This window comes from Ramlibacter sp. (assembly GCF_029866045.1).
GTDB lineage: Bacteria > Pseudomonadota > Gammaproteobacteria > Burkholderiales > Burkholderiaceae_C > Ramlibacter.
This window is the reverse complement of sequence record NZ_JARXAB010000138.1, coordinates 1-57,671: the sequence shown is the minus strand read 5'-3', so window position 1 is coordinate 57,671 and position 57,671 is coordinate 1. Positions and strand designations below refer to the sequence as shown.

The window sequence follows — 57,671 nt, the reverse complement described above, 5'->3', positions numbered from 1 at the left end:
GTTCGCTGCCGAGACCGCGTCCGAGCCTGACTTCGCCGGTGTGGCGGTCTCGGCCGAGGTGCGCCAGCTGGCACGCTGGGCACTGGCCAGCGGCGATGCCGCCGGGCGCCATCTGGTGCTGGTGGACAAGCGCCGGGCCCACGCTTATGTGCTCGACGCGCGTGGGCGCCTGCTGGGGCATTCGCCTGCCCTCCTCGGGCTGGCCCGGGGGGACGACACCGTGGCGGGCATTGGCGAGAGGCCGCTTTCCCAGGTGCGGCCGCGGGAGCGGACGACGCCGGCGGGACGCTTTCTGCCTGAGCCTGGCCGCAACATGGAAGGCGAGGATGTGGTCTGGGTCGACTACGACGCGGCCGTGTCCATGCACCGGGTGCGTGCCCGGGTGAAGGCCGAGCACCGGCTGCAGCGTCTGGCCTCGCCCACGGCGACGGACAACCGCATCTCCTTTGGCTGCATCAACCTGCCGCCGACCTTCTACGAGCAGGTGCTGTTGCCCGCGGTGCAGGCGTCGGCGGTGGTCTACGTACTGCCCGAGGTGCGTCCGCTGGCCGATGTCTTCCCCGGACTGCGTCCGACAGGAGCTGCTGGCGGACGCCGACGTGGTGCCCCGATCGGACCCCTAGGCTAACCCGTAGCCGGTCCTGTGCTGGCCTTTCCCGTCCCTTTCCCATCCTGCGTCTCGATCCTTCAAGGAGTCTCTGAATGAATACTTCCCCCCTTCTTCGAACCCTGTTGACCTGTGCGGCCGGCGTGGCATTTGCCACCACGGCGGCAGCCCAGGGCGGCGTGACCACGTCGCCCACGACCGTGCCCTACGCCACCCAGCCCCAGCCTGCGGCCGGCCCCGGCGCCAGCACGGAGACCCAGGGCGCAGGCAGCGACACCGGCGTCAGCGGCAACCCGGACACCGGCCGTATGGGAGCTGGCTCTAGCCCCTCTGGCGAAACCTCGGGTGCAGGTGCCAGCGACCCGGGCACCTACGGCAACACACCGTCCAATGCGCTCGGCGCAGCGGGCGCTGATACCGGTGCGGGCAACATGGGCGCCGGCGGGACCAATACCGACACCTCGGCAAGCGGCTCCGAGGGCGCAGCATCTGCCGGCGGCCGGCGCATGCGCGCGGACCGCAACTGAGTCGGTGCCTGCACCGGGGCGCGGGTCGCACCGGGTCACCCCGAGCTGCCCCGAGCTATGGGTTTGCACGGCCGGCAGCGGCCTTCGGCGGTCCTCTGTCGCATGGCCCGCACCGGGCAGGGCCCGTGCAAAGCTGGTAAGGTCGACCGAGTTCATCGGGCCGAGGAGGCCCTGAGAGAGTCCATGCGAATCGACCCACCGGCCCTGCAGGGGCTGGACTCCCGCCGCCTTCGTGCCATGGTGCGCGGCATCGAAAAAGAGAGCCTGCGTGTCACCCCCGACGGGCTGCTGGCGGACACGCCCCACCCGCTGGCCCTGGGCGCGGCCCTCACCCACCCCCACATCACCACCGACTACAGCGAGGCCCAGCTCGAGCTGATCACCGGCGTGCATGCCGAGCCCGAGGCTTGCCTGCGCGAACTGCAGGACATCCATCAGTTCACCTGCCAGGCGCTCGACGCCCAGGCGCGCGAGCTTCTTTGGCCCGCCAGCATGCCCGCCCGCTTGCCCGAGGAAGACCATATTCCAATCGGCCGCTACGGCCGCTCCAACGTCGGCCAGGCCAAGAGCGTGTACCGGCTGGGCCTCGGCTGGCGCTATGGCCGGCGAATGCAGACGATCTCTGGCATTCACTACAACTGGTCAATGCCTGGTGTCGACAGCGCGCAGTACTTCGCCCAGATCCGCAACTTCCGGCGCCATGCTTTTTTGCTACTGGTGCTGTTTGGTGCCTCGCCGGCGCTGGCCCGCGATTTCGTGGCTGGCCGCGCCCACGGCCTGCAGGAGCTCTCCGAAAGCACGCTTTATTTGCCCCACGCCACCTCGCTGCGCATGGGGCCGCTGGGCTACCAGAGCGAGGCCCAGGCCCGTCTGGCGGTGAGCTACAACGGGCTCGACGGCTACGCCGCCTCGCTGCAAGAGGCGCTGACCCGGCCCTACCCCGCCTACGAAGCGATCGGGCTGCAGGGCCCGGACGGCAGCTGGCGGCAACTGGCCACCAGCTTGCTGCAGATCGAGAACGAGTTCTACGGCACCATCCGGCCCAAGCGCGGCATCTTCCCCGGCGAGCGACCACTGCACGCCCTGCGCGAGCGCGGCGTCGAGTATGTCGAGGTGCGCCTGATGGACCTCGACCCCTTCGAGCCGGTGGGCATCTCGGCGCAAACGATGCGCTTTCTGGACATCTTCCTGCTCTATTGCCTGCAGGCCGACAGCCCGCCCGACACGCCCCAGGAAATCGCCCGCATCGCGCGGAACCAGCAACTCGTGGCCGGGCGAGGTCGCGAGCCCGGGCTGATGCTGGAGGGGGCCGATGGCCCGGTGCCCCTGGCCGACTGGGCCAACGCCTTGCTGGTGGCCCTGGAGCCAGTGGCGCGCAGGCTCGATGAGGCGTTGGCCCCGCCCGCACCGTGGGCGGGCGCAGCGGCGCCTGGCAGCGGTGACTTGCCTTCGGGTAACGGACGCTCCGGCGAGCAATTTAGCGAGCAGCCCCACAAATCCGCACTGGCTGCAGCGCGGCAAGCCCTGGCCGAGCCCGAGCGGCTGCCCTCTGCGCGGGTCCTGGCCTGCATGGCGGCCGACCATGGCAACGATTTCATGGCCTTCGGCCTGGCCCAGGCCCGGCAGGTGCGGGCGGCGATTGCCGCGCTTCCGGCCGACACGACGCTGCGCACTCGCTTCCAGGCCTTGTCGGCTCAGTCGCTGCGCGAACAGGCCCTTATCGAGGCTGCCGATACCTTGCCTTTCGAGGAATACCGACGCCAGTACACCGCGCCCGAGCGGCTGGGCCTGGGGCGGCAGGCGATCGCTGCAGGCATCACCGCGGCCTGATCGACCTGGGGCGCATTCCTGCCGCTGGCGCAATGCCTTTTCGCCGGACGCCGTCGCTCACGGAAGCCTGTGCGATGCCCGCAGCGACCGGGCATGGCAACTGCCCAAGGAGAGGGTAGGGGCTGCGCCTGCTGTCCCTGGCGCAACAGGCCAGGCAGGCACGCTGCGCTACAGTCGCGCGGTCTTGAATCGCAACCCGGACGCTGGTCCGGCTATCAAGGAGGAATCATGTCCCTGGACTTCAGTGGCCGCGTGGCCATCGTCACTGGCGCCGGCGGCGGCTTGGGCCGCCAACATGCCCTGGCCCTGGCTGCGCGCGGCGCCAAAGTGGTGGTCAATGACCTCGGCGGCGCGCTCGACGGCACCGGCGGCTCGGGCAGCGCCGCGCAGAAGGTGGTGGATGAAATCCGCGCCGCAGGCGGCGAAGCAATCGCCAACGGCGCCTCGGTCACCGACTTCGAGGCGGTGCAATCGATGGTGCAGCAGACCATCGCCACCTGGGGCCGGCTCGATATTTTGGTGAGCAACGCCGGCATCCTGCGTGACAAGACTTTCGCCAAGATGGAGCTGGATGATTTTCGTGCGGTGCTCGACGTTCACCTCATGGGCGCGGTGCACCTGTGCAAAGCGGCCTGGCCGCAGATGGTGGGCCAGAAGTACGGCCGCATCGTGCTCACCACCTCGTCGAGCGGTCTGTACGGCAACTTCGGTCAGACCAACTATGGCGCGGCCAAGCTTGCCTTGGTCGGCCTCATGCAGACCCTGGCGCTCGAGGGCGCCAAAAGCGACATCCGGGTCAACTGCCTGGCGCCGACCGCTACCACCCGTATGACCGAGCACTTGTTCCCGGCCGACATGCTGCAGGACTTCGGCCCCGAGACGGTAGTGCCCGCCATGCTGGTGATGGCCCACCAGGACGCGCCCACCCGGACCACGCTGTGCGCCGGCGCAGGCGCCTTCGAGTCGGCCCACATCACCATGACCCGGGGTGTCTACATCGGTACCGGTGCTGACGCCGACGAACGCTTGGCCGCGCACCTGGCCGAGGTGACCGACCGCTCTGGCGATCAGGTGCCGGGATCGGGCAATGCCCAGGGCGAAAACGAGCTGAAACTGGCGCGCGCGGCGCGATGACTCCAGCCCGAAGGGGCTGTTCATGTGGCCCGCGCCCGAGCCGGCTCTCCAGGTGGCCCGCGCCCAAACCAGCGCTCCATGAAGAAGGCCCGCATCCGCGGGCCTTCGTTCTTTCACTTGCCCCAGGAGTCCTTGAGGCCGGTGGTCCGATTGAACACCAGGCGGCCCGGTGCATGGTCCTTGCGGTCGGCGACGAAGTAGCCGTGGCGCTCGAACTGAAACTTCTGGTCTGGCGCAGACTGCGCGAGCGAGGGTTCCACCCAGGCCTGGGCCACTGACAGGCTGGCAGGGTTGATCTCCTCGAGGAAGTCGCGCTCGCCGGTATCCGGCTGAGGCACGCTGAAGAGGCGGTCGTACAGACGCACCTCGGCGGCCACCGCGTCCGACGCCCCCACCCAGGTGATCACCCCCTTGGCCTTGACACTGTCCGCCCCCGGTGTGCCACTCTTGGTATCGGGGATCAGCTGCGCGTGCACCGCGGTGACCTGGCCGGAGGCATCCTTGTCGCAACCGGTGCACTCGACCACATAGCCGTATTTGAGGCGCACCTTGTTGCCCGGGAAGAGGCGGTTATAGCCTTTGGGCGGCGTCTCCTCAAAGTCACCGCGCTCGATCCACAGCGACTTGCCGAAGGTCAATGCGCGCTGGCCCCGCTCGGGGTGATGTGGGTGTACCGGCGCCACGCAGGGCTCGAGGTGGCCCTCACCCATGACTGCGTCCCAGTTGTCAATGACGAGGCGGACCGGTTCGATCACCGCCATGGCCCGTCCGGCCTTGGCGTCGAGGTCGTCGCGCAGCGCGATCTCCAGCGTGCTGAAGTCGATCCAGCCATGCGCCTTGGTCACCCCGATGCGCTCGGCAAAGAGCTGCAGGCTCTCCGGCGTGTAGCCGCGGCGGCGCAGGCCAACCACCGTGGGCATGCGCGGGTCGTCCCAGCCGCTCACATGCTTTTCGTCGACCAGTTGCTTGAGCTTGCGCTTGCTGGTCACGACATAGGTGAGGTTCAGACGCGCGAACTCGTACTGGCGCGGCTGCGGCGTGTTGATCAGGCCGCCTTCGCGCAGGCGGTCGAGCAGCCAGTCGTAGAAGGGCCGCTGGTCCTCAAATTCGAGCGTGCAAATGCTGTGGGTGATGTTTTCCAGCGCGTCCTCAATCGGGTGCGCGAAGGTGTACATCGGGTAGATGCACCAGCGCGTACCGGTGGCGTGGTGCTCGGCGTGCTTGATGCGATAGAGGGCCGGGTCCCGCAGGTTGATGTTGGGGCTGGCCATGTCGATCTTGGCGCGCAGCACCGCAGCGCCGTCGGCCAGCTGGCCATCGCGCATGGCGCGAAAGCGCGCCAGGTTTTCGTCGGGCGTGCGGCTGCGGAAGGGGCTGTCGACACCGGGTTTGGAGAAGTCGCCGCGGTTGGCACGCATTTGCTCGGGCGTCTGCTCGTCGACATAGGCCAGGCCCTGGGTGACCAGGTGCTCGGCGGCGCGGTACATGAAGTCGAAGTAGTCGCTGGCCTGGTACAGGTGCGAGGTGCCATTCGCTTCCCAGCCAAAACCGAGCCAGCGCACCGCGTCGAGGATGCCGTCGACGTACTCCTGCTCCTCTTTCTCGGGGTTGGTGTCGTCAAAGCGCATGTGGCAGACGCCACCGTAATCGCGCGCCAGACCGAAGTTCAGGCAAATGCTCTTGGCATGGCCCACGTGCAAGTAGCCATTGGGCTCGGGCGGGAAGCGGGTGCGGATGCGGGCTGGATCCAACGCGCCGGCCTGCTGCGCTGCCGCATCGCCTGGCTGGCCAGCCCAGCGCCGCTGCGCGTAATGGCCCTGCTCGAGGTCGCGCTCGATGATCTGGCGCAGGAAGTTGCTCGGCTTGGCGCTGTCTTTGTCGGCGGGTGCGGTCATAAGTACGAGATTTTAGGCCGGCGGCCTGTCACTTTGACTTTCGGTCACACCCCAGGCCCTGCGTTGTGCACCGCCGCCGCGCTGGCGCGTTAAGCATGAAACAACCCCAGGAGATCCGACATGGCCCGCGCACCCCAGCAAGCCTGCATCGTCCGCGTTCCTCCAGGCCGCCGGTTTGCGCTTGCTGCCGCCGCCCTGCTCGGTTTGGCCTTGACCACCCCCCTGACGCAGGCCGCCGACAACGTCTACTGGTCGATTGGTATCTCCCCCGCGCCCGGTGTGGTCGTGCGCGCCAGCAATGCTTCCCCTCAACGGGTCTACCTGGCCCCGCCGACCTACCTGCCACCGGCCCCAACGGTTTACGCGCTGCCGCAACCGGTGTATGCGGTTCCCCAGCCGGTCCTGCCCCCCGTGGTCTACGCACCGCCGCCAGTGGCCTACACCTCGCCGGAAGTGGTCTATACCCATCCTGCGGTGGTCTATAGCCCCCCTGCGGTCGTCTACAGCCCCCCGGCAGTCGTTTATTCCGCGCCGCCTTTGTATCAGCCCTTCACGCAGGTGGTCGTGGTGCGGCCGGGTCCGTCCTTTGTGCCCCCGGGCCACGGTTACTACGGCCATCATGGGCATCATGGGCGCAATGGCCATCACGGGCGTCATGGTCATGGCTTCGGACCCGAAGGGCGCGGACGCCACTGAGGCCGCCCGGCCTGAGCCGCTGTCCTCACCTGCGTGTAGGACAGCGCCTGCAGTCTTTACCTCGGCTTCACCAAGCCTTGACCCACTCATCCGAGTGAGGCCCTTCCTCTTCCTACAATGCCCCTCATGAAAAAACCTGGCGGGTGGTCCTGGAAATTGGGCGTAGCGGCACTGGTGTTGCTGGCGGCGGGCGGCGGAGGTGCTTTCTGGTGGTGGAACCAGCGTCCGCCGGAGGTCAACTACCGCACCGCCAAGATCGAGCGCGGGCCCTTGCAGTCCACCGTGTCTGCCTCGGGCCAGGTCAACCCCGTGACCCAGGTCTCGGTCGGTACCCAGGTCTCCGGCCAGATCAAGGAGCTGTACGTCGACTTCAACAGCGAAGTTCGCGCAGGCCAGTTGATCGCCCGGATCGACCCTGAAACCTTCGAGTACCGCGTGCGCCAGTCGCAGGCCGACCTTGAGGCCTCGCAGGCGGCGGTGCTCACCGCCATGGCCAATGTGGCGGCGGTGCGTGCGAATGTCTCGCGCGCCCGTGTCGACCTGGTCGAAGCCCAGCGAGACCTGGAGCGCAAGCGCATGCTGGTGGAGCGCCAGTTCATCGCCCAGAGCGAGGCCGACAAGTCCCAGGCGCTGGTCAACACGACGACCGAGTCGGTGCGCGCAGCCGAGGCCCAGGAGGGGGTGGCCCAGGCTCAGGTCAAGAGCGCGCAAGCCAATGTGGCCCAGCGCCAGGCCGCTTTGGCGCAGGCCCGCATCGATCTCGAGCGCACCCGCATCGTCTCGCCCGTGAGCGGTATCGTGATCAAGCGAACGATCGAAAAGGGACAGACCGTGGCCGCCAGCCTGCAGTCGCCCGAGTTGTTTGTCATCGCCCGCAACCTGCAGGACATGCAGGTCGACGCCAGCATCGACGAGAGCGACATCGGGCGCATTCGCAACGGTCAGAAGGCCAGCTTCACGGTTGACGCCTTCCCCGGGCAGAGCTTCGAAGGTGAAATCCGACAGGTGCGTAAGGCTGCACAGTCGGTGGCCAATGTGGTGACCTATGTCGCTGTGGTGGCCTTCTCCAACACGACTGGTCGGCTGCTGCCCGGCATGACAGCCAATGTGCGGGTGGTCACCGACACGCGCGAGAATGCGCTCAAGGTGCCCAACGCGGCGCTGAGGGTGCGCATCGCAGGCGTCGAACCCCCAGCCCGGGCGGCCTCTGGGGCCAGTGGTGCAGCAGGATCTGCGTCAGGCGCCGGGGCCGGCAGTGTGCCCGCTTCTGGGCCTGCCTCAGAGGGCGCTTCGGGCGCAGCGCCCGCCAGTGCGCCAGCTTCTTCAACCCGTGGCGCCTGGGGCTTCCCCTGGATCTCTGAGGCGCAGGCACAGCCCATGCCAGGCGAGGGCGGCGGTGCCGAAGGTGGCGCCGCGCGCGGCGGCCGCGGGCCTGGCGGTGCGGGTCCGGGGGGCGCGGGTCCTGGGGGTGCTGGCGGACCGGGCGGCTTCGGCGCTGCGCAGCGCCAGCGCCTGGTGGAGGAGCTCAAGCTCGACGCCGCGCAAGCGGCCAAGCTCGAGGCCATCTACGCCGGGATGGCTCCGCGCTTCCAGCAACTGAGGGACCTGCCGCCCGAAGAGCGGCCCAAGGCCCGCGAGCGGCTGATGGCTGAAATACGCGCGCGCATCGGCGAGCAGCTCAAACCGGAACAGAAGGCGCGCTACACGACGATGGTGGCCGAGGCGGCCAGCCGCACCGTCACCCGCGGCCGTATCTACCTGCAGGGAGAAGATGGCAAGCCCCGGGCCTACAACGTGCGCCTGGGCATCAGCGACGGCACCATGACCGAGCTGCTCGTCGCGCCCGGCTCGCCGGATGCGGCGGTGCTGCGCGAGGGCGCGCTGGTTATCACCGGCGTGAGCGGTGGTGCCGGTCCCGCGCCGGCATCCGGTGGCCGGCCCGCCGGTCCGCGGATCTCTTTCTGAGCAGCGCCATGGCCCTGATCGAGGCGCGCGACCTCACCAAGCATTACCGCCTGGGCGACCAGACGGTGCAGGCCTTGGCCGGCGTCTCACTGGATATCGAGGCGGGCGAGTTTGTCGCCATCATGGGGGCCTCAGGCTCCGGCAAGAGCACCCTGATGAACATCCTGGGCTGTCTCGACAGGCCCTCCACGGGCTACCTGAGATTGGCCGACGAAGCGGTCGACAGCATGGATCCGGACCAGTTGGCCGCAGTCCGAAACCGCCGGATTGGCTTCGTCTTCCAGCAGTTCAACCTGTTGCCTCGTACCAGCGCGCTGGAGAACGTGGAACTGCCTATGGTCTACGCGGGCGTGAAGGCATCCGACCGCCGCGCTCGGGCCGCTGAAGCCCTGACTCGCGTCGGACTGGGCGAGCGGATGATGCACACCCCCGCCGAGCTCTCCGGCGGGCAGCAGCAGCGTGTGGCCATTGCCCGCGCGCTGGTCAACGACCCCAGCCTGATTCTGGCCGACGAGCCCACCGGCGCGCTGGACTCGCAGACCAGCGAGGAAATCATGCGCCTGCTCACCGCCCTCAACGCGCAGGGCATCACCGTGGTGCTGGTGACACACGAGGCTGACGTGGCTGCCTGGGCGCGGCGACGTATCGTGTTTCGCGACGGGCGCATTCTTGAAGACCGGCGCACCCCCGGTGCGGCAGGGATGGCAAGGTCTGATGCGCCAACGGCCGGGCAGTCTGATCACACTTCCCCTGGAAGCTTCTCAGGGGAAGTGACCGGATCCAATGGCACGCCAGCGGAGGACCCCGCATGAACACGCTCGCTGCGCTGCGCTCGGCCTTGCGCTCGCTGTCCGCCAACAAGCTACGAAGCGTTCTGACCATGCTGGGCATCATCATTGGCGTTGGCGCGGTGATCGCCATGATCGCGGTGGGCCGCGGCGCCACCGAGCGGGTGCAGGAGCAGATGAAGGGGCTGGGCTCCAACATCATGCTGGTGCTTCCGGGCGGGGTCACCGCCGGCGGCGTGCGTCTGGGGGCCCAGACGGGCCAGGGCCTGACCGAGGAGGATGCCGTCGCCATTGCCCGCGAGATCCCCGAGGTGCAGGTGGCCGCACCGAGCCTGCGGACCGGTGCGCAGGTGGTGCTGGGCAACACCAACTGGAGCACCTCCATCCTGGGTACGACCAATGACTACCTGGAGGCGCGCGAGTGGCCCTTGGCCAGCGGGCGGTTGTTCGAGGCCGCTGAGATGCAGGGTTCGGCCAAGGTCGCCGTCATTGGCCAGACGGTTGCCCAACAGCTCTTTGGCGACGCAGATCCGCTGGACCAGGTGATCCGTGTCAAGAAGGTGCCGGTCACCATCGTGGGCATCCTGGCGAAGAAGGGGCAGAACGCCGGCGGGCAGGACCAGGACGATGTGATCGTCGTCCCCTTGGGCACCTACCGCAATCGCATCCAGGGCGGTGCTGGCGGCAAGCTGCGTCGCGTGTCCTCCATCAGTGTCAAGGTCCAGGAGGGGCAGGACATGAAAGTGGCCGAAGAAGGCATCAAGGAGTTGCTGCGCCAGCGCCTCAAGGTGCAACCTGGTGCCGAAGACCCCTTCACCGTGCGCAATCTCACCGAAATCCTGCAGGCCCAGGAGGCCTCCAGCCGGGTGATGACCTTGCTTTTGGCGGCAGTCGCTGGCATCAGCCTGGTCATTGGCGGTATCGGCATCATGAACATCATGCTGGTGAGCGTGACTGAGCGCACCCGCGAGATTGGCCTGCGCATGGCGGTAGGCGCACGCGGCCGCGATATCCTGGCCCAATTCCTGATCGAAGCGGTGACGCTGTCCCTGGTGGGCGGCGCGATCGGCGTGGTCTTGGGTGGCGTTGCGACATGGGCAATTGGCAGCTTCGCCGGCTGGCGGGTGGACCTGTCGGTCAGTGCGATCGTCCTGGCGGTGGGCTTCTCGGCCTTCGTTGGCGTGTTCTTCGGCTTCTACCCGGCGCGGCGGGCGGCGCGCATGCTGCCGATCCAAGCTTTGCGCTACGAGTGAGGATGCACCCCGTGCGACCTAGGCGCCCTTAGCGTCCTTAGCGCCCTTAGCCCGAGGGCGGCGGCGATAATCGGTCGCAGTTTTCAAGCGTGGAGCCCGCGTGGACCTCATTCTCCTGGCCAAGGCCGCCGTCATGGGTGTGGTCGAAGGCCTGACCGAATTCCTTCCCATCTCCAGCACCGGGCACCTGATCCTGGCCGGTGCGCTGCTCGATTTCAACGACGAGAAAGCCAAGGTCTTCGACATCGCCATCCAGACCGGCGCCATCCTGGCGGTGATCATCGTTTACTGGGCTCGCCTGCGCGACACCCTGCTGCAGCTACCCACCCAGCGCCAGGCGCAGCGCTTTGCGCTCAATGTGGCTATCGGTTTTCTGCCGGCGGTGGTGCTGGGCCTGCTGGCGGGCAAGGCGATCAAGGCTCACCTGTTTACCCCCACGGTGGTCGCCACCACCTTCATCTTGGGCGGCCTTGTCATTCTCTGGGCGGAGCGCCGGCCCGCCACCTCGGTGCGGGTCGAGGACGTCGACGCGATGACCCCTTGGGACGCGCTCAAGGTAGGCTTGGTGCAGTGCTTGGCCATGGTGCCCGGCACCAGCCGCTCCGGCGCCACCATCATCGGCGGCATGCTGCTAGGCCTGTCGCGCCGTGCGGCGACCGACTTTTCCTTCTACCTGGCTATCCCCACCCTCATCGGTGCTGGCGCCTACAGCCTCTACAAAGAGCGTGCCCTGCTGTCGGTGGCCGACCTGCCGATGTTTGGTGTGGGCTTGCTCATGTCCTTCCTGAGCGCCTGGCTCTGCGTGCGTTGGCTACTTCGCTACATTGCCAGCCACAACTTCGTGGTGTTTGCCTGGTACCGCATCGCCTTTGGTCTGGTGGTGCTGGCCACCGCTTGGGGCGGCTGGATCGACTGGAGAGGGTAAGCCGTCAACGCGCGTCTTTCGGCCACTTCGAGGTCCACAAGCGCCCCAATGTCTGCAGGGCCGGCGCGGTAGAGCCAAGTTCGTTTCACCCCGGGGGGGGGCTGCCCATGTCCCCGTCGCTGTCTTGGGGGCTGGCATCGGCGGTTCCGATAGTGCCTGGTACGGGTATCTCGAGCGCCGCCCATCGGATCGCCCGCAGAGATTCTTGGAGTTCGCGCTCCAACTGACTGATCGGCGGACGGGTTGGCCGCGAGAGTGTCCACAGGTCAGAGGCCAGGCGGAGAACCTGACCTGCTCGGTTTTTTCGAGCCATTCATTCCTCTAGTGATGGCCCGGGTGATCCGCTTGCCTTTTAGGAGCCATTTGAAATGTTAGTTTCGGCTGTTCCAGAAGCCACTAGGCAGGCTCCAACTCCTTGATATTACGGGCGAATTCGGCCGGCGTCATGTCGTTGAGAGAACTGTGAGGACGGCTCTCGTTGTAATCCCTGCGCCAAGCCTCCAGCACTTGCTTTGCCTCGGCTAAGGTTTTGAACCAGTGAACGTTCAGGCATTCATCGCGCAGTGATCCGTTGAAGGTTTCTACATAGCTGTTATCCGGCGGTTTGCCCGGGCGGCTGAAGTCCAGGCGCACCCCGTGGTGGTAGGCCCACATGTCCATCAGCCGTCCCGTGAACTCACTGCCGTTGTCCACGAAGACGTACTTGGGCGCGCCGTGCCGCGCCACGAGCCTATTGAGGGTCTCGACCACGTTTTCTCCGCGCAGTCGAATACCCGCATCGACCGCCATCGCCTGGCGCGTGAACACGTCCACCACCGTGAGCATCCGAAATTTCCCGCCCTCGCCAAATTCATCGGCGACAAAGTCCATCGTCCACACTTGGCCTGGAGCACTGGCGGTAACGCGCTGCTGGCGCTGCACCACCATCTTCCTGCGCTTGGGCAGCTTTGAGCGCAATTGGAGCTGTTCCTCGCGGTACAGGCGATAGGCTTGGCTTCGCCCCAGTTGCCAGCCTTCGCGTTTGAGCATGACATGCACCCGCCGGTAACCAAACCGGATGCGCGTGTTGGCGATCTCTTTCATCCGCAGGCGAAGGTCTTCCCGGCGGTCCTTGCGACTGCGATAGAACTGGTTGCTACGCGCTTGGCCCATCAGTCGGCAGGCCCGACGTTGACTGATGCCGTGGCGACTGGTGATGTACGCCACGGCCTCTCGCTTCAACGCGGGCCGCCCCACTTTTTTGAGGCGATATCCTGCAATATGGCCTTGTCTAGGCTCAGGTCGGCGACCAGCTTCTTGAGCCTAGCGTTCTCTTCCTGCAACTGCTTGAGCTCGCGCGCCTGGTCGGGCTCCAGGCTCGCGTACTGCTTCTTCCAGCGATAAAAAGTCTGCTCACTGATTCCGATCTTGCGGATCAAGTCCGCCACCGGCATCCCCAACTCAGCCTGCTTGAGCACGGCCACGATCTGCTCCACCGAAAAACGACTGCGTCTCACGACACCTCCTCGAGCCCCTTCACCAGGGCTCAGTGTGCCGAAAAACTAACATTCAAATTGGCTCGAATCGGCCAATGCAGATCAATCGGTGCGGAAAAGCCGGGCAGGTCGGTTCAGCTTTTGAAAGTTTTTGGCACCGGGATGTGTACGATTGTCCGCGTCAGTGAAGCAAATTGTGACTCGCTCATTCTGTATCGGTTGTTGGCTCGACAACCGGTCTGGTCAAACCAACCATTGGCTCTATTTCAGACCCTCGCTTGGACCCCCCGGCCTTCCATCAGAACAACCTTGCCCGCGATGAGCGGACATCGACCATGACCACTCTTCTCGCTTCTCCCCTGCGTCCCCTGGTGCTGGCCATCAGCCTGGCGGTGCTCGGCGGCTGCGCCAGCATCCGACCTGTACCGCTGACCACCACCACCATGGCGACTGCTGCGGACATGCGAGCGCTGCGCAAGGACGTCGAGCCAATCAGCGGACCGCTGACCCTGGATGAGGCCCTGGCGCGGGCCCTGAAGTACAACGCCGAGCGCCGGGTCAGGATGATGGAAGAGTCGCTGGCTCTTGGGCAGTTGGATGTGACCAAATTCGACATGCTGCCCAGGCTGATGGCACAGGCCGGCTATTCCTGGCGCAACAACGATCGCACCAGCCTGAGCCGCAACCCGACTACCGGAGATATTTCGACCATTGGTTTCATCTCCTCCGACCGGGAGCACCTAACCAATGGCCTGGAGTTCAGCTGGAGCCTGCTTGACATCGGCATGGGCTACTACGGCGCACGTCAACAAGCCGACCGGGTACTGATTTCGGTGGAAAAGCGGCGCAAAGCCATGCACCTGCTGATGCAGGATGTACGAACCGCCTTCTGGCGCGCAACCAGCGCTCAGCTGCTGCGGGAAGATGTGCGCAAGACGATCGCCCTGGCAGAAGAGGCCTTAGTCGATTCACGCAAGGCCGAATTCGAGCGGGTTCGCAACCCGATGGACGCACTCCGCTATCAGCGCCAATTGCTGGAGAACCTGCGTTTGTTGGAATCCATCAACCAGGAGCTGTCATCGGCCCAGGTGGAACTGGCCTCCCTGATCAACGCACCGGTCAACCAAGTATTCCAGATCGCCGAGCCTACCCAGCCCTCGACCGGCGCTCTGCTCGAAGTGCCGGTGGCCAAGCTCGAAGAGACGGCATTGGCTCAAAACCCTGACCTTCGCGAGCTGGGTTACAACAGCCGCATCGCCCGCGAAGAGGTACGGCGCACCCTGGTTCGCCTGTTTCCCAACCTGAGTCTGAATTACTCGATACGTTACGACTCCGATCGCTACTTGGTGAACAACAACTGGCAGGAAGCCGGTCTACAACTGTCCTACAACGTCTTCAACCTGGCCACCGGTCCGACCCAGATCAAGCTGGCAGAAGCAGGGGTGGCCCTGGCCGATCAAAGGCGGGTAGCTGGCCACCTGGCGACGATCACACAATTGCATCTGGCGCGTTTGAATTTGGCCAACGCCCGCGGGCAAATGGAACGTGCCGACGCCATCTACGCCACTGACAACAAGATTGCAGAAATTTCGCGCAACCGCCAAGCAGCCCAAGTCCAAAGCAAGCTCGATGTGGTGAGCAATGAAACGGCGGCCATTTTGAGCCTGCTGCGCCGCTACCAGGCGCTGGCCCAGGTTCAGACTGCTGAGAGTCGCTTGCTTGCCACCCTGGGGCTGGAGCCGGAGATCGGAAGCACCGGCACGCTCAGCCTCAAGGAGCTGACGGAGCAGGTGCGCCGTTCGCCCGCCGCCTGGGAGCAGATGATGAACAAGGCCCATGTACCGACCATCCAACCCCGAGCCAGTGCGCCGCCATCGGCTGCCGCGCCTTCGGGGGAGCGCACTCCAGCGTTCGCGCTGCACAACCAACAAACGCGCGGCCAGTGGTAAGCCCACGGGAGCGTGTGGTGCGTCGCCCTTTGCGATGGGCTCTAGCCGCTCTTGCGGGGCTTGCGAGCTTTGTTTGCGGCGCCCAGCCGGTCGCAAGCCCGATGGCCCGCATTCCTGAGACCACGGCAGCGCCTGCGGCACAAGATCCACGGCTTCTACTGAGCCGGCAGGAGATCCGGGCCCAGCTCATGCCCAGGCGCTTCACCACGATAGCCGCTGAGATCGGCGCCAAGATCAACCGCCTGCCATACCAAGAAGGCACCGCCTTCAAATCGGGGGAGCAATTGGTCAGCTTCGAGTGCAGCTTGCAGCAGGCTCAGCTGGAGAAAGCCCGCGCAGAGCTTGAGTCGGCGGAATACACGCTCAAGTCGAACCAGCGGCTGGCCGAACTCAACTCGGTCGGCCTGCTGGAGTTGGACCTCTCACGCGCCGCGGCCTCCAAGGCGCGGGCGGAAGTGGGCGGGACACAGGCCATGCTCGCCAAATGCGCGGTGCCTGCGCCTTTCAGCGGCCGGGTGGCCGAGCTAAAGGCGCGTGATCAGCAGTTTGTGCAGCCAGGCCAGGCGTTGATGGACATCATCGACGACAGCGTTCTTGAACTGGAATTTCTGGTGCCCTCGGCCTGGCTGAGCTGGGTTCGTGTCGGAGGAGCACTGCGAGTGCAGATCGACGAGACCCGCAAGACCTACCCGGCCAGGTTCATCCGCATTGCAGCCAGGGTGGACCCGGTCAGCCAGTCGGTCAAGCTGGTGGCCGAGATAGAGGGCAAGCATGAAGACCTGATGGCCGGCATGAGTGGGCGCGTACTGGCCGCACCACCAGCTGGGGGCAGTGGGCAGCTGCCCCTGCGTGAGCCCAGACGCTGAAACAGCCTCCCCGGTCAACGCAAATGCGCCAGTTTTATTTTTGAACCGAGCTGCTGAAGACCAGCCCGATGGAGCTTGTATGAGCAAAGCCAAGAACACCCCTGCAGTCGCTCCCCATTTCGCTTTGGGCCTGCGCCGGCCATCCATCCGGTCCATGGCCCTGGAACAGCGTTTCATGTTCGATGGGGCTGCGGTGGCCGATGCGAGTGCGAACCTGCTCGATGCCTACCATGGAGACGGCCGTACCGACGCTTCGCCAGCAGCAAGCAGTGCGCTGTTCACGGTCAAGGACACAGCCGCCCCAGCCGCGCTGGCACAGGCCCAACAAGCGGCATCGCGACTGATCACGGATTTCCTGCATCAGCCCGGTGCGCGCGAACAGGTGTATCGAGTGCTGAGCGGCGGCAACACGGCGCAGGAGCCTTCGCCGCAATGGCTTGCTGCCTGGGACAGGCTGCTCGCTGAAGTCGAGTCAGGTCAGGCCCCGCTGCGCATCGAGGTGATCGGCGCGCAACAGATGCACAAGGCCTTGGGTGCCTTTGCCGAACGTGGCATCGATGGCGAGCGGGTGGTCTTCATCAATGCCGATTGGCTGGCAGCGGGTGCCAACGAGAAGGCCATCGAATGGGTGCTGGTCGAGGAATTCGGCCATGCCATGGATGCCCGCTTGAACGCTGGCATCGATACGCCGGGCGACGAGGGTCATGCCTTTGCCGCCATGCTTGCCAACGGTCAAGCCGGCGGCCCAGCCGATGGTGGCGATGACCGCGCTCGCTTCGTGATTGCCGGCCAGGCCATCGACGTCGAGACGGCGGCGCCGTACGCCATCGCGCAGATTCACTATGTGCCCATGGCCGAGGCCGATGTTCAGACTTCGCTCAAGGCCATCAGCACGGCGGTGACGGGCAATATCCAGACCGTGATTGCCATTACCGCCACCAGTAACGGTACGGTGGTGGTCTATGACCATTGGGAAGATGGCTTCGAGGCCGACATCAAGAATCCCTTGCAGGCCAGCACCAAGGTATGGACCTACAACAATGGCTGGTTTGTTGACACCGACGGCGATGGCTCTCGGAACGGCGCAGAGCCTGCAGTCAGCGGCACCGGCATCACCGTCAGCGGCCGCAGCATCATCCTGACCAATGCGGTCAACCCGGCCAGCCCCAGCACCATCGATTTTGACGGCCGCGACAAGATCGGATCGACCAAAGCCATTTCAGTCACCCGAGCCGGTTGGTCCCTCACCCCGGGCACGGTTTTGGCCGGTGCAGTCAACGTGATCGATTCCGGAAACGCTGGCAAGACCTACACCCTGCCCGTAGGGCAAAACGTCCAGACGGTTGCGACGGGCACCGACAAGCTGTTCGAGTACACCTCCGCGCACATCATCGCCACCCAGAACAACACCACCGTCACCGTGGACAAAGATGGCAATGGCACGGTCGACCTGACCATCACCCTCAACGAGGGCCAGAGTTATCTGGTCAGTGGCGGGCTCAATGCGGGCGCAAAGATCACTGCGGACAAGGGCGTCGGCGTTTACCTGATCGCTGGCGATGTGGGCTCCACCTATGAAAACCGTTGGTTTGCCCTCACCCCCGATGAGCAGTGGGCGAGCAGCTATTACGCCCCCGTGGGCACCACTTTGGCTGCCAATCCGGCCTACGTGTTGATCTACAACCCCAACGGCGCCAACATCAGGTATGAAACGGCCACTGGCACCGGCACCATCACACCCTCGGGTTCCAGCGGTACCACCTGGGCATCCAACAGCAGCACCAAGACCTCGTACTTTCTGATGCCAGCGTCAGCGGCGCGTTTCTACACCACCGACAAAGACGCCAGCGGGAACCTCAAGAGTTTCTTTGCGGTGAGTGTCATCGACGCGGATGCCACGGCCAACCAGACCCATGACTGGTCCTACTCCCTGGTGCCCGAAACCTACCTGAGCGACAAGTTTGTGGTGGGCTGGGGCCCGGGCGCCGACAACGTCACACGCGCCTTCGCCAGCACCGACCTCAATGCCAGCCCGGTGTGGGTCACGCCGACCGCAGACACGGTGCTCTATGTCGACAGTGCGACGGTGACGATGAAGGATTCGGCGGGCAACACCATCGCTAAGACGCAGGACGGCAGCACCGGCACCTACAAGTACACGGTCAAGCGCTTGGAGTCCTACCGCCTGTTTGACGCTGACAAAGACCAAACTGGTCTAACGGTGTACACCAAGGACGGCACCCTGATCACTGCCGCCTGGGGTGAAGACCCATCGATCGCCGGGGCCGGCGCCCCCTACTTGGACATGGGTACGACCATCACGCCCTTTCCGGACTACGTCCTGGGCAAATCGTCGGCCGAAACCTCTACCTCGGTGGAGGCTGGAGCCAGCGACAACGACACGATCATTGAACTGGGCGAACAGGTCACCTACACGGTGACCTTGACCAACCGGGCTGTGATCGATCTCTATGACATCGTGCTCAAGGACACCGTCACGCCGGCCGACAGCGCCGAATACGTGGCCAACAGCACGTTGGTGACGGTCTACTCGCCCGAGGGCAAACGGGCCTGGACGATTGCCGGGACTACTCAGACTTTCTATGCCGCCGATGGGGTAACCGTCACCAGTACTGTCACCAACAGCGGCCTGGCCGGCACGGCCTTCCCCTTGGCTGGGGCGGGTTACCGCCTCGCCGATCTGGACCCTAGCACTCCCAACGTGGCCGACGGACTCAAGCGCGGCGGCATGGTGGAGGTCAGCTACCGGGTCAAGGTCCGGAGCACCATCAACAAGGCGCTGTCCGACAGTGACTCCACCATCACCAACAGCGTGACCATGGTTGGTACGGGCGTTCAGAAGGACAAAGTCAACGAGACCCAAGTCGCCGTGACGGTGACCGATGGCGAAGTGTTCTTCATGGACTCGGGCTTCACCAAATCCATGGCCAGCTACATTGGCGGTACCGACAACATCGGACTGCGTGTGGCCGACGGCGACCAGAACAAAAACAGCGCTGTGGCTGAGACCCTGACGGTCAAGGTGACCAACACCACCACCGGTGAGATTGAACAAGTCGTTCTGACGGAGACTGGCGTCAACACTGGCATCTTCCAGAACACCCTGGTCAGTTCCGCCAGCGGCTCGGACTCGGCAAACAACAGTGGCAAACTGGTCCTGACCACGAGCAACAACATCAAGGCGGAATACACAGACCCCACCTCCGGCCAGGACGGCGGGGCCACCGGCATCGACAATCCGGTCAATTGGGGCATCACTGCCGCGACCTACACCAGCGGGAGCAATTCCAATCTGAAGCTGGCCAATGGCGTCTCCCTACCGCCACCTGCTGCGACCGACGGCGAGGTCGGGTTTTTCAACGCCGCCTACACCAACGCTTTCATCAACTTCACTGAAGGCGACACGCTGTACATCCAGGTCACCGACGACGACCAAAACACCAGCGGGCTCACGGTACAGACCCTGTCCGTGACGGTGACCAACAACAGCACTGGCGAGGTGGAGACGGTCAGCCTGACCGAGACCGGCGCCAACACTGGCATCTTCCGCGGCAGCCTGATCACATCGACGGCAGCAGCGGCGGCCGCTAGCCAGAACGGGACCCTGAGCATGAGCCTGGGAGACAGCGTTCTGGTCGATTACACCGACCCAGTGACAGGCTCGACCTTCGACAACCCCAGCAAGCCCGGCATCACATCGCCCTACACAACGGGCGACGCCAATCGTGACAGTTTCACGGTGGTCAAGTCCAAGACGCTCTATCTCTCCGGTACCGGTGACCTGGACAGGATAGACCCCCTCGCCTCCGCCGATGGCAGCCTGAGCCAGACGGCTGCGGTCACACCGGGCTCTAGCATAAGCCGGACCATTTCCGACTCCTTCACCGCCCAAAGCTACTCTGGGGGCACAGGCTGGGCCACCGGATCGAACTGGACAGAGGCAAACGACGACAGCGACGCCACCAATGGCGATATTGAAGTGGCAAGCTCTGCCGCCAATGGATCTGGAAACGGCTTGGTCTTTGCAGGCAGCGGAAGCAATAACCTCACCCGGCTAAGCCGCAGCTTCGCTGCACTGACCGCGACCGGAACCCTCAGTTTTGATTACAAGCTCAACGGATTAGATGCCAACGACGCTGGTCTGACCGTGGAGTACACCAGCAACGGGAGCACCTGGACCCAGCTGGGGACCATCAAGCGTCAGGGCTCGACGAGCGGCTCAGACACCTTCACCGCCTATCCGAACAACTCAAACCTGGGTGTCGTTGGGGTCACCGATGCAAATCTGCCTGTGGGGGCAACTGGCATTCGTTTTAGCTTTGGGGCGAGTCGATCAAGCGACCAGATTTTCATTGACAACATCGTCATCAGCAGCGGTTCCGTCTCCGTGGTGGCTCCCGCCACCTTCACCCAAGCCATTCCCATGGCGACGGCCATCGGCCTGCCTGCTGGCGGCATGGTGGGCGTCACCACCCACATCAGCGCAGCCTCCGGCCTGACGTCGGGCAGCAGCTACGCGGACATCACCGCCGCATTGGTCTACACCCCCTCGGGAGGCGGTGCGGACGTGACGGTTGCGTCCCTCGGCTCGGCCAGCTACACGCAGTCCTCTGCCGGCGTTGGCACCTTGAGCTGGGGCGGAGAAGTGGGCGCCAGCGGCGTGACCATTCCCAAAGGCGCCACGACGAAACTGGTCATCACCAACAACCTGGCGAGCTCGAGCTTCAAGATTGATTACGACAGCAGCGGCAAGCCCTCGAAAATCGATCTGCCGGTAAGCAATGTGATCGGCATCGTCGATGTGGATGGCGTGGACACGAACAGCGATGGCGACACCGACGACGCGGGCGAAGGTGGCGGTACGGTCACCGGCGTGCAGGAAATCGGATTTTTTGACAAGTCTTTTTCCGCCGGCGGTGGCAACCAGATCACGGCGGGCACCATCGATGCGGGCGGCACGGTGTTCATCCGGGTCAAGGTCAAGGATCCCTTCGGGGCCTACGACATCAGCGACCTCAAGCTCAGCATCGATGGCCCAGACACCCTGGGCGATATCGGCGTGGTCGCGCCCGTCTCGGCAACGGTCGTGGGCAGCCCCGCCAATGGGGACACTTACAAAATCTTTGAGTACGCTTGGACGACTGCCAACAACACGGGTGAGTACGCTGTCACTGTCACGGCGCTCGAGGGATTGGAGGGCACCATATCCGATGCGGCTGCGGGTACCTTTACCGTCACGGCCAAGGATCTGGGCACGCCCGCCATCACCGAGTTCATCTCCGGTCTGAGGGGAAGTGTCTCCGGCGCCACCTACGCGCAGGGGGCCAATGCCTTTGTGCGGGTGACCGATCTGGACGAAGCCAGCGCCACGGCCTCCAAAACCATCACCGCCACGGTCAATGGCACGGCCTTCACGCTGACCCAGACCGGCGCCAACACCGGCATCTTCGAGGCCGCGCTCAGTGGTGCTGGGTTTACCAACTTGGCGCAAGGAACCGTTCTCAGCGCCTCCTACGTTGACCCGGACGACAGCACTGACAGCGGCGGTGACAGCATCAGCGTGCCCGTACCGGCCAATACCGCCCCGACGGCCACGGCCAATGCGAGAACCATCAGCGAGAACCAGACGGCCTCTGGGGCCAACCTGATCACCAGTAATGAAGGTAGCGGAGACGACACCGATGCCGACGCTACGGACTTGCCCAACCTCAGGGTGGCTGCAATCAACGGGTCGGGAATTGCACAAACTTCCGCGACCACGACCACGACGGTCAGGCTGGCCTCGGGTGCACAACTGACTGTGGCACCCGACGGCTCCTACACCTATGACCCGAGCGGTGCTTTCGACTACCTCAATGCCGGCGAATCGTCCACCGACACCTTCACCTACACCTTGTCAGACGGCCGAGGAGGCACCTCGACCGCCACCGTCACACTCACCATCAACGGCGTGAGCCCACCGCCCGCCTTGTCGATCGACGATGTGACGGTTGACGAGGCCGCTGGTGTGATGAATTTCACCGTGACCAAGAGCGGCTGGGCCAACCAGACAGTGACGGTGAGCTACAACACGGTGGCGTCCAGCGCAACGGCAGGGGCGGACTACACCGCCAGCTCAGACTCGCTCACGCTGGGGGTCAATGAAATCAGCAAGACCATCTCGGTCCCGATCATCAACGATGGGATTTACGAGGGGTCTGAAACCTTCAGCCTGATTCTGACCAGCCCGGTCAATGCGACCATCAACCGGGCAACCGGCATCGGCACGATCTTGGACGATGGGCAGCTTGGGGGAGACGACGACCAGCCTACGTTGGCCGTCACGGGCATGAATGTGGAGGAGGGATCTAGAGCCACCTTTACGGTCAACCTGTCCAATGCTCTTGCCGCAGCAACCACCATCAACCTGGCGTTGAACAACGTCTCGACTGCTGGCGCAGACTACAACAGCGCGTCCTACCAATGGAGCCAGGACAGCGGCGCGACCTGGGCGACTGTAGCGGGCAATCAGGTGACCTTGAGCGCGGGCAAAACGTCGTTCCTGGTGCGTGTGGCAACCACCAACGACGCCACCTATGAGGGACCGGAGTCATTCAACCTCACTGCCAGCTTTGCATCTGCCCCCCTGCTTTACGCCGACCGAAGCTCTGGCGCCCAGCGGGTAGGCGCATCGGCCAACGCCGACACCACCATTTACGACGACGGCAGCATCGACGGGGATGACGGGTCTGACGCGGACACCACCACCGTCAAGGACGACGATCGCCCCAGCTTTGCGGTCAGCGATGTCACGGTCAATGAAGCCGCAGGTACTCTGACCTTTACCGTGACCAAGACCGGTAGCACCACGCAAAACGCAACCGTGGCCTATACCTTCAGCGATGGCTCCGCCAAGGCTGGAGCGGCCAATGACTTTACTGGCGCGGCAGGCACACTGACTTTTTTGCCCAGCGACAGCAGCAAGAGCGTTCAGGTCACGATCAACAACGACAGCGTGTTCGAGGGAAGCGAAAGCTTCACCATCAATCTTTCGAATGTCGCCGCCGCCACCATCAGCGATGCCCAGGGGTCGGGCACCATTAAGGACGATGGAACGGGCGGGGATGACGATGGTGACAATTCGGACAACGCCAGCGACAGCGCCAAAAACGACGACCGAACCATCAGCATCACAGCCGCAGCGCCTGTCAACGAAGGCTCCACCTATGCGATGTTCACGGTCACGGCGGCCAACGGCTACGAGCTTGACCTTGCCATCCAGGCGGCCAGTTCTGGCACTGCTGCTGCCTTCGCGGGCTTCACGAGCATTCAGTGGTCGACCGATGGCACAAGCTGGACCGCCTACACCAGTGGTAAGCCCACGGTGCCGGCCAGCGGCAAGGTCTACGTGCGCGTAGACATCAGCTCGGAAAGTGATTTGAATTTCGAAGGGACAGAGACGTTTGCGGTCAAGGCAGCCTACACCAGCAACATCGCTAATAGCGCTGCAGGCGAGACCAGCATCGTTGACGACGGCTCGGGTACGAAGTACGGGCCCGACATGCCTGGCGGCACGCCGGCCGAGAGCACCACCGGCCTCGACGATGACCTCGGCGTGTCGGTCACCGCCTATGGTCCGGTCAACGAGGCCTCGACCTACGCAATGTTCACGGTCAACGCCATCGCTGGCTATGCGCTGGACCTGTCGCTGCAAGGCACGGCCGCTGCAGGCGATGCAGAAGCGAACTTTGCGGGGTTCATGCCGATCGAGTTTTCTACCGACGGCACCCACTGGACGGTCTACAGCAGCACCAGTAAGCCGACGGTGCCAGTTGGTGGCCGGGTCTATGTGCGGGTGACTATCACCAGCGAAGCCGATGCGCTGCTGGAGGGGGCCGAGGGCTTTGGCCTGAAGGCGGCCTACACCATCTACAGCGCCAAGAGCGCTGCGGGCGAGACCAGCATCGTTGACGACGGCTCGGGCAAGAAGTACGGGCCCGACATGCCTAGCGGCACGCCGGCCGAGAGCACCACCGGCCTCGATGACGACACGTCCATACCGCTGCCCCCGTCCCCGCCCACGCCCACGCCCCCGCCCCCGCCAGCGCCGCCCGAGTTACCTGCAACACCCGCGGCGCCGGTCGCACCCGAGCCGGTTCGTCCACCGACCCAGGGTTTCAATTCCACCTTGCAGCCCCTTGAAGCCAAGCGGGTCGAACCAGCTGCTCCGCCCGCGCCTCCTGCGATAGGCGAGTTGCTGACCAGCTCCAGAGGCTTCCCCGTTGTGGTGGACGCCACCCGGCCTGCGGGACTTCAGGTCTTTAAGGGCGTGACCGACCAATTTGTAGAAGGTACATCCACCGCCAAGGTGTCCATGCCCTACGACGCCTTCGTGCATTCCAAAGCCGATGCGGTGATTCAATTGACTGCCTCTCTGGCCGACGGCACCCCCTTGCCGCCGTGGGTGCAGTTTGATCAACGCTCAGGCAGCTTTGAGGTCGACCCGGCAGCCAGCGGTGGCTTCAAGGGCAAGATCGATCTCAAGGTCACAGCACGCGACGGTGAAGACCGGGAAGCGACCGTCTTGTTCCGCATGTTCGTGGGCGAGCAGCCCCCGGCCGAAAAACCGGCAGACAAGCCCCAAAGCCGCAACAGTCTGAGCGAGAAATTGCGCTTGGCCGCCAAGCGTTCCACGCTGGGCTTGCCTTTGGACCTGCTAACGCCCATCGACCTGACCCCGCCGGATCAGGCGACGCCGGATCTAATGCAAACGGTCAAGGTCAGCCTAGCCGAGTCAGCCACGGCCCATTGATGATGTGCGATGAATGAGTCTATCGGGGGTATAGAACCTCAGCGGGTCTTGCTTGAACTGGCGCACCGCGCCCGCCGGACTCGTACCCAGTCTGAGTTGGGTTTCATGCTGGCCAACGACAGCCGGCAGTTGGTGCCATACAGGCAGGCGGCCCTGTTTCTGAGTGGGCAACGGCTGCCTGTCCTGTCGGGCGTGGTGCAGGCCGAGGCCAACGCACCCTATGTGCTGTGGTTGCGCAAGGTCCTCGAACATGCACGCAGGAACTTCAAGCCGGGGCAGGTTTTCGCCGCTGCTCAGCTCAGCCCGGAACTGGCCGCCCAATGGGCGCAGTGGTGGCCGGCACATGGACTGTGGGTCCCCCTGGGAGACGGTAGCGATCTGCTCGTGGCCGATGACCTGGCGTGGACGCAGCCGCAGGCCGCCTTGCTGGGCCACTGGTGTGAAACCTGGACACACGCCCACCAAGCGCTGGGCAAGTCACGCTGGCTTGGCGCGCTCCTTTCTAGAAACGGCGACGGGGCGAGGCGCCGCATTCCGTGGGTATGGCCGGTCTTGATGATTGCGCTGGCACTCGCTATGGCCTACCCGGTGCAAATGACGGTGCTGGCGCCAGGTGAGCTGGTGCCGGCACGGCCAACGGTTGTAAGAGCGCCCATGGAAGGGGTGGTTGACGCGTTTCACGTCCAGCCCAATCAGCTGGTTCGCAAGGGTCAGCCCCTGTTTGGCTTTGACGAAGCCTTGATCCAGAGCCGGCTTGAAGTAGCCCGCCAAGGCCTGGTGACCGCGCAGACGGACTACAGACAAACCTCGCAGCAGGCCCTGGCCGATCCGCGGGCACGCAATCAGCTTGGCCTGCTCAGTGGAAAGATCGAGGAAAAGCGGGCCGAAGTCCAGTACCTGTCCGACCAGCTGCGCCGGGGTCGGGTGCTGGCACCGCAGGACGGAGTGGTTCTGATGGATGACCCTTCCGAATGGATAGGTCGGCCTGTGACTGTCGGTGAGCGTATTTTGCGCATTGCGACAGAAGGCGATGCCGAGGTAGAGGTATGGCTGCCGCTGGCCGATGCAAGTTCACTGCAGCCCGGCGATCCTATCCAGCTGTTCCTCAATGCCAGTCCCTTGGAACCACTGCAAGCCAAGCTGCGCTACATGGCTCATGAGGCGGTCGAGAGGCCTGAGGGATACCAGGCTTTCAGGCTGCGCGCCGCCTTGGAGCGGCCTACCGAGCACAGGGTGGGCTTGAAGGGGACCGCCAAGCTGTTTGGAGAGAAGGTGCCGCTGATCTACTGGGTCTTGCGCAGGCCGCTGACCACGGTCAGGCTCTATCTGGGCTGGTAATAGATGGCACTGCCTGCTCTGCGCGAGGAAATTGACCTGATGCCGGGGCCTGCCCTGGCCGACGGCCAGCCCAGCTGGACGCTGCACGACCCCGCCCGGAATCTGTTCTTCCGAATCGACTGGCCCACCTTCGAGGTGATGCAGCGCTGGTGGATGGATGAGCCTCAGGCGATTGCGGCAGACATCAGCCAACACACCACCTTGCAGATGTCCGAGCCCGATGTGCTGGGGGTGGTGGAATTTCTCCAACGTCACCAAATTCTGAAGCCTGATGCGGCACAAGGCTCGAGCCGCATGGCTCAGCGGGCCGAGGCCATGCAGGCCAGCTGGTACAAGTGGCTGCTGCATCACTACCTGTTTTTCAGGGTCCCGCTGATACGCCCGGACGCCTGGCTGGGTCGTTGGGCGGGAGTGGTGTCCATCTTCTACACCAGCAGCTTTGCTTGGCTCACCCTGCTGGCCCTGGGCTGGGGTTTGTCCAACGTGATGCGCCAGTGGGATGCCTTTGCCGCGCAAATGGTTGACCTGTTCAGCTGGTCGGGTCTGCTGGCCTACGGCGTGGCACTGTTTGCGGTCAAGCTGTTGCATGAGTTGGGCCATGCCTTCACCGCCAAGCGCTTTGGATGCCGGGTCCCCACCATGGGGGTGGCATTTTTGGTGATGTGGCCCATGGCCTATACCGACACCAACGAGACCTGGCGCTTGACCGATCGGCGTCAGAGGCTGAAAGTGGCCAGCGCCGGTATCGTGACCGAGCTGGTGATTGCCGCCTGGGCGACGCTGGCCTGGTCTGTCTTGCCCGAGGGCAATTTGCGCGCGGCATTTTTTGTGCTGGCCACCACCAGCTGGATCGCCACGCTGGCGATCAATGCCAGCCCATTCATGCGTTTCGACGGCTACTTTATCCTGTCCGATGCCCTGGACATGCCCAACCTCCATGAGCGCAGCTTCGCGCTGGCCCGGTGGAAGCTGCGCGAGTGGCTGTTCCATCTGAAGGAGGATCCGCCCGAATTCTTTTCTGCTGGCATCCAAAGGGCGATGGTGGCGTTTGCATGGCTGACCTGGATCTACCGTCTGGTGGTGTTCATCGGCATTGCAGTTCTCGTCTACCACTTCTTCTTCAAGGCGCTGGGCATTTTTCTTTTTCTCGTCGAGATCGCCTGGTTCATCGCATGGCCCATCCGCAATGAGCTCAAGGCCTGGTGGGTGCGGCGACATGCGATTGCCCGCAGCCTGCGCACAGCACTGAGTCTGCTTGCCCTGGCGGCAATGTTTGTGGCCCTGATGGTGGTGCCATGGCCGGGACGGATCGAGGCCTCTGCCATGCTCAAGCCTGCGGAATCCTGGCCGATTTTTGCGCCATCCGGTGCGATGGTGATGGAGCTGGGCTACAAGGAGGGCGACCGGGTGGAACAGGGAGCCACCGTTGTCAGGCTTTATGCACCGGATCTGGCGGTCCGCAAAGCAGCGCTGCAGGTCAGGCTGGAGGCCCAGAGGTGGCAGTCGGTCAATTCAGGCTTTGACCCAGAGTGGCGCAAGCGCATGCTGGTCAATCGGGACTCGGTCGAAACCTTACGCAGCGAGTTGGCGGGCGTGCAGACAGAAATACTGCAATTCGCACCACTCGCGCCGTATGCGGGCCACCTGCGCGACATCCATCCCGATCTGCATCAAGGCCAATGGCTGGCAGGCAAGGAAAAGCTCGCAACCCTGGTGCGCGAAGGAACGCCCTGGTTGGTGGAGACTTGGCTTGACGAGGAATCCATCGCCAGAATTTCCGTCGGTGACCGAGCCGTGTTCATACAAGACAGCGGCGCCGCCCCCCTGCTTGAGCTGAAGGTCAGCTCCATCGACAAAGATGCTAGCCGTCAGCTGCCTCGACGTGAACTGGCCAGCGTTTCGGGGGGCCATGTGCTGACTCGGGCCGAGGGCGACAAGCTGATTCCTGAGCGTTCCATCTATCGGGTGGCATTCAGTGTGGCTGAACTCCCGCAACGGCTGAGCCAGTCGCAGTTTCGAGGCAAGGTGCTGGTCGAGGCCAGGCCGGAGCCGGCCTTGTGGCGCCACTTTCGTCACGCCGCGTCAGTACTGGTGCGTGAAACGGGCTTTTGAAGATGCTGTCGGATCGGCGCCAAGGCCTGCTGCCTGCGCACAAGTTCTGAAACTAAGCGCCAGATTCATCGGGTACCGTCTTCACCGCTTGAGTGACGCAAGGGCTGAGCAAGCTGCGGGGAGCCCGACCATGGCCCTTCAAGCCGAGCGGGCCACCGGCTAGCGAGAGCATGCCGATTTGCCAGGCACCATGAAGACCCCTGCGCCTCTGAATCAGCCCAAGGAGCCCGAGCATGCAAGTCTGCCCCACACACGCCAGGCCGCACTGGACCGTCTGGCGGCCGTGCTCAAGCAGGCCGAGTTGGGGATGCCGGTGGCGGTGGCGCGGGGGCCAACCCTCGCCCTACATCGCCAGCAGTGCCGCCTCGATCGCGGCGGCCGTTGCCTCGGGCTTTTCCATCGGGAACAGGTGACTGCCTTCCAGCAGCGTGATCCGCCCCTGGGTGACCCTGTCGGTCAGGGCCATGCCCACCATTTGACGCTCACGTGAATGCGAGCCGCCGATGAAGGCCGCCGGGCATTGGAGCGGGTGGCGGGCCAGCAGCCGCTCGATGTGGTGGGGCAGGGTGTTGTAGATGGCGGTCTCCACCTCGCGGGAGAAGGCCAGCACCCGCTGGCCGTGATCGGCGCGGGTGCCGTGCCTGACGTAGTCGTGCAGCACCTGCTTATCCCAGCGGGAGAAGGCCTTCTTGTGCTGCAGGTGCGCCAGCGCATCCTCCAGGCTGTCCCAGCGGTCCCGGCGCTTTCGGCTGACCGCGCCAGGGCCTAACTCGCCAATCAGGGCGGTGCGTTTGGCTGCGCCCAAGGCGGTGGCCTTCCAGCCGCCGATCAGGGGGGAGTCGAGCATCAGAACGCCACGTGCCATCTCGGGGTGGCGGGCAGCGCACATGGTGCTGAGGAAACCGCCCAGCGAGTGCCCGATCAGCCAGGCCGGCTCGCCGGCCTTGACGCCCTCGGCCTCGGCAAATTCGTATAACTCGTCGACCAAATGCGGCCAGTTGGGCGTGACCGGAAAGCGCGGGTTATGGCCGAACTTCTCGATCGCCCGGACAGTGAAGCCGCGCTTTTCCAGCGCTGCGAACATCACCCGGTAGGTCGAGGCGGGGAAGCTGTTGGCGTGGGAGAAAACGATCAGGCTCATGGGGAGATCCCTGGCGTATCCGAGGACGTACCCGAGGACGTACCCGAGAACGTGCCCCGGCTCGCCAAGGGAGGCGCCCAGGGCGCCAGGCTACGCCTGCCTGAGCTGGCGCTTGGCCTCAAATCAGCTTTTCCTCGGCCCGGGTGATCTTGCGTAGCGGCACTACCGACGACTGCGCGACCCGCAGCGGCGTGGCGGTCTTCTCGTCGCCCCAGGCGGGTGGCGGCAGGCTGTCGAAGGCCTCGCGCAGTTTCTGGCCCCAGCTCTCATGGAGCATGCGGTAGTAGGGGTTGGCCATGTCGATGCACACCACGCGGTCGGTGGCGAGGCGATCGGCCTCGTACACCACCAGGTCCAGCGGGGCCCCCACCGAGAGATTGGACTTCATCGTCGAGTCCATGGACACCAAGGCGCACTTGGCAGCCTCGTCCAGCGAGGTGTCGGGAGTGAGCACCCGGTCAAGAACCGGCTTGCCGTATTTGGATTCGCCGATCTGGAAGTACGGCGTTTCAGCGGTGGCCTCGATGAAGTTACCGGCTGAGTACACATTGAACAGGCGCATGCCCTCGCCGTGGATCTGGCCACCGAAGATCATGGAAATATTGAACTCCACGCCGGCCTGGCGCAGCGACTCGCCGTCGCGGTCGTAAACGCGTCGCACTGCCTGGCCCAGTACCCGAGCGGCGTCGAACATGCTGCGTGCGTTCCAGATGGTGAGGGGCTCACCGTCGGCGTCGGTGAGCTGCTCGGTCTGCAGGACCTCGCGCACCGATTGCGAGATGGACAGGTTGCCCGCGGTGAGCATCACCATGAAGCGGTCACCCGGCCGCTCGTAGACGATCATCTTGCGGAAGGTGCTGATGTGGTCTACGCCCGCATTGGTGCGGGAATCAGACAGGAACACGAGTCCGGCCTTGAGCTTGACGCCGACGCAGTAGGTCATGGTTGCTTGTCCAGCTTGTTCTTCAATTGGTACAGGGCGTCGAGCGCCTCCCTGGGGCTGAGCGCATCGGGGTCGATTGCTCTTAGAAGAGCCTCGACCGCGCTCGGGGCCGCCTCCGGGGCTTCGGGGGGCGGCGCGAACAAGTCTACCTGCTCGCGCGACTCCGTCTGTTGCGTCTCCAGCTTGGCCAGCGCGTGGCGCGCGTGGTGGACCACCGCCGTTGGCATGCCGGCCAGGCGCGCGACCTGAATGCCGTAGCTGCGGCTGGCGGGGCCCGGTTGCAGCTCATGCAGGAAGACGATGTCCTGTCCTGACTCTGCTGCGCTCACATGCCAGTTCACCGCCGCATGGTGCTGGGCCGGGAACTCGGTCAGCTCGAAGTAGTGGGTGGCGAAGAGGCAGAAGGCCTGTGTCTTATCGTGCAGGTGGGCCGCGATACCGCTGGCCAGAGCCAGGCCGTCGAAGGTGCTAGTGCCGCGGCCGATCTCGTCCATGAGCACCAGGCTGCGTGGCGTGGCCGCGTGCAGGATCTGGGCTGCCTCGGTCATTTCCAACATGAAGGTCGATTGGGCATTGGCCAGGTCGTCGGCGGCGCCGATGCGGGTGTGAATCGCGTCCATCGGCCCCAGCCGGCAGGCGCTGGCGGGCACATAGGCACCCATCGCCGCCAGCAGGCTGATGATGGCCACTTGGCGCATATAGGTCGACTTGCCGCCCATGTTGGGGCCGGTGATTACCTGCATGCGCTGCTTGGGGCCCAGCTGCGTGTCGTTGGCGATGAAGCTGCCCATGCCGGTCTCGGCCAAGCGGGCTTCAACCACCGGGTGGCGGCCCTGGCGGATTTCGATACCCGGCTCGCGGGTGAATTGCGGGCGGCACCACTGCAGGGTGAGCGAGCGCTCGGCCAGGGCGCACAGGGCGTCCAGTGAGGCTAGCGCCCGTGCCAGCGCGCCCAGCGCAGCCACCTCCGGCTGCATGGCGTCCAGCAGCTGCTCGTACAACCACTTCTCCCGCGCCAGGGCGCGCTCTTGTGCGGACAGGGCCTTGTCTTCGAAGGCCTTGAGCTCGGGGGTGATGAAGCGCTCGGCATTTTTGAGGGTCTGGCGGCGGCGGTAGTCGTCGGGCACCTTGTCGAGCTGACCTTGCGTGACCTCGATGAAGAAGCCGTGCACCTTGTTGAACTGCACCCGCAGGTTGGCGATGCCGGTGCGCGCGCGCTCACGGGCCTCCATCTCCAGCAAGAAGCCGTCGGCGTTGTCCTGGATGGCGCGCAGCTCGTCGAGATCGGCGTCATGGCCGTTGGCGATGACGCCGCCGTCACGCACCATCGCAGCGGGCTCCTCCCGCAAGGTCGCGGCCAAACGGGGCGCGCAGGCTGCGGGTGGCACGAGGTCTTGCGCGAGCGTGGCGAGCAGGCCAGGCCGGCCGGCCAGCGCTGGCGCCAGGGCGGCGGCTTTTTCCAGCGACTGCTGCAGGCCGACGAGCTCGCGAGGACGCACCTGGCGCAGGGCGATGCGGGCGGTGATTCGCTCGACGTCGCTGATGCCCGCTAGGTGAGCGCGCAGGGCCTGCCAGGGTCCCTCGCGCAGGGCTTCGATGGCGTCATGGCGGGCGCTCGCCTGGCTGCGATCGCGGCGCGGCGACAGCAGCCAGGACTTGAGCATGCGGCTGCCCATGCCGGTGCAACAGGTGTCCAGCAATGAAAAGAGTGTGGGCGAATCCTCGCCGCGCAGGGTCTGCACCAGCTCGAGGTTGCGGCGGGTGGCCACCGGCAGGTCAATCAGCTCGTCGTCACGTTGCACCTGCAGGCTGCGCACATGGGTGAGGGCCCGGCCTTGGGTGTGCTCGGCATAGGCCAGCAGGGCCGAGGCCGCGGCATGGGCCTCGGGCAGTCCGTCGGCGCCCCAGGCCTGCAGGCTGGCCGACTGCAATTGCTCTTGCAGCTTGCGCTGGCCCAGCCCGGCGTCGAACTGGAAGGCCGGGCGTACGGTGAGCGAGGAACCGGCAGCGGTTGCGCCCGCCGCGCGCAGCGCCTTGAGCCGCGCCTCGAAGGTGGGCGTGGCGTCGGCACCGTAAAGGATTTCGCTGGGGGCGACCCGTGCCACCCAGGCCTCGAGCGCCTCGCCGTCGGCCTCGGCCAGGTGCAGCGCGCCCTGGGTGACCGACATCCAGGCCAGACCCAGACGGTGCTTGGCGCCGGGGTAGATGGCCAGCAGCACCGCCTCGGTCTTGTCGGCGAGCAAGCTGCTGTCGGTGAGCGTGCCGGGGGTGACGACCCGCACCACCTTACGCTCCACCGGGCCCTTGCCTGCGCCCACCTCGCCCACCTGTTCGCAAATGGCCACCGATTCGCCCAGGCGGATCAGGCGGGCCAGGTAGGTGTCGACCGCATGGAAGGGGACACCGGCCATGGTGACCGGCTGCCCGGCCGACTGGCCGCGGCGGGTGAGGGTGATGTCGATCAGTCGGGCGGCCTTTTCGGCGTCGCCCCAGAACAGCTCGTAGAAGTCCCCCATCCGGTAGAACACCAGCGTCTCGGGGTACTCGCCCTTGATGGCCAGGTACTGCGCCATCATGGGCGTATGACCCTGGGCGAGGAGCTCGCTGGCGGTGGGGGCGGGGGAGGTGGGGGGCATGAGGAACTGTGCGGCGGAAAGGGCCGGTCAACCCGCAATGCTAATGGGCTCGGGGCATCGCCCCGGATGGGGGTTCCGGCCGTGCGCCCAGTTTGCCACCCCTGCCGCGCGAAATCACTTAAAAATGGCTTCTAGGCGGGTTAGAAAAATATTATAAGTACTTGTAAATAAAAGAAGTTCGGTATAAAAATGCATTTCAATTAAAGGTGCCGAAAAAACGCCATGCTGGAGCAATCGCCCGACGCCTCGCGCCAGTACATCGACGCGGTCGCCGCCTTTGAGGCCTATGAAGAGGCGCGGAAGGAGGCGGAGCAGGTGCGGGGCGGCATGTACTGGCACAAGGGGGCCGCGGCATCGTCTGCCAAGGACTACCTCGTCCGAACGAGTACCGCTGGCAGCGAGAAGAGTCTGGGCCCTCGCGCGCCAGAAACCGAGGCCATCTACCGGGCGTTTCGCAAGCGCAAGGAGGACGCCCAGTCCCGTCTGGCCGGCCTTAAGGAGTCCCTCGCACGGCACAAGCGCATGAACCGGGCGCTTCGGGTGGGTCGAGTTGCCCCTGTGGTGGTTGACATCCTCGGACGCCTGGCCGAAACCCGCTTGGGCGAGCACTTTCGGGTTGTGGGGACGCACGCGCTCTATGCCTACGAGGCGGCAGCGGGTGTGCGTTTTGAAAGCGAAGCCGTAGCGACGAGGGACATCGACCTGCTGTGGGACGTACGCCGTCGTATGGCCTTCGCAACTGCCCTGCATCGCGTGGACCGCTCTATGCTGGGCGTCCTGCGCAAGGTGGACGCGAGCTTTCGCATCCGCAATGGCCAGAAGTACACCGCGGTGAACAAGGACGGCTTCGGGGTCGACATCCTGCGCCGAATGAAGGCGGGGGATGATCCCCACCCCCTCGGGCTCAGTGACGACGAAGACGACTTTTGGGTCGTGCAGGCGCCCAAGGCGCAGGCGCTCGTCGACGCGCCTGGCTTTTCTGCCGTCGTGGTCGCTACAAACGGCGACATGGCAAGGATGAACACGCTTCACCCGATGAACTTCATCGGCCTCAAGAAGTGGTTGAGCGTTCGCGAGGACCGCGACCCACTCAAGCGGCGGCGGGACGCATTACAGGCCCGGGTCGTCGAGCAGGTTCTGGAGCAATACCTCCCGCATCTCCTGAAGCCTTGAGTGCTGCTTTCCAAATCCGTCCGACCTGCAAGGAAGCGTGAGCGGCGTGGGCCCCAACCTGCAAAATGAATCCATGATCGAACTGCCCAAAGACGTTCGCCAGCAGGCCGTCTCCTCCATCGAGCGCTACTTCCGCGAACACATGGACGAGCCGATCGGCAACATCGCCGCAGCTGGCCTGCTGGGGTTCTTTCTCGAAGAGGTCGGCCCCTCCATCTACAACCAGGCGGTGGCCGACGTGCAAGAGCGCCTGCAGGCGCGGGTGTCCGAGGTGGACCTGGAGGTCCATGAGGACGAATTTGGCTACTGGCGCAAACGCCTCGGCGCTGAGCCCCAACGCAAGCGCTGACCAGGGTTCCGAGCCGGCCACCAAGACGCCGAGAGCATCCGTGACCTTGGGTCCATCGGCCGCCTCGCCAGCTCCTGCGCCGGGTGCGCGCTCATGCGGGGCCTGAGCTGGCAGGGCAGGCTCCGTCGTCAGAGCTGATGATGCAGAAGGGTCTGGTTGTTTTCGGGGTACGGCTTCAATCCCGCGCGGGAATGGTGCTCAACTCGGCGTTGGCCTCGATCACCACCCGCATCATCCGCATGAACTCCTTGCGCTCGGCCGCCGCGAGGGGCTCGAGCAAGCGCTCCTGCGCCTGCAGCATGCGGGGCACCACTGCAGCGAGGGTCCGGGTGCCCTCCTCGGTGGGAGTGAGCAGCTTGGCGCGGCGATCGACGGGAGAGACCTGACGGGCCAGCAGGCCACGCGCTTCCAGCCGGTCGATCACGCCGGCGATGGTCGAGGTGTCGTAGCCGATGGTGGCGGCCAATGTCTTCTGGTCGATGCCGGGCTGGTTGCACACCGTCTGCAGCGCCGAGTACTGCACCGGCGTGAGCCCGATGTCACCGACCTCCTGGGCGAACAGGGCCACGGCCAGCTGCTGCACCCGGCGGGCCAGGTGACCGGGCAGGCTGCAGGGATCGAGGTTTTTTGACTTGGCTTTCATGTGGCAGCAGGCAGGGCCCGGCTCAGGGTTCGCCTGGATTCTATCCCTCTGGCGCCAATTAGTCAGCATACATATAATATTGATGCTGAGTAAAAATCGGCATTTCCCAAGGCCTCCTCCACCCAGAGACAAGACCATGCAATTTCACCTGAACGGCTTCAAGAGCCGCGACCCCGAAGTCCACGAGGCCTCGCCCCATGCCCTGCCCCCTGGTGACAGCGTGCCGCAGCAGGTCGACGTGCTGGTGGTGGGTGCCGGCCCGGCCGGCCTGACGATGGCGGCGCAGATGGCGAACTTCCCCGACATTCACACCTGCCTGGTCGAGGCCAAAGAGGGCCCTATCCATCTGGGCCAGGCCGACGGCATTGCCTGCCGCACGATGGAGATGTTCCAGGCCTTTGGTTTTGCCAAAAAGGTCGAGGAAGAGGCCTGCTGGATCAATGAGGTGACCTTCTGGAAGCCTGATCCCCACGACCCGAGCCGCATCGTGCGCCACGGGCGTGTGCAGGACACCGAGGACGGTCTGTCCGAGTTTCCGCATGTGGTGCTCAATCAGGCGCGGGTGCATGACCACTACCTGGCCCACATGCGCAACTCCCCCAGCCGCATGGAGCCCTATTACGCCCGCAAGGTGCTGGACCTGAAGGTCGAAGAAGGCGCCGAGTACCCGGTGGTGGTGCGTCTGGAGCGCTGCGACGCGGCGCACCAGGGCCAGGTCGAGACGGTGCGCGCCCGTTATGTGGTCGGCTGCGACGGCGCCCGCAGCGCGGTGCGCGGCGCCATCGGCCTTCAGCTGGTGGGCGGCTCGGCCAACCAGGCCTGGGGGGTGATGGACGTGCTGGCCGTGACCGACTTCCCGGACATTCGCTACAAGTCGGCGATGCAGTCGCCGCACGGCACCCTGATGGTCATCCCGCGCGAAGGCGGCTACCTGGTGCGTCTCTACGTCGAGATGGACAAGCTGGGCGAGGCCGAGCGCGTGTCGGCGCGCGGCATCACCCTAGACCATCTGATCGCCGCAGCGCAGCGCATCTTGCACCCCTACACCATGGAGGTGAAGGAGGTGCCCTGGTGGTCGGTCTATGAAATCGGCCAGCGCATTTGCGACAAGTACGACGACGTACCCGCGGGCCAAGAGGGTAGCCGCCTGCCGCGCGTCTTCATTGCCGGCGACGCTTGCCACACCCACAGCCCCAAGGCAGGCCAGGGCATGAACTTTTCCATGCAGGACACCTTCAACCTGGGCTGGAAGCTGGCCGCGGTGCTGCGCGGTCAGTGCGACCCGCAGCTGCTGCACTCGTATTCGTCTGAGCGGCAAGTGGCCGGCCAGGGCCTGATCGACTTTGACCGCGAGTGGGCCAAGATGATCAGCGACAAGCCCAAGCTCGATGGCGACACCAACGGCCAGGGCGTGGACCCGAAGGCCTTCCAGAAGTATTTCGAGCAGCATGGTCGCTTCACCGCCGGCATGGGCACGCATTACCCGCCCTCGCGTATCACTGGCGAGGCCATGCACCAGGCGCTGGCGCCGGGCTACACCGTGGGCATGCGTTTTCACTCGGCGCAGGTGCTGCAGATCAACGACGCCAAGCCGGTCCAACTGGGGCATGCGGCTCTGGCCGACGGCCGCTGGCGCCTGTACGCCTTTGCGGGCGCCCAAGATCACGTGGAGGAGGGGCGTGGTCTGCGCGCCCTGGCCCGCTTCCTGGCCGAGTCGCCCGACTCACCGGCGCGCCGCTTCACTCCGCAGGGGCAGGATCTGGATGCGGTGTTTGACCTCCGCGGCGTCTTCCAGCGGCCCCATGCCGAGCTGGCCATCGAGTCCATGCCGCTGATGCTGCGCCCGCCCAAGGGGCGCATGGGCCTGTATGACTACGAGAAGGTGTACAGCGCGGTGGTGCGCCACCAGCCGAACATCTATGACCTGCGCGGTATCGACCGAGCGCAAGGCGCTCTGGTGGTGGTGCGGCCAGACCAGTACGTGGCCCATGTGCTGCCGCTGGACGCGCATGCGGAACTGGCGGCGTTTTTCGCTGGGTTCATGCTGGCGGCCTGAGCGCATTGGGAGCGCCTTCGGGGGCGGCTTGGCAGGACCTGTAGCAAGACGCTACGCTTGAGCCCTTGACCGGCCCTGCATTTCGCCTCGATGTACATCCCCGCCGCCTTCGCCCTGACCGACCCCCAGGAGCTGCACCGCATCCTGCGCGAGCACCCGCTGGGCACGCTGGTGACCCACGGTCCCCAGGGTTTGGATGCCGATCACATTCCGTTTGAGTTCGACCCTGATGCCGGCCCTTTAGGCACCTTGCGCGCGCATGTGGCCCGGGCCAATCCGGTGTGGCAACAGGTGGCGGCCGGTAGCCCGGTGCTGGTTGTCTTTCGCGGGGAGCAGGCCTATGTGTCCCCCAACTGGTACCCCAGCAAGCATGAAGCGCATCGCCAGGTGCCGACCTGGAATTACGAGGTGGTGCACGCCCACGGCACCTTCACCGCCCATGACGACGAGCGCTACTTGCGCGGCGTCGTGGCCCGCCTCACGCGCCACCATGAAGTGACCGAGCCCAAGCCCTGGAAGATGTCCGACGCGCCGGCCGATTACCTGGCGCAGATGATGGGACAGATCGTGGGGATCGAGATCGCTGTCACCTCGCTGGTCGGCAAATCGAAGATGAGCCAGAACAAAGAGGCGCGTGACCGCCAGGGTGTGGCCGAGGCCTACGAGGCGCGAGGAAGAGCCGGTCTGGCCGGGCAGGTGCGCAAGGCGCTCTGACCGTCGCTGGGGTCTCGTTTCACAACCACCCAGCGCGCCGAAACCGCCACCACATCACCCCGCAAGCGCCGAAGATCACGCCCAGCGCCGCTGGGTAGCCCCAGGGCTGATCGAGCTCGGGCATGTACTTGAAGTTCATGCCCCACACGCCGACCATGAAGGTGGCCAGGGCAAACACGCCGGCCCAGGCCGCCAGCTGCTTGGTGGTTTGGGACTCTTCAATGGTGCTCACCGCCAGGTTCACCTGGATGGCCGTGCCGATGGTTTCGCGTAAATTCTCCAGCGCGCCCAGGATTCGCGTCAGATGGTCCACCACGTCGCGGAAATAGTGCTGGGTGTGATTGAAGCCCGGTGGCACCCGGCCCCCCGTGAGCTTGTCCATCGCCTCCAAGAGAGGCAGCACCGCATGGCGTACCAGCGTCACCCGTTGTTTGAGCGCATACAGGCGCTTGACGTTTTCGCGTGCCTGGATCCCAGGCTCGAAGATGCGGTCCTCGATCGCCTCGAGTTCGCTTTCGAGTGCATCGACAAAGGGGAAGTAGCGGTCCACCACCGAGTCGACGATGGCATAGAGCACAAAGGCAGGGCCCAGTTGCAGCAGCTCGGGCTCGCGCTCACAGCGCGCGCGCACCCCCAGCAGCTGATGGCGGCTGCGGTTGCGAACCGACAGCACGTAGTTGGGGCCCACGAAGACATTGACCTCGCCCACAACGGGTTCGTCGGTGGGTGAGAGTTCCACCGTGTGCATCACGGTATAGACGGTGTCGTCCGCATACTCCTCGATCTTGGGCCGTTGGTGGCCGTGTAGGGCATCCTCCACCGCAAGCTCGTGCAGACCGAATTGTTCCTGCATCTGCGCCATTTCCTCGGCCGTGGCGTCGCGCAGGGCCACCCAGACAAAGCACTCGGGCCGCGCCAGGAAGCGGCCAATGTCAGCCACCGGCACATCAGCCAGGCGCAGGCCTTTTTCGTAGGCGACACAGTTGATCAACATCTCGGCTCTCCCTGGCCCGTGACCGGAACCCGGGCCATCTTACCGGTGCGCTGATGGCGACTGCAAAGCCCAGGACGGCGCAGGGCCGTCCCGGTGATATCCGGCGCTCAGGAGCGCAGCAAGCCCGGTAAAGGTGGGCGCCGTGGGTTGCCCGGCGAAAGCACCTGCGCGACCCGATCGGGGTCCAGACCAAAAGTCTCGGCACAGGTTTGTGCGATGAGCGCGTCGAGTGACAGTGTGGGTCGCAGGTCGCGGCCCTCGAACAGGTTCGCTGCTGCCAAACCGGGCCAGTCGGCGATCATCCGGCCGCCGCGCACAGCGCCGCCGACCAGCATGGCTGCAGACCCCGTGCCGTGGTCTGTGCCCCCGGTGCCATTGACAGCGACGGTCCGGCCGAACTCGGTGGCCACCAGGACGACTGTTTCCGACCATGCCGGCCCCATGCCCTCGCGCAAGCCCGCGATGAGGCTGTCGAGGGCCTGTAGGCGCAGGGCCAGTCGGCCGGCCTGTGCGCTGTGTGTGTCCCAGCCCTCGGTTTCGATCATCGCCAGCCTGGGGCCGTCTTGGCGGGCCAGGAAGCTCGCTGCCATGCGGCCCATCGCAGCCGAGTCGGATCGCCCCGCTGCCGCTCGGGAGCCGCCGGCCATGCCGCGGGTTTCGAGGGCCGAGTTCCAGATCGGATTGAGCTGCGCGTCACCAGCGTACAACTGGGCGACTCGCATCATCAAGTCATCGTTGGCGGGAGGCAGGGCAGAGGGCGCATAGGTCGCGACCTCCAAGGTGCCGCGCATCGCCATGGGGATCGCCGGGGAAAAGGCAATCGCTGCCTTGCCGGGCAGGGTCAGCAGTGCGGTCAGTCGATTGAGCCAGCCATCGCGCAGCTGGTAGGGGGCGGTACCTCCGCTCTCGAGCACGTTTTGGCCGTCGAAGTGGGAGCGCTCCCTGTAGGGAGATGCCACGGCGTGGAAAAAGTTGGCTTCGCCCTGTTGGTAGAGGCGAAATAGCTCGCCCAGGGCGGGATGCAGCGCAAAGCTGCCATCGAGCTTGAGGGCACTGGTGGTATTGACTGCAAGCGCGCCTCGATGCCGCGCGTAGGCCGGGTCTGCATACGGCACCACGGTGTGCAGTCCGTCGGCTGCGCCGCGTTGGATGATGAAGATGAATCGGCGTTCGGTCAGCGCGCGGGCGAAAAGAACCCGGGGCGATGCGAGTAGCCCTGCGGCTCCGAGGAAGCTTCGTCTTTGAAGGGGCATTTCTACCTCCGCAGAAATTCGGGTGACACCAGCAGCAGCGTGAGGGCTTGTTCGCCGCTCTCGGCCAGCGAAATCGAGCGGTCTGTCGCCTCGCCCATCGCACCAGGCAAGATCCGCGCACCGAGAGCCCGGGCGTCCACGTTTGCGCCAGCCTGTCTGGCCAGGCGTTGGCTCGCCTCGACACGACGCAACAGCGCATCGGGTGCGGCCCAGCTTGCTGCGGTGTCGCCAAAGCCCGCGGGCGATCCGGGCCGCCAGACCGGTTGACCGAGCTGCGTCATGAGGCTGCTCGCCTGTGTGGGCGCCAGAGCTTGCGTGTCCAGTGCGCGCAGGCTGGCGATCGCCCACTCCCAAGGTGTTCTGAACTTCGTAAATTGCGGGTCCCACGCCGGGTCGGCGGTCACCAGCGCGCGGTAGACGGTCGGCAGGTGTCCGCCGCTTCGCAGGAACGCGTCTTCCAGGCGCTGCACCAGATCCGGCGGCGGCTCGTCGGCGACAAAATGCCGCGCCAGCTTGGTGGCGATGTGCCGCGCAGTGGCAGGGGCGGCCGCCAGGTCACGCAGGATGGCCAAGGCTTGCTCCTCGCCTGCCTCCGGATAAAGGCGGCCTGTGACACGCCGCGCCCCAGGCTCGTGCAGTGCAGCGACAAAGCGGGAGCTTGAGCCTGGGGCGCCGGCATCAGGCCGGTCATCTGGCAAGGTCCAACCTGTGAGCGCGCGAGCGAGCTCTGTCACATCGTCCTGCTGGTAGCCACCTTTGACGCCCAGTGTGTGCAGTTCCAGAATTTCTCTGGCCAGGTTCTCATTGAGGCCGCGTGCGCGCTGCAACCTGGCCTGGCTTCGGCTACCCACCTGGCTGTTGGGGCCAATGGACTGCGCCTGATCCAGGTAGAGGAGCATGGCCGGGTGCTTGGCGACCGCCACCAGCATGTCTTCGAAGCGTCCCGTCACATGGGGCCGGATTGCATCGGCCTCGAAGGCGCCCGCCAGCCCGATCACCAGCAGCTTGTCGACCGAGACAGCGAAGTGGTTGGCCCAGAAGTGAACCAGATGCTCGACGAAGGGCGTCTGCGTCTGCAGCGCGCTATCCACCCGTGCGCCGATGGATGCGAGGTAGTCACCACGGCTGCGGCGCAGGTAGGCCTCGCGAATGCCCGCGCGCTGGCCTTCAGGGGCCTGCCGCACCGCGCGTTGCTGGTCGAGCCAAACGCCAGTCAAGGCCGCAGTGCTCGGCAGCTTTTGCCAGGGCGGGGGACGGGTGGTCTGCGCATCGAGCTGCGCCAGAAGCCACTGGCGAGGATCGGACGGGACCCGTTCGTCGGGCCTTGCGCCCAGGCCAAATCGATGGCTTGCAAGAGGGGGTGTTCGCATGGACTTCTATCGTAAGCGACGCTTTTTTATCTGGATGTCCATCATGTTTCGCTCGTGTAAAGTTCCCCCCGACAGCGCCGATTTGAGACGCGTCCATCTGGCCAGGAAGCATCGGCTACTTTGCCCATGATGATCGAACAGGAGTTTCTGATGCACGGCCCCATTCTTGAAGTTCTGCCCCTGGGCTTTCCCTGGGTCACCTTCGATCCCTTCCTGTTTTGCGTCTACCACGACGACCCCTATCCCAAGGCCAATGGCCGCTTCGGTCCTGCGGCCTCGCTGGCAGGTCACGCCATCGGACAAGATTTTCAAAATGCCGACGGTTGGCGGATGTACCACGGGCAAGAGGTGCCTGGCTTTCCGGGCCACCCGCACCGCGGCTTCGAGACGGTGACCGTGGTCCGCCGCGGCCTGGTGGATCACTCAGATTCCCTCGGCGCGGCCGCCCGTTATGGCGGCGGTGATACCCAGTGGCTGACCGCCGGCGCCGGCGTGGTGCATGCCGAGATGTTTCCTCTGCTCGATACCGCCGGGCCCAACCCGCTCGAGCTGTTCCAGATTTGGCTGAACCTGCCCGCGCGCCGCAAATTCGCGCCGCCGCACTTCACCATGTTCTGGGGCGAAGACATTCCCCGCCTGCGTTTGGGTGATGCCGGTGGACCGCAGACCGAACTGGTGTGCGTGGCCGGTGCGGTGCCCGGGCAGCCTGCCACCACACCGCTGGCGCCGCCGCCCGATTCCTGGGCCAGCCAGCCGGAAGCCGACATCGCCATCTGGACGCTGCGTCTGGACCCTGGCGCGCGCTGGACGCTGCCACCAGCCGCAGGCGCTGCCAGCGGCACGCGCCGCTGCCTCTACTTCTTCGCTGGCAGCCCGGTGCGAGTCGGAGGCCACCTGCAATCGGACCATGCCGCGCTGGTGCTGGACGCCGGCGCAGCGGTTGAACTTGTCAACGAGGGCGACAAACCGGCCGAGTTCCTGCTGCTGCAAGGCCGCCCCATCGGCGAGCCGGTGGTGCAGTACGGCCCCTTCGTGATGAACACCGAGGCCGAGGTGCGCCAGGCCTTTGCCGACTACCGCAGCACTCAGTTCGGTGGCTGGCCCTGGGGCGACATGGCGCCGGTGCACGGCCCTGACCCCGGCCGCTTTGCCCGCCATGCGGATGGCAGCGAGGAGCGGCGCGGCCCCGCCAGCGTGGCGGTCAGCGACTGAGCGGCGCGGCTGGCTGGCCCGGCTGGCCCGACGTGCCCGCTGGCGCATCCACCGCCGCCTGTACCGCGCGGTAGAAGGCATCGCGCGCGGCCATCGCCTCTGGATCGCTGGCGGCCTTGGGCCAGTTGCCGTTGGAAGCAATCACCAGCTGGCGCTTGGGGTCGATGAACAGGCCCTGCCCGAAGATGCCGCGCGCAGCAAAGCTGCCGTCCGGGTAGATCCACCACATATAGCCGTAGCCTTGGTCAGGCCGGTTGGTGCTGACCTGCTGGCGCGTGGCCTCCTGCAACCAGCCCTCGGGCACGATGGCCTGACCGTTGACGCGAGCACCTTCGAGGATGAACTGGCCGATGCGCGCGTAGTCGCGGACCGCGGCCTGGATGCAGCAGCCGCCGATTTCCTGGCCGGTCTTGTTCAAGATCCAGGTCGCCTGCTGGCCCATGCCGGCAGGCACCCAGATCTTCTCGGAGAGGTAGGTCGCCAGCGGCTTGCTGGTGGCGGTGGCCACCAGCAGCCCCACCAGATTGGTCTCGCCGGTGCTGTAGTGGAAGCGGCTGCCCGCTGGCGCCTGGCGCGGCAGCTTTCGCAAATAGCTCACCAGCGCGTCCACGCCCGGCTCGGGGACATGGTTGTTGAAGCGAGCGACGTCGGATTGGGGGTCGCCGTAGTCCTCGGTCCACCGCACACCCGAGGTCATGGTGACCAGCTGGCGGATGCTCACCTCGTCGTAGGCTGAGCCCTTCATCTGCGGCAGGTATTCGCTCACCTTGTCGTCCATGCTGCGGATGAAGCCGTCTTTGACCGCCGCGCCCACCAGCAGCGAGGTCACCGACTTGGCCACCGAGAAGCTGGTCCAGCGGCCCTCGGCGTCGAAGTCCAGGCCGTAGCGCTCCAGGCGCACCTGGCCGCCCTGCAAGATGACGAGTCCGGCACTGCGCTGGCTGGCCAGGAAGGCATCCAGATCCAGGGGCAGCGTCAGTGATGGGCCCGGAGGCAGGGCGCGGGGCTGTGTTCCAGCGGGTATGGCCCGGGCTTTGGCCAGCAGCGGAATGCGGTCCAACGCTCGGAAAGCGGCGTCGCGCTGTGGCGTGCTCCAGAACAGCAGGTCGCGGTTGGTGGGCACGGTCGCCAGCAGGCCGCGGGTCTCTTTGTCCAGGCTGAACCAGAAAGCGGTGCCAGCGAGGAGGACGCTGGCCAAGACGCCCAGGGTGATTTTCTTGATTGTCATTTTGCCCATTCCAGTGTTCATGCCTGCGCCCGGAGCGAGGCGATGTCGATCACGAAGCGGTACTTCACGTCCGACTTGAGCATGCGCTCATAGGACTCGTTGATCTGCTGCATATTGATCATCTCGATGTCGGCGCTGATGCCCTTGTCGGCGCAGAACTCGAGCATTTCCTGGGTTTCTGCAATGCCGCCGATCAGCGAGCCGGCGATCGCCTTGCGACCCACCACCATCCCGCTGGTCCGCACCGGCGTCTGCTGCAGCGGGCCCAGGTAGCCCACCAGCACCAGCGTGCCGCCGGTGGCCAGGGCCGGGATGTAGGGGTTGAGGTCGTGCTCGTAGGGCACGGTGTCGATGATCAGGTCGAAGCGGCCTGCGACCGACTTCATCTGCGCCTTGTCGGCGGAGATCACCACCCGGTCGGCACCCAGTCGCCTGGCGTCCTCCTCCTTGCCTGGAGAACGGGAGAACAGGGTGACCTCGGCGCCCAGGGCCTTGGCAAGCTTGAGTCCCATATGACCCAGCCCCCCCAGGCCGACGATGCCCACACGGCTGCCCGGGGCCACCTTCCAGTGCCGCAGCGGTGACCACATCGTCACGCCCGCGCAAAGCAGGGGCGCAGCACCAGCCAGGTCCAGCTTGCCGGGCAGCTCGAGCACGAAGTCCTGGGTGACCACGATCTGCTCCGAGTAGCCGCCTTGGGTCGGTGTGCCATCCACCCGGTCCTTGCTGCCGTATGTGGAGGTGGAACCCTTCTCGCAATACTGCTCCCAGCCCTTGCGGCAGGCACCGCAGTCGCGGCAAGCGTCGACCATGCAGCCCACGCCAACCCGGTCGCCAACTTTCACCCGGGTCACTTTGTCGCCAACAGCAGTGACCCGGCCGATGATCTCGTGGCCCGGCACCACCGGGTACTGGCTCCAGCCCCAGTCATTGCGGGCCACATGCAGGTCGGTGTGGCACACCCCCGCATAAAGGATTTCAATCACGACGTCTTCAGGTCGCGGATCGCGGCGTACGAAGTGAAACAGGCCCAGGGGGCTTGTGGGTGAGGTGGCAGCGTAGCTTTTGACGGCAATGGTCATGGGATGGGGGGGCCTGGGGCTAAACAGTGGTCAATTTAGCAGGCTAGCCAAGCCCCCCGAGTCACCTCGGTACCATATTGGGCATGACCCAGACATACAACATCGCCGTCATTCCCGGAGACGGCATCGGCAAGGAAGTCATGCCCGAGGGCCTTCGGGTGATGGACGTCGCCGCCCGCAAGCACGGCATTTCCCTGAGCCTCACCCACATCGACTGGGCCAGCTGTGATTACTTTGCCCAGCATGGCGAGATGATGCCCCCCGACTGGAAGCAGCAACTCCAGGGTATGGACGCGATTCTCTTTGGCGCAGTCGGCTGGCCGGCCACGGTGCCGGACAACGTATCCCTCTGGGGCAGCCTGCTCAAGTTCCGCCGCGAGTTTGACCAGTACATCAACCTGCGTCCGGTACGACTTTTCGAGGGCGTGCCCTGTCCCCTGGCCGGGCGCAAGCCGGGCGACCTCGACTACCTCATCGTGCGCGAGAACACCGAGGGCGAGTACACCAACGTCGGCGGTGTGATGTACCCCGGCACTGAGCGCGAGATCGTGATCCAGGAGTCGATTTACAGCCGCTTTGGTGCCGACCGGGTGCTGAAGTACGCATTCGAACTGGCTGCCAGCCGCAAGCGCAAGCACCTCACCGTGGCCACCAAAAGCAACGGCATCGCCATCAGCATGCCCTGGTGGGACGGCCGTGCCGACGCAGTGGCCGCCGGCTACCCGCAGGTGCAGGTAGACAAGCAGCACATCGACATCCTCACCGCACGCTTCGTGCTGCAGCCGCAGCGCTTCGACGTTGTCGTGGCGACCAACTTGTTCGGTGACATCCTCTCCGACCTGGGCCCGGCGACCGCCGGCACCATTGGCCTGGCGCCTTCGGCCAACCTCAATCCGGAGCGCAAGTTCCCGTCACTGTTCGAGCCGGTGCATGGCTCAGCGCCCGACATTTACGGCAAGAACATCGCCAACCCGATTGCCATGGTCTGGTCGGCGGCGATGATGTTGGACTTCCTCACGGGGGACGAGGGCGCGGGCCGCGCAGCGCATGACGACATCGTGCGCGCCATCGAGGCGGTGCTGCGCGCCGGCCCGGCCTCGGGACACCTCACGCCCGACCTGGGTGGGCAGGCCGGCACGACGGCCCTCGGCCAGGCGATCGCCGCCCTGGTCTGAGCCCCTTCAGAGGGGGGCAGCTCCGGGCTCACTGCCCTGGGTGAGCGTGACGCGCTCGCGTGCCCCCCGCACCTGGGCCTTCTCGCCGGCGCTGGCGAATTTGCTGTACGAATGCAAAAGCGGGACCATCTGCGCGTAGATGCGTGGGTTGCCGGCCAGGCACTCGCGCTGCTCGAGGAAGTCGGCTTCGCCGGTGAAGTTGCCCACCAGGCCACCGGCTTCCTGCACCAGCAGCGAGCCGGCGGCCACATCCCAGGGCGCCAGTCCCAGTTCGAAGAAGGCGTCGGTGAAGCCGGCTGCCACATAGGCCAGGTCGAGGGCGGCGGCGCCCGGGCGCCGCAGGCCAGCGGTGCGCTGCATTACCTCGCCCATGAGGCGCAGGTAGTCCTCGATCGGGTCGCCCTTGCGGTACGGAAAACCGGTGGAGACCAGGCACTGGTGCAGATCGGTGCGTTTGCTGACCCGCAGGCGCCGGTCGTTGAGTGTGGCACCTCGCCCGCGGGTGGCGGAGAAAAGGTCGTTGCGTGACGGGTCGTAGACCACCGCCTGTTCTACTTTGCCGCGCACCGCCAGGGCGATGCTCACGCAATAGACGGGGAAGCCATGGATGAAGTTCGTAGTGCCGTCCAGCGGGTCGATGATCCAGACATGGTCGGAGCCTTGGCGACCTTGGGTCTTGCCCGACTCCTCGGCCCAGATCGCGTGGTCGGGGTAGGCAGTGAGCAGGATATCGATGATGGCCTGCTCGCTGGCATGGTCCACCTCGGTCACGAAGTCGTTCACCTGCTTTTGCGAGATGCGCACGGATTCCACATCGAGCGCGGCCCGGTTGATGATTGAGCCAGCGGCGCGGGCGGCCTTGATGGCCACGTTGAGCATGGGGTGCAGGTTGGACGACATCGGTGTTAAGGAAGGAGCACGCCCGAACCCGGGCGGGACGTGCCGGCAGCGGGGCTGGCAGCACGGTCGGGCCACCCGACGATGCGGGCGGCGACAATCGGTCATTGTACTTTCCGGGCGTCCCGCTTCGGCCTCGCCTTGCCTGCGCCCTGTCGCCCCCCTCAGCCCCTGCCGAGATCGTCGTTGAAGACACGGTTCATCCTCATCGAAACCAGCCACGCCGGCAATGTGGGCGCAGCAGCCCGCGCCCTCAAGGTCATGGGCTTTGACGACCTGGTGCTGGTCAGGCCCCGCTGGCCCGACGTTCTCGCCCGAGAAGAGACCGTGCAGCGCGCCAGCGGCGCGACCGACGTGCTGGCCCGGGCCCGCATCGTCGCGACCCTGGACGAGGCGCTGGTCGGCGTTTCCCACCTGTGTGCCACCGCCATGACCCCGCGCGACTTCGGTCCGCCCACCGAGGCGCCACGGGTGCACCTGGCCGGGCTGGCGGCCCGCTGGCGCGCGGGTGATGCCGATCCCGGACCCGGTCCTGGGCCCAATGCCGGTCCCGATGACGGGTCCTCCGGCACCATCCCCGCCGGTGTCGCCTTTCTGTTCGGATCCGAGCGCTTTGGCATGGCCAATGCCGACGTCTACCGCTGCCATGTGGCCCTGTCCATTCCGACCGCGCCCGGCTACGGTTCCCTCAACCTCGCAGCGGCAGTGCAACTCATCGCCTACGAGTGGCGGCAGGCCCTCGGGGGTTTCGACGCGACGGATGTCTCTGACGGGCCAGAGGACGCGGCGCTGCGCAGCCCCACTCAGGCCGACGCTGCCGCGGTGGCCGGCCTGCTGGCCCATTGGGAGCAGGCCCTGGTGGAGGTGGGCTTTCTGGACCCCGCCGCGCCGAAGAAGCTGATGCCGCGCCTGAACCAGTTGTTCAACCGCGCGGGCCTCAGCGCGGAAGAAATCCACATCCTGCGTGGCGTGGCCAAGGCCATGCAGCAGGCGGTGGCGACCGGCGGGCCGCAGGCGAGCCCCGGCCGCAAGCCTTAGACTCGGTCGCATGATCAGCCGTCTGCGTTCCGACATCCGCTGCATCCTCGAGCGGGACCCCGCCGCTCGCAGCATTTGGGAGGTGCTCACCTGCTACCCAGGCTTGCATGCACTGGTGCTGCACCGCCTGGCCCATGCCCTGTGGACACGTGGCCTGCGTTGGCTGGCCCGCTTCACCTCCCACTTTTCACGCTGGCTCACCGGCATCGAAATCCACCCGGGCGCCAAGGTCGGCGACGGCGTCTTCATTGACCATGGCATGGGCGTCGTGATCGGCGAGACCGCCGAAATCGGCGACGGTTGCACCATCTATCAGGGCGTGACCCTGGGTGGCACCTCGCTCACCAAGGGCGCCAAGCGACACCCGACACTCGGACGTAACGTGGTCGTCGGCGCGGGCGCCAAGGTGCTCGGCGGCTTCGAGGTGGGTGAGGGCGCAGCCATCGGCTCCAACGCGGTGGTGACCAAACCGGTGCCGGCCGGTGCCACGGCAGTGGGCATCCCGGCGCGCATCATCGAGGCTGAAGAAGGCGTGCGCCGCGAGGCAGCCGCCAGCCGCATGGGTTTTTCTGCCTACGGCATCACGCAAAGCGATGACCCGCTTTCGCAGGCGATGAAGGGGCTGATCGACAGCGCCTCGACCCAGGAGCACCAGATCGCGCTGCTTTGGCAGGCGATTGAAAAGCTTTCGCAAGGCCAGTCGCTGGCCGACTGCGTGCCGCCGGGGGCCGCCCGGCGCGAGAACTTCGAGGCCGACAAGCTCTCGCAGATGGTGGGCAAGTAAGGCCTCGCCTTCAGCGGCCCTCTCCGCAGCCCCCGCCCCTCTCTGTCCCTATCAGGCGCTACGCGGCGGGCGAACCGCGTTCTTCGGCCGAAACGCTGCGCAGACCCGGTCATCGGTTTCCAGGTAGGGCCCGCCGATCAGGTCGACGCAATAGGGCACCGCGGCGAAGATGCCCGGCACCTCGCTGCGGCCTTCTACATCCCGCAGGCCCTCCAGCGTTTCCTGGATGGACTTGGGCTGCCCCGGCAGGTTGATGATGAGGCTTTGGCCCCGAATCACCGCCACCTGGCGCGAGAGGATGGCCGTCGGGACGAAGCGCAGGCTGATCTGCCGCATTTGCTCGCCAAACCCGGGCATCACTTTGTCGGCCACCGCCAGCGTGGCCTCGGGCGTCACGTCGCGCGGGGCCGGGCCGGTGCCGCCGGTGGTCAGCACCAGGGAACAGCCAGCGTTCACCAGTTCTATCAGGGCCTCGCTGATGCGGTCCTGTTCGTCGGGAATCAGCCGGGGTTCGAATTGGATCGGGTTGCGCAGGGCCCGGGTGAGCCAGTCTTGCAGCGCGGGCAGGCCCTTGTCTTGGTAGACGCCGCTGCTGGCGCGGTCGCTCACGGAGACGATACCGATGCGCACCGGGTCCAGGGCTTCTTGGGCGCCTCCGGGGGCTTGGGCAGGGTTAGGGGAGGTCGTGGCGTTCATGGCGGTTCAGTCCTGGCGCTCCAAGTCGTAGGCGCCGTCTTCGTCACGAGGCGCGGTGTCGCCTCCCCGCAGTTGCTCGCGCACCAGCTGAAAAATCTCGCGGAAGGCCCGGCTCTGGCGCGGCGCCAGTCCGCGCGAGACCGCATCGGCATCGGGCGGAGCCTGGTCCTTGCGGGCCTGGCGCACCAGGGACCGCAGTTGCTGCGCGTCGCTGCCAGGGTACTGCGCCAGCCAGTCGGAGAGCGCCTGGTCGCGGGCGATCAGGTCGTCACGCCAGCGCTCGGCTTGGTGCAGGGCCAGGGTGTCGGATGCCGAGCCGCGGTGTTGCACGTCGATCGCTTCGCGCACGGCCGCACGCTGCGTTTCGTCGAGTCGGCGCATCAACTTGCCCACGTACTGCATCTGCCGGCGCTTGCCCTCGAAGTTGGTGATCCGGGCGGCTTCGCGCACGGCCTCAACCAGGCTCTCGGGCAGGGCCAGCGGTTCTAACAGGTCGGCCCGCAGGGTCATGAGCTGTTCGCCCAGCTTCTGCAGGTCGGTGCTTTCGCGCTTGAGATCGGTCCGGCTGATTTCGTTGCCCTTGAGCTCGGCCTTGAGCTGCAAGTCCAGCTCGCTGCCTTCGGCCACGAACTGGCCGCGCACGAAATAGCCTTTTTTGAGTTTGCGTGACATGGAAATGGGGAGGGGCTCCCGGCGCGTGTTCGGCCGGGAAGGTAGGGGCGCAAGTATCATAGCCGCGCAATGAAGACCTCCTCCTCTCCCTCCGCCGGTGCCGCACCGGGTTTTTCCTACAGCCGCGCCCATTTCGAGCATTTGGTCGATCTGGCGCTCGGCCATGCCAAGCGTCTGGGCGCCACTGACGCCGGCGCCGAGGCTTCCGAGGGCTGCGGCCTGTCGGTATCGGTGCGCAAGGGCGAGCTGGAAAACGTCGAACGCAACCGCGACAAGTCCCTGGGCGTCACCGTCTACATCGGCCAGCGCCGCGGCAATGCCAGCACCTCCGACTTTTCCGAGGCCGCCATCCGCCAGACGGTGCAGGCCGCCTACGACATTGCCCGCTTCACCGCCGAGGACCCGGTGGCCGGCCTGCCCGACGCCGGCGATATTGCGCAAGCCTCCGAGCAACCCGACCTGGACCTGTTCCACCCCTGGCCCATCAGCAGCGAAGAGGCCGCCCAATTGGCCCTGGCCTGCGAGCAGGCGGCCCTGGGCACCAGCCCCCGCATCACCAACAGCGAGGGCGCTGGCGTCTCGGCCCAGCAAAGCCACTTCTTCAGTGCCCACACCCGGGGCTTTTCGGGCGGCTACCCGCTCTCGCGCCACTCCTTGTCGGTGGCGCCGATCGCTGGCCGTGGCAACGACATGCAGCGCGACGCCTGGTACAGCTCTATGCGCAACGCCAACGAACTGGCCTCTCCGCAGGCGGTGGGCCGCTATGCTGCCGAGCGCGCGCTCTCGCGCCTGAAGTCCCGCAAGATCAGCACCCGCGAGTGCCCGGTCCTTTTCGAGTCGCCCTTGGCGGCCGGCCTGCTGGGCGCCTATGTGCAGGCCACCAGCGGCAGCGCGCTTTATCGTCGCAGCAGCTTCCTGCTCGACTCACTGGGCAAGCAGGTGCTCCCGCGCCATATCGACATCTCCGAAGACCCGCACCAGCGCGGTGGTAAAGGCAGCGCCCCCTTCGACGATGAGGGTGTGCGCACCCGCGCCCGACAAGTGGTGACTGCTGGCCGGGTGGAGGGCTACTTCCTCTCCAGCTACTCCGCTCGCAAGCTGGGCATGAAGACCACCGGCAACTCCGGCGGTTCGCACAACCTGGTAATGAGTTCCCGCCGCACCCGGCCCGGTGATGATCTGCCGGCCATGCTGCGCAAGCTGGGCACGGGCCTGTTCGTTATCGAGCTGATGGGGCAGGGCGTCAACTACGTCACTGGCGACTACTCTCGCGGTGCCAGCGGCTTCTGGGTCGAGAACGGCGAAATCGCCTTTCCAGTGCAAGAGATCACCATCGCTGGCAACCTCAAGGACATGTTCCGCGGCATCGAGGCCATGGGCGCCGACACCTACAACTACGGCGCCAAAACGGTGGGGTCGGTGCTGATCAACAGAATGAAGGTCGCCGGCTCCTGAGGCCTTCGTTGCGCGCGGGTCAGACCCCGCGCCCCTCCCGTCTGAGGAAAGCACCATGGATTTTCTTGGCCTGCCCGGACTTCTCCCCCTGATCCAGGCCCCCATGGCCGGCTCCCAGGGCGCCCGCCTGGCGCTGGCGGTGGGCGAGGCCGAGGCCCTGGGCTCCCTACCCGCGGCCATGCTGGGTCCCGACGCGATCGAGCGCGAGCTGCAGCTGCTGCAGGCGGCGGGGCGCCCGTACAACGTCAATTTCTTCACCCACCAGCCCCCCGCGCCCGACCCGGCGCGGGACGCGCGCTGGCAGCAGGCCCTTGCGCCGTACTATGCCGAACTTGGGCTGGACCTGTCCCAGGCTGCGGGCGGCGCCAGCCGCCGGCCCTTCGGCCCCGAATCGGCCGAGGTGCTGGAGCGCTTCCGGCCTGCGGTGGTGAGCTTTCATTTCGGCCTGCCGTCTCCCGAGCTGCTGGCGCGGGTGCGTGCGATGGGGTCGCGGGTGATGGCCTCCGCCACCACGCTGGCAGAAGCGCTGTGGCTGGAGGGCCGGGGAGTGGATGCGGTCATCGCCCAGGGCCTGGAGGCGGGCGGGCACCGGGGGCATTTCCTCTCGACCGACATCAGCCTGCAAACCGGCATGATGGACCTGGTGGCGCAGTGCGCACTGGCGCTGCGAGTGCCGGTGATCGCGGCGGGCGGCATCAGCGACGCGGCGAGCGTGCGCGCCGCAATGGCGGCGGGCGCCTCGGCGGTTCAGGCGGGCACCGCCTTCCTGCTGTGCCCCGAGGCCACCACGGGCCCGGTGCACCGCACGCGCCTCAAAGACCGCGACGCGCAGCCGACGCTGACCAACCTCTTCTCCGGCGGACTGGCCCGGGGGATGTCTAACCGCCTGATGCGGGAGCTGGGTCCGGTGAGCGACCAGGCCCCGGCCTTCCCGCTGGCTTCCGCCGCGCTGGCGCCGCTGCGCGCGCAGGCGGAGGCCGAGGGCCGCGACGACTTCACGCCGCTGTGGTCGGGGACGAACCGCGCGGGTTGCCGCGAGTTGCCAGCGGCCGAGATCGTGCGGGCGCTCGCAGCGGGCTTCAGCCTGCCAGGGCGGCCTTGACCGCTGCCGACACCAGCCCATGTCGGCCTTGCCGGCCAGACGGGCCTTGGCTGGACGCATGACATTACCCATGTCGCCCGGTCCGCTGGCGCCCAATTCGGCGGCCAGGGCGCGCACTTCGGTGGCCACCTCGTCGGCGGACAGGCGTGCCGGCGGGTAGGCGGTGAGTACCACCATCGCCGGCAACCTCAAGGACAGTTTCCGCAGCATCGAGGCCATGGGCGCCGAGATCTACAACTAAGGCGCCAAAACGGTGGGGTCGGTGCTGATCAACCGGCTTAAGTTAGCGGGCTCCTGAGGGGGCAGCACCCGAGGCGGCGGCGAGGTCGCCGCCGGCCCGATCAGAATCGGTAGATGGCGCCGATGGCGACCGAGGGCAGTGCGCCAAGCTTGTTCACCGCGTCTTTGAGCTTTTTGCTCTGCGCATCGACGTCGGCTTGGGTGATGGTGTTGGCGCCGAAGGTCTTGCCCACCAAGGAGGTGTCAACTGTGGCCGTGAACGTGCCAACAGCAATCCCGAGGTCTGCAAAAAAGCCCAGGCCCTTTTCGGTGCTGGCCTTGTGGCCCCAGCCGATGCCCAGGTAGGGCGTGACCTGGGGCTGCTTGATCGTGACCTTGAAGGTCTCGCCGCTCAGGTTGGCGGTCTTGCCGTTGATATCGATGGTTCCGGAGGCAGCCGCCGATAGGGCGAACTTGATGTCATTGGCGGTCAGGCCGCCAACCAGGCGGAAACCGCTGGACTTGGAGGGGAACCAGTCGGCGAAAACGCCAACCCGGCTGTTATTGATCTTGGCGGAGAAGGTGTTTCCGTCTTCCGTCACGGACATGCTTGCCGACCCACCGCCGGCGAACTCGCCGCGTAGCCCCCACTCGCCGCCCAGGGCTCGGGCCGCGCCCATTGGCGCGGCATAGCCGAGGGTCACGAGGCCGGGGGCGCCGAGGCCCAAGTAGACGTCTTGAGCCTGTGCGCTGGCAGCGGCAAGGGTCAAGGTGGCGAGCAAAGTGAGCTTGTTCATGGGGCACTTTCTGTGGATATGTAGGCAGGCAGGCAGATTGGCATTCGAATTGACCAGGATAGTTGAGTGCCCGCTAACCCCAAATGGTTCACCCAGCCAGGGCCGCCTTCACCGCTGCAGACACCAGCCCCATGTCGGCCTTGCCGGCCAAACGGGCCTTGGCCGGGCCCATGACCTTGCCCATATCCCCCGGGCCGCTGGCGCCCAATTCGGCGACCAGGGCGCGCACTTCGGCGGCCACCTCGTCGGCGGACAGCCGTGCCGGCAGGTAGGCGGTGAGCACTGCCATCTCGGCGGTCTCCTTGTCCGCCAGGTCCTGGCGGGCGGCCTTCTGGAAAGCCTCGATGCTGTCCTTGCGTTGCTTGATCAGCTTGTCGACGATGGCGATCACGGCTACGTCATCGAGTTCGATGCGTTCGTCGACTTCCTTTTGCTTGATGGCCGCAGTGAGCAGGCGGATCGTGCCCAGGCGGTCTGAGTCCTTGGCGCGCATGGCGGCCTTCATGTCTTCGGTGATTCGTGCCTTGAGGGACATCCGGGTCTCCTTGAAGTGGGCGAAGTTGCGGGGGAGGGGGGCAGGGGCCGGACCGGCCAACGACAAGGCCCGCCAGAGTATCCCCGGGCGGGCCTTGCTTGGAAGCCAGGGACTTCCGGGAACGTATCAGTGCAGAGGGTCAGTACAGCTTCTTGGGCAGCTGCATGCTACGAACGCGCTTGTAATGGCGCTTCACCGCAGCCGCTTTTTTGCGCTTGCGCTCGGCGGTGGGCTTTTCGTAGAACTCACGGGCGCGCAGGTCGGTGAGCAGGCCCAGTTTTTCAATGGTGCGCTTGAAGCGGCGCAGGGCCACGTCAAAGGGTTCGTTTTCCTTGACTCGAATCGTCGTCATGCGTTTCTTTGAATCCAATTGGGTGCTGCAAGAAGATCGGGCTCGCAGCGGGGTTCCCTGGCTAATTTGATGATCAGGCTGCCGGGGGTTCGCCAGAATAGCCGCAAATTATAGCCTCGCGCGGTGGCAGAAATCCGATTTTTGATGGTGGGCCGTGTGAGTCCATTGGTATTCAACCGGGGCCGAGGTTCATCCCCCCAGGCTGCCCCGCCGTGCGGCCATGCCTTGGGCGCAGGCCCAGCCGCTGGCCCAGGCCCACTGAAAGTTGTAGCCGCCCAGCCAGCCGGTGATGTCGACCACCTCGCCAATGAAGTACAGGCCCGGCTGGCGAGACTCCATCGTCTGCTGCGAAAGCGTGCGGGTGTCTACGCCGCCCGCCGTGACCTCGGCTTTTTTGTAGCCCTCTGTGCCTGTGGGGGTGAGTTCCCAGGCGCTGATGCGCTGGGCCAGCAGGGCCAGGGCCTTGTCCGAGGCCTCGTTCACCGGTCGCTGCCAGGCGGTGTCCTGCCGGGCCCAGGCTTCGGCCAGGCGCGAGGGCAAATAGGCGGCCAGCTCGTTGGCAATCAATTTGCGTGAGCCCGCCTTGGCCCGGGGCAGTGCCTCGTTCAGGTCCTGCCCAGGGGACAGATCCAGCCGCAAGGCGCTGCCCGGCTTCCAATAGCTCGAGATCTGCAGAACGCCGGGACCCGACAGGCCGCGGTGGGTGAACAACAGGTCCTCGTCAAAAGTACCGAAGTTCAGGCGGTCCTTTTTGCTGCCGGTCTCGATGCGCACCGGCAGGGCCAGGCCCGCCAGATCGGCCCAAGGGGCCCAGGCTTGGCCGTCGAAGGTGAGGGGCACCAGGGCCGGGCGCGGCTCCACCACCCGCAGGTCAAATTGCTTGGCAATTCGGTAGCCCAGGTCGCTGGCGCCGATCTGCGGGATGGCCAGGCCGCCCGTGGCCACCACCAACTGCGGCGCGCGCACGGTGCCCTGGTCGGTGTCGACTGCGTAGCCCTCTGCGCCTGCGTGGCGCACCGCCTTCACCGCGCAGGGCTGCCAGCGCTGCACGCCGCCGGTCTCGCACTCGGCCAGCAGCATGCGGATGAAATCTTCCGAGCTTCGGTCGCCAAAGAGCTGGCCCTTGTGCTTCTCGTGGAAAGGGATGCCGTGGCGCTGGACCAGGTCGATGAAGTCCTGCGGCGTGTAGCGCGACAGCGCCGAGCGGCAGAACTGCGGGTTCTCGCCGAGGAAGTGCTTGTGCGGCGCGCGCGGATCGAGGTCGCGGTTGGTGAAGTTGCAGCGTCCGCCGCCGGCAATGCGCACCTTCTCGGCCACCTTGGCGGCATGGTCGATGACCAGCACCTTGAGGCCCAGCTGCCCGGCGACCCCGGCGCAAAACAAGCCGGCAGCACCGCCCCCGAGCACGATAGCGTCAAAGGCGAGGGTGTCGGTTGTGGGCATGGCGGGCAGTGTAGTGGGCCGCGCACATCCAATGCCGGCTGTGCGGGACAGCACGGTGCAAGTCAACTGCGACGCGTGCCGCCAAGATCGTCGCCGTCTCTGACTCCTCACGTGCTCCTTCGCCTGCACACAGCCCTATGCAAAGCACCTTCCGACGCCCCATTTCGCTCGTCATGACTGCGACCACCCATTCCTCGCGCCCGGTCGCTCACCAGGCCCCGCCGGTGCGTGACGCGGCAGGCGAGGGCAGCAGTCCCCCACAAGCAGCAGGCAAGCGCAAAGAGGCGCCCGCCAGCGCCCCCACCGCAGGTGAGCTCTCGACCAAACGCCACCGGAGCCAGGCCGGCATGCGGGTCAAGGTGGTTTCCCAAGGCCTGTTCGCGAACATCACGCCACCCCCGGGCAGGCGCCTGGCCGGCGGTGACCCCGGCTCCCAGCCCGTACAGGGCCGACATGCGAGCCGCTGGCAGGCCGGGATGAGCGCCATTCCGCTGTCGCTGTCGCTCTCGCCCATTCCCGAGGAAGCGCTGGAGCCCGGCTCGCCGCTGGCCTCGCCCCCGCGTCCGCGCCCGGAGTTGCCCCTGACGGCGCCGCCAGCCAAGCGCCATCGGCTGGCCTCGTCCCCGCGCGGCGAGCGGCCCCTGGCATCGGAGCCGGCCAAGCGGCATCAGCCAGCACCGCCCCGCTTTCCTCGGCCGAGCGCGCCTCCTCAGCCGAGCCCGCATGTGGCGCTCGACGTGCGGCCCAGCCCGCCACGGGCCAGCGCCGCACCCGCAGCCCCGCCCGTACCTGCGCCCGCAGCTGGCCCCGCAGCTGGCCCCGCTGGCGCGCGCTTACCCTTGCTCAATCCAGTACCGGTTGCATCGGCTGCAGCCGCCCCACCCGATGCGCCGCGCGCCTGGCCACCGGGTGCAGGCTCGGTCTTGCGGGAGGCGTTGCCGCATTGGCAGGAGCGCGTCGCGACTTTGCAAGAGCGTGCCCTGGAGGTCGGCTACGGCGGCAGAGGCGGCAACCCGCTGGCTTTGCTGGATGAGCTTCACCGGGCCTTGCGCCATGTCGCGTGGTCCGCCATGGTCAGGGACCCGGAGCGCGAACTGTCGACGCTCCAAACCCTGGTCAACCACAGCATCACACCGGCGCAATTGCCAGGCCTGGTGTCCAGCGGTTCCCGGTGGGACCTGCTCCAGAAGGCGATTAACTCGACGCTGCTGTTCGGCGCGAGTTTTGCCATGGCCGGAGCGGTCACGTCCCTCCTGGAGCCCGAGGCCGCCGGGCTTGTTTCGGACCCGCTGGGCACTTGCCCGGACCCCGGGGCGATGCCTCCTTGGATGGGGGCTGCCTTGATCCACCTGCTGGGCGACCTGATCATCGGTGTGGGCGCCGAGTGGGCCACGGCCGTTTTGCGGGAAGGCAAGCTTGACCAGCCCTACAACCGGCGGCTGGGCTGCGGCGACGACGATCGACCCCGGGATTTTGCCGAGACCACTACCGGGCGCTGGGTGCAGGCCACGTCGGCCCTGCCTTTTGCGGCGCTCTACAC

The 57,671-nt window shown here is 65.7% G+C and carries 42 protein-coding genes and 2 pseudogenes (1 of these 44 running past the window's edge); 25 read left to right on the top strand and 19 right to left on the bottom strand.

Annotated elements, in window-relative coordinates:
- From QE494_RS14305 to QE494_RS14290, 4 genes are all read left to right on the top strand, one after another.
- A protein-coding gene (locus tag QE494_RS14305; RefSeq protein WP_300044266.1) for a hypothetical protein crosses the window boundary here: on the top strand, positions 1–628 show its 3' portion. Its footprint begins 56 nt before the window's first position; only the last 628 of its 684 coding nucleotides appear in the window; its start codon lies beyond the left edge, outside the window; the stop codon is at positions 626–628.
- Between the two features lie 74 nt (positions 629–702).
- Positions 703–1,134 (top strand): hypothetical protein, encoded by a 432-nt coding sequence (locus QE494_RS14300; protein WP_300044265.1) that lies wholly within the window; start codon positions 703–705, stop codon positions 1,132–1,134.
- Between the two features lie 183 nt (positions 1,135–1,317).
- Complete coding sequence (gene gshA, locus QE494_RS14295) at positions 1,318–2,964, top strand: glutamate--cysteine ligase (RefSeq protein WP_300044264.1); 1,647 nt, start codon at positions 1,318–1,320, stop codon at positions 2,962–2,964.
- Positions 2,965–3,192: 228 nt separating this feature from the next.
- Positions 3,193–4,098 (top strand): SDR family NAD(P)-dependent oxidoreductase, encoded by a 906-nt coding sequence (locus QE494_RS14290; RefSeq protein WP_300044263.1) that lies wholly within the window; start codon positions 3,193–3,195, stop codon positions 4,096–4,098.
- Between the two features lie 113 nt (positions 4,099–4,211).
- Here the strand turns inward: QE494_RS14290 and QE494_RS14285 are convergent, their stop codons facing one another.
- Positions 4,212–5,993: a glutamine--tRNA ligase/YqeY domain fusion protein gene (locus tag QE494_RS14285; RefSeq protein ID WP_300044261.1), complete on the bottom strand. Its 1,782-nt coding sequence runs from the start codon at positions 5,991–5,993 to the stop codon at positions 4,212–4,214.
- 120 nt (positions 5,994–6,113) lie between these two features.
- Here QE494_RS14285 and QE494_RS14280 point away from each other — a divergent pair, with 120 nt between their 5' ends.
- The 5 genes from QE494_RS14280 to QE494_RS14260 all read left to right on the top strand — a co-directional run bounded on the left by QE494_RS14280 (position 6,114) and on the right by QE494_RS14260 (position 11,620).
- Positions 6,114–6,689 (top strand): hypothetical protein, encoded by a 576-nt coding sequence (locus QE494_RS14280; RefSeq protein WP_300044259.1) that lies wholly within the window; start codon positions 6,114–6,116, stop codon positions 6,687–6,689.
- 126 nt (positions 6,690–6,815) lie between these two features.
- Entirely contained in the window at positions 6,816–8,654 is a 1,839-nt protein-coding gene (locus QE494_RS14275) for an efflux RND transporter periplasmic adaptor subunit (protein WP_300044257.1), read from the top strand.
- Between the two features lie 8 nt (positions 8,655–8,662).
- Positions 8,663–9,466 carry an ABC transporter ATP-binding protein gene (locus tag QE494_RS14270; protein WP_300044256.1) on the top strand — a complete coding sequence of 268 codons (804 nt, stop codon included), beginning with the start codon at positions 8,663–8,665 and terminating at the stop codon, positions 9,464–9,466.
- Positions 9,463–10,695 carry an ABC transporter permease gene (locus QE494_RS14265; protein WP_300044254.1) on the top strand — a complete coding sequence of 411 codons (1,233 nt, stop codon included), beginning with the start codon at positions 9,463–9,465 and terminating at the stop codon, positions 10,693–10,695. The genes QE494_RS14270 and QE494_RS14265 overlap by 4 nt, the downstream gene beginning before the upstream one ends.
- A 100-nt stretch (positions 10,696–10,795) precedes the next feature.
- A complete protein-coding gene (locus QE494_RS14260) occupies positions 10,796–11,620 on the top strand; it encodes an undecaprenyl-diphosphate phosphatase (protein ID WP_300044252.1) in 825 nt (274 codons plus the stop codon).
- Positions 11,621–12,016: 396 nt separating this feature from the next.
- On the opposite strand, the gene QE494_RS14255 is transcribed toward QE494_RS14260, so the two are convergent.
- Positions 12,017–13,116 (bottom strand): IS3 family transposase gene (locus QE494_RS14255; protein ID WP_300044251.1). Its coding sequence is split into 2 segments (ribosomal slippage): positions 12,017–12,864 and positions 12,864–13,116, totalling 1,101 coding nucleotides; the frame shifts between segments, so codons are not numbered across the junction.
- Between the two features lie 314 nt (positions 13,117–13,430).
- On the opposite strand from QE494_RS14255, the gene QE494_RS14250 reads away from it, so the two are divergent.
- The 5 genes from QE494_RS14250 to QE494_RS14230 all read left to right on the top strand — a co-directional run bounded on the left by QE494_RS14250 (position 13,431) and on the right by QE494_RS14230 (position 28,172).
- Complete coding sequence (locus QE494_RS14250; RefSeq protein WP_300044250.1) at positions 13,431–15,044, top strand: TolC family protein; 1,614 nt, start codon at positions 13,431–13,433, stop codon at positions 15,042–15,044.
- Positions 15,045–15,145: 101 nt separating this feature from the next.
- The gene (locus QE494_RS14245; protein WP_300044249.1) at positions 15,146–15,910 is read left to right on the top strand and encodes an efflux RND transporter periplasmic adaptor subunit; all 765 of its coding nucleotides are present in this window, start codon (positions 15,146–15,148) and stop codon (positions 15,908–15,910) included.
- A gap of 79 nt (positions 15,911–15,989) precedes the next feature.
- Complete coding sequence (locus QE494_RS14240; RefSeq protein ID WP_300044248.1) at positions 15,990–24,722, top strand: Calx-beta domain-containing protein; 8,733 nt, start codon at positions 15,990–15,992, stop codon at positions 24,720–24,722.
- A 105-nt stretch (positions 24,723–24,827) separates the two neighbouring features.
- A complete protein-coding gene (locus QE494_RS14235) occupies positions 24,828–26,060 on the top strand; it encodes an efflux RND transporter periplasmic adaptor subunit (RefSeq protein WP_300044247.1) in 1,233 nt (410 codons plus the stop codon).
- Positions 26,061–26,063: 3 nt separating this feature from the next.
- The gene (locus QE494_RS14230) at positions 26,064–28,172 is read left to right on the top strand and encodes an HlyD family efflux transporter periplasmic adaptor subunit (RefSeq protein ID WP_300044246.1); all 2,109 of its coding nucleotides are present in this window, start codon (positions 26,064–26,066) and stop codon (positions 28,170–28,172) included.
- Between the two features lie 343 nt (positions 28,173–28,515).
- Here the strand turns inward: QE494_RS14230 and QE494_RS14225 are convergent, their stop codons facing one another.
- The 3 genes from QE494_RS14225 to mutS form a co-directional block, all read right to left on the bottom strand.
- Positions 28,516–29,313: an alpha/beta hydrolase gene (locus tag QE494_RS14225; protein WP_300044245.1), complete on the bottom strand. Its 798-nt coding sequence runs from the start codon at positions 29,311–29,313 to the stop codon at positions 28,516–28,518.
- A 118-nt stretch (positions 29,314–29,431) separates the two neighbouring features.
- Complete coding sequence (locus QE494_RS14220; protein WP_300044244.1) at positions 29,432–30,256, bottom strand: proteasome-type protease; 825 nt, start codon at positions 30,254–30,256, stop codon at positions 29,432–29,434.
- On the bottom strand, positions 30,253–32,892 hold the full coding sequence (gene mutS, locus QE494_RS14215; RefSeq protein ID WP_300044243.1) for a DNA mismatch repair protein MutS: 2,640 nt from the start codon (positions 32,890–32,892) through the stop codon (positions 30,253–30,255). Before mutS ends, QE494_RS14220 begins: the two co-directional genes overlap by 4 nt.
- Before the next feature lie 222 nt (positions 32,893–33,114).
- Here mutS and QE494_RS14210 point away from each other — a divergent pair, with 222 nt between their 5' ends.
- Positions 33,115–34,065, top strand: a complete 951-nt coding sequence (locus QE494_RS14210) for a GSU2403 family nucleotidyltransferase fold protein (RefSeq protein WP_300044242.1) — start codon at positions 33,115–33,117, stop codon at positions 34,063–34,065.
- A 73-nt stretch (positions 34,066–34,138) separates the two neighbouring features.
- A complete protein-coding gene (locus QE494_RS14205; RefSeq protein WP_300044241.1) occupies positions 34,139–34,414 on the top strand; it encodes a DUF2164 domain-containing protein in 276 nt (91 codons plus the stop codon).
- Positions 34,415–34,589: 175 nt separating this feature from the next.
- Here QE494_RS14205 and QE494_RS14200 read toward each other — a convergent pair whose 3' ends face one another.
- Positions 34,590–35,057, bottom strand: coding sequence for a MarR family winged helix-turn-helix transcriptional regulator (locus QE494_RS14200; RefSeq protein WP_300044240.1), 468 nt, complete (start codon positions 35,055–35,057; stop codon positions 34,590–34,592).
- A gap of 136 nt (positions 35,058–35,193) precedes the next feature.
- On the opposite strand from QE494_RS14200, the gene QE494_RS14195 reads away from it, so the two are divergent.
- Complete coding sequence (locus QE494_RS14195; RefSeq protein WP_300044239.1) at positions 35,194–37,113, top strand: FAD-binding monooxygenase; 1,920 nt, start codon at positions 35,194–35,196, stop codon at positions 37,111–37,113.
- A gap of 90 nt (positions 37,114–37,203) precedes the next feature.
- Complete coding sequence (locus QE494_RS14190; RefSeq protein ID WP_300044238.1) at positions 37,204–37,827, top strand: FMN-binding negative transcriptional regulator; 624 nt, start codon at positions 37,204–37,206, stop codon at positions 37,825–37,827.
- Positions 37,828–37,846: 19 nt separating this feature from the next.
- Here the strand turns inward: QE494_RS14190 and QE494_RS14185 are convergent, their stop codons facing one another.
- The 3 genes from QE494_RS14185 to QE494_RS14175 form a co-directional block, all read right to left on the bottom strand.
- Positions 37,847–38,821 (bottom strand): magnesium and cobalt transport protein CorA, encoded by a 975-nt coding sequence (locus QE494_RS14185; protein WP_300044237.1) that lies wholly within the window; start codon positions 38,819–38,821, stop codon positions 37,847–37,849.
- A 107-nt stretch (positions 38,822–38,928) separates the two neighbouring features.
- Positions 38,929–40,074 carry a DUF1501 domain-containing protein gene (locus QE494_RS14180; RefSeq protein ID WP_300044236.1) on the bottom strand — a complete coding sequence of 382 codons (1,146 nt, stop codon included), beginning with the start codon at positions 40,072–40,074 and terminating at the stop codon, positions 38,929–38,931.
- 2 nt (positions 40,075–40,076) lie between these two features.
- Entirely contained in the window at positions 40,077–41,444 is a 1,368-nt protein-coding gene (locus tag QE494_RS14175) for a DUF1800 family protein (protein ID WP_300044235.1), read from the bottom strand.
- 126 nt (positions 41,445–41,570) lie between these two features.
- Here QE494_RS14175 and QE494_RS14170 point away from each other — a divergent pair, with 126 nt between their 5' ends.
- Entirely contained in the window at positions 41,571–42,656 is a 1,086-nt protein-coding gene (locus tag QE494_RS14170) for a pirin family protein (protein ID WP_300044234.1), read from the top strand.
- Here the strand turns inward: QE494_RS14170 and QE494_RS14165 are convergent.
- Positions 42,646–43,884 carry a serine hydrolase gene (locus QE494_RS14165; RefSeq protein ID WP_300044232.1) on the bottom strand — a complete coding sequence of 413 codons (1,239 nt, stop codon included), beginning with the start codon at positions 43,882–43,884 and terminating at the stop codon, positions 42,646–42,648. The two genes, QE494_RS14170 and QE494_RS14165, sit on opposite strands and share 11 nt — an antisense overlap.
- Before the next feature lie 17 nt (positions 43,885–43,901).
- Positions 43,902–44,966 carry an NAD(P)-dependent alcohol dehydrogenase gene (locus QE494_RS14160; RefSeq protein WP_300044231.1) on the bottom strand — a complete coding sequence of 355 codons (1,065 nt, stop codon included), beginning with the start codon at positions 44,964–44,966 and terminating at the stop codon, positions 43,902–43,904.
- An 83-nt stretch (positions 44,967–45,049) separates the two neighbouring features.
- Here QE494_RS14160 and QE494_RS14155 point away from each other — a divergent pair, with 83 nt between their 5' ends.
- Entirely contained in the window at positions 45,050–46,141 is a 1,092-nt protein-coding gene (locus QE494_RS14155) for a tartrate dehydrogenase (RefSeq protein ID WP_300044230.1), read from the top strand.
- A gap of 6 nt (positions 46,142–46,147) precedes the next feature.
- Here the strand turns inward: QE494_RS14155 and QE494_RS14150 are convergent, their stop codons facing one another.
- Positions 46,148–47,041, bottom strand: a complete 894-nt coding sequence (locus QE494_RS14150) for an inositol monophosphatase family protein (RefSeq protein WP_300044229.1) — start codon at positions 47,039–47,041, stop codon at positions 46,148–46,150.
- 183 nt (positions 47,042–47,224) lie between these two features.
- On the opposite strand from QE494_RS14150, the gene QE494_RS14145 reads away from it, so the two are divergent.
- Together QE494_RS14145 and cysE are read left to right on the top strand one after the other, a co-directional pair.
- Positions 47,225–48,076: an RNA methyltransferase gene (locus QE494_RS14145; protein ID WP_300044228.1), complete on the top strand. Its 852-nt coding sequence runs from the start codon at positions 47,225–47,227 to the stop codon at positions 48,074–48,076.
- Between the two features lie 10 nt (positions 48,077–48,086).
- Entirely contained in the window at positions 48,087–48,860 is a 774-nt protein-coding gene (gene cysE, locus QE494_RS14140; RefSeq protein WP_300044227.1) for a serine O-acetyltransferase, read from the top strand.
- A 51-nt stretch (positions 48,861–48,911) separates the two neighbouring features.
- On the opposite strand, the gene mog is transcribed toward cysE, so the two are convergent.
- Both mog and yjgA read right to left on the bottom strand, forming a co-directional pair.
- Positions 48,912–49,556 carry a molybdopterin adenylyltransferase gene (gene mog / locus QE494_RS14135; protein ID WP_300044225.1) on the bottom strand — a complete coding sequence of 215 codons (645 nt, stop codon included), beginning with the start codon at positions 49,554–49,556 and terminating at the stop codon, positions 48,912–48,914.
- A gap of 6 nt (positions 49,557–49,562) precedes the next feature.
- Positions 49,563–50,228, bottom strand: a complete 666-nt coding sequence (yjgA, locus tag QE494_RS14130) for a ribosome biogenesis factor YjgA (protein WP_300044223.1) — start codon at positions 50,226–50,228, stop codon at positions 49,563–49,565.
- A 69-nt stretch (positions 50,229–50,297) separates the two neighbouring features.
- Here yjgA and pmbA point away from each other — a divergent pair, with 69 nt between their 5' ends.
- On the top strand, positions 50,298–51,683 hold the full coding sequence (pmbA, locus tag QE494_RS14125) for a metalloprotease PmbA (protein WP_300044221.1): 1,386 nt from the start codon (positions 50,298–50,300) through the stop codon (positions 51,681–51,683).
- 55 nt (positions 51,684–51,738) lie between these two features.
- Positions 51,739–52,785 carry a nitronate monooxygenase family protein gene (locus QE494_RS14120; protein ID WP_300044219.1) on the top strand — a complete coding sequence of 349 codons (1,047 nt, stop codon included), beginning with the start codon at positions 51,739–51,741 and terminating at the stop codon, positions 52,783–52,785.
- On the opposite strand, the pseudogene QE494_RS14115 reads toward QE494_RS14120, so the two are convergent.
- The 5 genes and pseudogenes from QE494_RS14115 to QE494_RS14095 all read right to left on the bottom strand — a co-directional run.
- Positions 52,763–52,962: pseudogene (locus tag QE494_RS14115) on the bottom strand (GatB/YqeY domain-containing protein); the annotation flags it as partial. The gene QE494_RS14120 and the pseudogene QE494_RS14115 sit on opposite strands and share 23 nt — an antisense overlap.
- Before the next feature lie 164 nt (positions 52,963–53,126).
- Positions 53,127–53,801, bottom strand: coding sequence for a hypothetical protein (locus tag QE494_RS14110; protein WP_300044217.1), 675 nt, complete (start codon positions 53,799–53,801; stop codon positions 53,127–53,129).
- Positions 53,802–53,889: 88 nt separating this feature from the next.
- The gene (locus QE494_RS14105; RefSeq protein ID WP_300044215.1) at positions 53,890–54,336 is read right to left on the bottom strand and encodes a GatB/YqeY domain-containing protein; all 447 of its coding nucleotides are present in this window, start codon (positions 54,334–54,336) and stop codon (positions 53,890–53,892) included.
- Between the two features lie 139 nt (positions 54,337–54,475).
- Positions 54,476–54,688, bottom strand: coding sequence for a 30S ribosomal protein S21 (gene rpsU / locus QE494_RS14100; RefSeq protein ID WP_007833691.1), 213 nt, complete (start codon positions 54,686–54,688; stop codon positions 54,476–54,478).
- A gap of 189 nt (positions 54,689–54,877) precedes the next feature.
- Entirely contained in the window at positions 54,878–56,131 is a 1,254-nt protein-coding gene (locus tag QE494_RS14095) for an NAD(P)/FAD-dependent oxidoreductase (RefSeq protein ID WP_300044213.1), read from the bottom strand.
- 173 nt (positions 56,132–56,304) lie between these two features.
- On the opposite strand from QE494_RS14095, the pseudogene QE494_RS14090 reads away from it, so the two are divergent.
- Positions 56,305–57,671: pseudogene (locus tag QE494_RS14090) on the top strand (hypothetical protein); the annotation flags it as partial.

What these genes read in the sequence shown, in the direction of transcription:
- QE494_RS14250 (WP_300044250.1), top strand. Translation starts at nt 13,431, where the DNA reads ATGACCACTCTTCTCGCTTCTCCCCTGCGTCCCCTGGTGCTGGCCATC.
- mutS (WP_300044243.1), bottom strand. Translation starts at nt 32,892, where the DNA reads ATGCCCCCCACCTCCCCCGCCCCCACCGCCAGCGAGCTCCTCGCCCAG.
- QE494_RS14265 (WP_300044254.1), top strand. Translation starts at nt 9,463, where the DNA reads ATGAACACGCTCGCTGCGCTGCGCTCGGCCTTGCGCTCGCTGTCCGCC.
- QE494_RS14160 (WP_300044231.1), bottom strand. Translation starts at nt 44,966, where the DNA reads ATGACCATTGCCGTCAAAAGCTACGCTGCCACCTCACCCACAAGCCCC.
- QE494_RS14300 (WP_300044265.1), top strand. Translation starts at nt 703, where the DNA reads ATGAATACTTCCCCCCTTCTTCGAACCCTGTTGACCTGTGCGGCCGGC.
- QE494_RS14155 (WP_300044230.1), top strand. Translation starts at nt 45,050, where the DNA reads ATGACCCAGACATACAACATCGCCGTCATTCCCGGAGACGGCATCGGC.
- QE494_RS14275 (WP_300044257.1), top strand. Translation starts at nt 6,816, where the DNA reads ATGAAAAAACCTGGCGGGTGGTCCTGGAAATTGGGCGTAGCGGCACTG.
- QE494_RS14200 (WP_300044240.1), bottom strand. Translation starts at nt 35,057, where the DNA reads ATGAAAGCCAAGTCAAAAAACCTCGATCCCTGCAGCCTGCCCGGTCAC.
- QE494_RS14095 (WP_300044213.1), bottom strand. Translation starts at nt 56,131, where the DNA reads ATGCCCACAACCGACACCCTCGCCTTTGACGCTATCGTGCTCGGGGGC.
- QE494_RS14235 (WP_300044247.1), top strand. Translation starts at nt 24,828, where the DNA reads ATGCTGGCCAACGACAGCCGGCAGTTGGTGCCATACAGGCAGGCGGCC.
- mog (WP_300044225.1), bottom strand. Translation starts at nt 49,556, where the DNA reads ATGAACGCCACGACCTCCCCTAACCCTGCCCAAGCCCCCGGAGGCGCC.
- gshA (WP_300044264.1), top strand. Translation starts at nt 1,318, where the DNA reads ATGCGAATCGACCCACCGGCCCTGCAGGGGCTGGACTCCCGCCGCCTT.
- QE494_RS14230 (WP_300044246.1), top strand. Translation starts at nt 26,064, where the DNA reads ATGGCACTGCCTGCTCTGCGCGAGGAAATTGACCTGATGCCGGGGCCT.
- yjgA (WP_300044223.1), bottom strand. Translation starts at nt 50,228, where the DNA reads ATGTCACGCAAACTCAAAAAAGGCTATTTCGTGCGCGGCCAGTTCGTG.
- cysE (WP_300044227.1), top strand. Translation starts at nt 48,087, where the DNA reads ATGATCAGCCGTCTGCGTTCCGACATCCGCTGCATCCTCGAGCGGGAC.
- QE494_RS14220 (WP_300044244.1), bottom strand. Translation starts at nt 30,256, where the DNA reads ATGACCTACTGCGTCGGCGTCAAGCTCAAGGCCGGACTCGTGTTCCTG.
- QE494_RS14185 (WP_300044237.1), bottom strand. Translation starts at nt 38,821, where the DNA reads ATGTTGATCAACTGTGTCGCCTACGAAAAAGGCCTGCGCCTGGCTGAT.
- pmbA (WP_300044221.1), top strand. Translation starts at nt 50,298, where the DNA reads ATGAAGACCTCCTCCTCTCCCTCCGCCGGTGCCGCACCGGGTTTTTCC.
- QE494_RS14205 (WP_300044241.1), top strand. Translation starts at nt 34,139, where the DNA reads ATGATCGAACTGCCCAAAGACGTTCGCCAGCAGGCCGTCTCCTCCATC.
- QE494_RS14175 (WP_300044235.1), bottom strand. Translation starts at nt 41,444, where the DNA reads ATGCGAACACCCCCTCTTGCAAGCCATCGATTTGGCCTGGGCGCAAGG.
- QE494_RS14110 (WP_300044217.1), bottom strand. Translation starts at nt 53,801, where the DNA reads ATGAACAAGCTCACTTTGCTCGCCACCTTGACCCTTGCCGCTGCCAGC.
- QE494_RS14240 (WP_300044248.1), top strand. Translation starts at nt 15,990, where the DNA reads ATGAGCAAAGCCAAGAACACCCCTGCAGTCGCTCCCCATTTCGCTTTG.
- QE494_RS14170 (WP_300044234.1), top strand. Translation starts at nt 41,571, where the DNA reads ATGATGATCGAACAGGAGTTTCTGATGCACGGCCCCATTCTTGAAGTT.
- QE494_RS14280 (WP_300044259.1), top strand. Translation starts at nt 6,114, where the DNA reads ATGGCCCGCGCACCCCAGCAAGCCTGCATCGTCCGCGTTCCTCCAGGC.
- QE494_RS14245 (WP_300044249.1), top strand. Translation starts at nt 15,146, where the DNA reads ATGGCCCGCATTCCTGAGACCACGGCAGCGCCTGCGGCACAAGATCCA.
- QE494_RS14150 (WP_300044229.1), bottom strand. Translation starts at nt 47,041, where the DNA reads ATGTCGTCCAACCTGCACCCCATGCTCAACGTGGCCATCAAGGCCGCC.
- QE494_RS14165 (WP_300044232.1), bottom strand. Translation starts at nt 43,884, where the DNA reads ATGACAATCAAGAAAATCACCCTGGGCGTCTTGGCCAGCGTCCTCCTC.
- QE494_RS14210 (WP_300044242.1), top strand. Translation starts at nt 33,115, where the DNA reads ATGCTGGAGCAATCGCCCGACGCCTCGCGCCAGTACATCGACGCGGTC.
- QE494_RS14225 (WP_300044245.1), bottom strand. Translation starts at nt 29,313, where the DNA reads ATGAGCCTGATCGTTTTCTCCCACGCCAACAGCTTCCCCGCCTCGACC.
- rpsU (WP_007833691.1), bottom strand. Translation starts at nt 54,688, where the DNA reads ATGACGACGATTCGAGTCAAGGAAAACGAACCCTTTGACGTGGCCCTG.
- QE494_RS14105 (WP_300044215.1), bottom strand. Translation starts at nt 54,336, where the DNA reads ATGTCCCTCAAGGCACGAATCACCGAAGACATGAAGGCCGCCATGCGC.
- QE494_RS14290 (WP_300044263.1), top strand. Translation starts at nt 3,193, where the DNA reads ATGTCCCTGGACTTCAGTGGCCGCGTGGCCATCGTCACTGGCGCCGGC.
- QE494_RS14180 (WP_300044236.1), bottom strand. Translation starts at nt 40,074, where the DNA reads ATGCCCCTTCAAAGACGAAGCTTCCTCGGAGCCGCAGGGCTACTCGCA.
- QE494_RS14120 (WP_300044219.1), top strand. Translation starts at nt 51,739, where the DNA reads ATGGATTTTCTTGGCCTGCCCGGACTTCTCCCCCTGATCCAGGCCCCC.
- QE494_RS14285 (WP_300044261.1), bottom strand. Translation starts at nt 5,993, where the DNA reads ATGACCGCACCCGCCGACAAAGACAGCGCCAAGCCGAGCAACTTCCTG.
- QE494_RS14195 (WP_300044239.1), top strand. Translation starts at nt 35,194, where the DNA reads ATGCAATTTCACCTGAACGGCTTCAAGAGCCGCGACCCCGAAGTCCAC.
- QE494_RS14270 (WP_300044256.1), top strand. Translation starts at nt 8,663, where the DNA reads ATGGCCCTGATCGAGGCGCGCGACCTCACCAAGCATTACCGCCTGGGC.
- QE494_RS14190 (WP_300044238.1), top strand. Translation starts at nt 37,204, where the DNA reads ATGTACATCCCCGCCGCCTTCGCCCTGACCGACCCCCAGGAGCTGCAC.